This window comes from Indiicoccus explosivorum (assembly GCF_002167005.1).
GTDB lineage: Bacteria > Bacillota > Bacilli > Bacillales_A > Planococcaceae > Indiicoccus > Indiicoccus explosivorum.
The window spans coordinates 1-57,671 of record NZ_NHTN01000021.1; the positions used below are offsets into that span (position 1 = coordinate 1).

A 57,671-nucleotide genomic window follows, 5' to 3' on the forward strand; every position below is an offset into this window, starting at 1 on the left:
AGTATTTAACGCAGTCAAGGCGAACAGTTTTTTTCAAAACATGGACGTTTCTTTTATAGCAGTTATAATCACTCAACACCTTGAACAACCATCCGATTTAAACCTTCGACAACTCATCGAGCAGCGCCGGCCGCTGCGGATACTGCGACTTCAATTCCTCAATCAGTTCTGTCGCAGCTTCCCCGCCCAACGCTTTCCGGTAAACCTTAATTTTCCGGCAGGCCGCCCGGTACTTTTTCCGGTCGGCAGCTGACGCAAAGAGGTCCATTATGTATGAAGAGAAAACAGTTTTCACTTCTTCCGGATATTCGTTGATTAAATGCGGATACAGCGTTTCGATCTCATAGCTCCTGACTTGGCAATACGCCAGTAATTCCGCCGTCATCCCTTCCTCAATGAGGATGGAGAGATACAGCCGGCGTGCCCGCCAGTATTTATCCATGTCTGCCAGCAGCGACTGAAGCAGCTCCGGCCATTTTTCCGGATCCGCCGCTGCTTTCAATTGCCGGTAATAGGCTTCTGATCCCCCCGCTGCGAATTCATACATCAGCGGCAATGCTTCCTCTTCCCGGCCGGCTTTGCGATAGGCTTCAAGACGGAGCTTCTTCCAGTCATCCACGAGGCCTGGAAGGGTCGCATCGATTTCTTCCGACTCTTCGCACAGTCGGATGACACGTTCAAAATCCCCTGCTTCCATCGCCTGGTCTATTTCCGCTTTACGGATTTCCGGTATATCGTGGTGTGTCCGGATGAATCGTCCAATCGCCCCGTCATTCCCTTGTGAGCGCAACAGCTGCAGCTGAAACACGCGGAAATGTTCTTCATCGTACTTGTACTTCTTGTGCTGCATGGCCTCATTTTCAATGATTCGGTCAATGAATTCATAAACTTTCCCGCCAAACCCGCTTCGTTCGCCTAACAGCACAATCGCACTGACCAACGAGTGATGGACACCCGACATATCCTGCGTCACGTGATGCAGCACGTGGGGATAAAACAAATCAAGAATTCGGTCGACTGCAGAGGCATCCGGCTGTTCCGGCCACTGCGCCAGCACCTCGTATATCCGATCCGCACTCCCCCTGATTACGTCACCAAACGAACCGGACGAGTCATCCGCCATTTCTAGGAGCTTGCTGCATTCGAATATGACGGTCAAATAAAGCCGGATCATCTCTTCGCCGTCCCGGTCAGGCGTCAGTGAATCGGCGTAAGACAGGACTTCATATGCCCCTTCCAGCGCTTCTTCCGCCTCGTTCCAGCCAATAAACCCGCTGCGGCTTGCGCGCTTCGCCGATTCCCTGATCAGCTTCCGCGCCATCGGTTCATCCATGCCTTCTTTTCGCAGGAGTTTCTCCATCAAAAACAGCCTCGCGGCTGGTTCGCGCTCCGCCAATTCTTCCAGCAATCCAAGCAGTTCCACTTTCTTTAAACGTTTCAATTGCTGATGGATATCTACCACAGGAGATTCCAAATCGTTCGCTCCCTTGTATTCACTGATGGCGAGACAGACGGCGATTTCGTGTTTGCATAATGTATCGCTTTCAAACGGGCATGAACAGAAAGAAGACAGAATCTCATCGGAGTCATTTAAAATAACCGATACTTCGTAATCCTCGTTTCCAGCCACTATGGCATTCCAGAGATGCGGCGCAGGTTCGTTCAGTTCTTCGACGAGACCCCGTTCAAAGTAATCTGCACCGCGTGCAAATAGAACAGCTGGCACGTACTCCTCTATGTTGGTTATGTTCATGGTCAGCACCCCTTAGGATTTTTGGTATTACAGGGAAATCGAAGGCAAAGGAAAGCTCGTTTTCCACTGCCTATCGGTGACCCGCAACGTGCACTGACAGCGGAACCGGCGCTTCTTGAATTCCTTGATTGTCCGGACATTCCCGCTCTCCTGCTGGGCGGACAGATTCTCCCATTTCACGAGCTGCGTCAAATCCCCGTAGAGCTCCTCCATCGCATAGTCTCCGAACCCGGCGTACTCCTTCAAGTGCGCGAACACTTCCTCCGGCAATAAAAACTCCTTCATCCGCTCGTGCTGTATGTAAAAGAAACGCAGAATCGCCCGGTATGTCCCGGTCTTCTCCGTCGATAAATACGTCGCTTCCTTAATGCGCTTGAACTGTTCCTCTTTCATGACGCTGCCTCCGTTCTGCGGGTCTGGTAGTTTCATCGTACTGGAAACGTATGGATGGCGCTACCTGTTGCAGGCTTTTTTAACGTGAAAAAACCGCCGATTCCGGGAAGGAAAGGCGGGTTTCGGTTTTCTTTAGGAATGGTATTGGCAATTGGCGTCATTCTCAAAAAGATGACTAGCAGAGTCGTGAATGAACTCCAATTGTAGTGAATTGTGTTTAACACAGGGACACGATTTTATTTCCCTTTATTTCTTTCCTCAAATTCTAAATCCCGAGAAGATGTAATATTTGGGATGACTTGAGCAGCTACATTGTATTTCGGATTATTATCAATTCTCTCAGTATAATCATTATCTTTCCAAGGAATTCTTGTTGAAAAATGTTGTACATAGTTTGTCTGCGATTGTACTTTCTTTTCTTTATCAGCTAATGACATTACAGTTCCCCCTAAAATTCAACTCCAGTAACTATTTGCTTTCATCAAAACCCGGTCGCCATAAAAAGATATTACTTTGCAAAAATACTACGTGCGGCTCGCTTAAGAAGTATATTGATAAGTTATTTTATCCTTCTTTTCACTCGGTACGTAAGCATACACTTTCCCATCAATTCCTTTTTCAATTAATAATTGCGAAGGAATATGAATTGGGTTGTACCCACTAGCTTCTATTGGTTCGATCAATTTCCCATTAACCCCCTCAATAGCTCTAGCCTTATAGTTCTCCTTTCTTAAAGCGATTTTTACGTCAAAGTCCCTTCCAATATTTATAAGTTTGTTGTTCATTTCTTGAATTAACTCGTTATGTTCTTTCATCAATTTCTGATATGTTCTTGAAGTAGGTATTACATTCTCATAACCTCTTACTACGGTAAGATAAGGAATGTAGCATGTATCAATAAAATTCAAATTCAACTTCACAATTTCTTGCTTACTATCAAAGCCCTCCAAATACTTCTCGAGATCCTTCAAAAAAGCTGGTTGCTTTATTCTCCTTATCCACTCACCTTTTTTCAATCCATCTACTTTTTCTAATCCGTCTCGCATATCCTTATGGAGTGTTTCTATATCAGTAATAATTTCTCTGTATTTCTCTTCAATTTGATGATCTTCCGGTCCATTTATAGAAGTTGCTCCACTCTGATATCGTTCAACAGCTTCCTTGAAATACTTAAACCCTCCAGTAATACTTCCTCTGAAATCATTATCCCGACTTTTGAGTAAATCCCCTACTTTTTCGTCAATTGATTTTAAAGATTTTTGAATATCTGCCAGTTGTTTTTGTCCAACGGCAGCAGAGAGTAGATTAAAACTCGCGTTTGCAACGAGAGCTGGGTTAACATTCTGCACTAGAGTAGCTTGCTTATAAAATCCTTTGACTCCCTTTTTAGTCACTGTTGGTAAAAGACCCGTATCATCTTGCCTCTTTAAAAAAGATACAGTTCCATTTTTAATGCCTTCGACAATTTCCGGACTAAACTGCACTTTAAAAGCTTTGCTATCTTGAAAAGCAATAGCTCCTGCAGCGAATGTCCGAGCGATGTCATTGGTAGCTATCGGCGGAAGATTAACTTTGGTGAAACCGCTCTCCATCTCTCTGATCGATGGAATCTCTGTAATTGTAGGAATAACTTTTTGAAGTTCCTCTTTATCTATTTTTCTACTTTCTCTTTCATCCATATTACGAGAATTGAAAGTTGTTATTTCAATATCTTCTCCACGATACGAATTTACATTTCTCTTATTCGAAAAGTACATAAAACTAATTGCTATTATACTTACCGTTAATATAAGGCCTAAGATAATTAAAGTATCGCCAGTCATTTTTGTTCCCCTCCTTTTTCATGATGGAAAGATTAGTGGAAACCTATGGATTCTTATTGGCGCTCTCCCTAGCGTCTCGGGCTACCACAATCTTAGGGGCGAATTCTGATTGTTTTATGCTTTGAAACCACCTAACTAGTTCTAGCTTAAAATTCAATGACTTTGAATTATTAAAATCGACCTTTCCGTCTTTGATGATGCTTTTTAGAGAAGTAACAAGTAGCATCTCTATGGTCATGACCTCGGTAATGCCATAATCATTCAGAATGATCTTATTAGTACTATAAATTTTTGCGCTATTCATAGATTGGGCTACACAAGCTCTGAACTCCGAATTCCCACCTATTTTTACGTGAGTTAATTTTTTATCTGCTTGCGAGTATAAATCAGCAAATTCGATTTCACTGTATTGCTTATGTTCTGATTTCCTATCTAACAAAATTAGTTGCTTTTTGTTTTCAAAGTAGATATTGTATGGGTACTCTGCATACTTCACTTGGTCATACTTGTCAGGATTCTGTCTGGCTATCTCTCTTCCTTCACCTAGTACCGTGGGTGTCAAATTGAAAGATTCATCTACTTCCGTAATCTTATTGACCTGCTCCACCTGCTGATGAAGATACTCAATGAATGATTGATTTAGCTTCGCCCACTTACCGTCGTATAAGCTATATGTAGTTCCCTGTATGTCAGTACTATAATCCAGAAGTGAAATTAAAGAATAACTTTCATTTTTTGATTCATTCTTAATTTTTATCCCAAATATATTATCAAATTTCTCTCTTATAATTATTTCGACTATCGCCTCTAGCGTATAAGAGCCTAGCTCGTATGGTTTGTAGTAATAGAGGGTCAAACCACCTTCACTAAATGGAAATTTTTGTTCTCCTCCTATATCCACTAATTGTTGTAGGCTGAATTTCGACAATTCATTTTTATAAACTTCCATCTGAAGTAATCTTTTTAACTTAGTAATCTGAGGATCATCTTTTTTCAATATATTCATTCTTGGCAATGGATTTTTAACTGCATGGTGTGTAAGTATGTAATGCAACTCTCCAACAATTCCAATTAATTCCTGGTCTTCTATGTCAGCTGATTCTATTTTTACTGAAGTGCTGAATTTCATGCTATCTTTTAATTTATGTAGAAGCAGGTCTTGAAATTCTAAAATGATTTTGCCAGTAACTTGGTTGCTACTTTCGCCGACGTCTGTCACCAAGTAACCTTGGCCCTTGAATTGTGTATATGCACGTGATTTATTACTGTTAATAAAAGAAGAATTTGTAGTTTCTATTCTCTGAGGGTTAATAATTCTTTCGGCAATATCTAGACCAAAATCTTGTTCGGCGATTTTCCTTATTGTTTGATGAGCTCTCCCATAACTAATAAAATATCTGCTATTGTCAACGCTTAAAAGAATACAACCATAGTTGAGAGAAAATTGCTTTTTCTCGAATTGAGTAATCTCGAAGAAATATCTCCAAGACTCTAACCAAGGAATTTCCTCATCATCCTTTAGCTCTGATTTATAGTAGAATTCACAAGTTATTACCTTATTCAAAGATTCTCCAAGAATAATTTTTTTAAATGGAATTCTCCGAAGGTTACCAAGAGGATAAAATCCTTCGTTCCTTAAAAATTGTCTTGCTTTCCCAAAGGTTAAGTCCGTTCTAAAAATGTTTGCTTCCAACTTCACTTACCCCTTTTCGCAAGTCTTACTATTTAAAAGAGTCTTGAAATTAATGTTTTAAAACGAGCTGGCTTAGTATTCTAGCCAGCTCAAAACTTCCTTTAACTATAATTGATATTTCCCTTAAACTCCTCGTAACTATCCGAAACTCGATACACCACTCCTGTTTGCAGGGCTTCAAAATGTTTTTCTCCACAGCGGATTTTTGCACTTTCTCTTGTGCGAAGAGTTTCTATATCTAATGTTCCTTTTGTCTCGACTACAAAATAGAGCTTTTCAACTCCATCTTTATCAAGTAAAATGGCCCAATCCGGATTATAATTACCCAATGGTGTGTCAATAACAAAGCTAGATGGAAGTTTGACAAATAGCTTCACGTCTTCGTCTTGATCTAAATCATGAGCAAAATCACGTTCGACGTCAGAATCGTATTGAATGTAATTGTAAAGTGTCTTCCCGCCTGATACTTGTAATGCGCTTTTCTTTAGATACCCAATCAGCTCTTGTTCTTCAAACAACGTTTGAGAAAAGTATTCATGCTCCCCGATTTTCTCATACTTCACTCCATCAACAATCATTTTCTGTTTTTCTTTATTGATAATTTTTGCTACGGCTTCCATAAAGGCTTGCGGATTTTTCTTGAAATCATCGAGTCGCTTTGACTGCACCAAAATTTCAATCAAAGTTTTCCGCTTCAATACGGTTTGATCTTGAAGATATCGCAGAATATCAGGAAGCTTTCGCTTCTCTCCTGTCAGTTCAGCTACTCTAAATCCTTTGCCCTCTCCAGACACGCCTTTTCGTTCTGTCTTAATTGCAGCTCGTTCAGTTCGGATTTTTCTAGCGTTAATCGAATCCATCTTTCGAATCTTTTCTACTGAATTTTGAATGAGCTTTTCTGAATCAAGCGATACAGAGAAAGAAGTCTTATACTTGATCTGATTCCATAATTCCTTGAATTCTTCTGTCAAAAGCACTTGCTTATTCAATTGAATCTCTACTCGATCATCTCTCTTCAAAACAGGGAGTTTCTTAATCGATTTTCTCAAAGTTTCGATAATTCCATACTGCAATTCGATAAATTCCACTGGGACTTCGAAGTTTTCCTCAGTCAGCTCTTCTTTAAGCCGTTCTGTAACTTCTCCATATTTAGATAAATAGTTTTCTTTCACGAGAGAGGAAAAAATCTCTGCAGACCGTTCATATCCTATTGCACTTACTTCGCCAGTTTCTTGATCTTCTATCGTAATTTCTGCAAAAGAATGTTCTTCAATAAATCCAAATCTAATCCCTGTTTCTTCTTCCATTTCTTTTTGCAGGCTTTCGGCAAAATCAAAGTAAGATTCATTTGCTACTACTGTCAATATGTTCATATTCTCATCATATTGACGAATGCCCTCTTGATTGACAGGCAGACGGAGTCCCCGCCCGATTTTCTGTCTTTTGGTCAATGGATCCTTGGATTCGACCAATGTACAAATTTGGAACACGTTCGGGTTATCCCATCCTTCTTTCAAAGCAGAATGGGAAAAGATGAAACGGAGAGGAGTATCAAAGCTTAACAGTCGCTCTTTATCCTTCATAATCAGTTCAAATGCCGATTCATCGTCCTTATTACCTCGCAATGCACCCTCTTTTGTAATGGAGCTATTTTTATACCTGCCTTGCTTATCTCGTGAGAAGTATCCATCATGCACGTCTTTTACTTTCTGATTTGATATATATTTATCTTCTTCAAAGAGAGTCCGGTACTTTGGTGACTTAATGAGCTCCATGTATTCCTCTTCAAATATTTCAGCATATTTGCCGTTCTGCGGCTCCCCTTCTTTTGGATAAAGGCGATAATTCTCTACACGATCAATAAAGAAAAGACTTAATACTTTTATCCCTTTATGAACTAATGATAATTCTTTTTCCAGATGTGCCCGGATAGCTTCTCGAATCTGAAGTCGTTTCAGTTGATCCTCATCCAATCCACCTATAACTCCTCCTAATTTCAAGAACTTCCCGTTACTGAATTCAATCGATTCATTGCCCGGTTCCGCATTAATTCCTTCCACAATATATCCAGAATATAACTCGCGTTCACCTGACAATGTAAACAAGTTGTTCTTACTACCAGGATTCACTTCTTTAACAGTGCGCTTTACTGATCCGTTTTTCTTTAGCTCATCAATTTCCAATTTAGCCTTATAACCGCTTTTATTAGAAACATTAACGAGTTTTATGTAAGGATCATTATGGTCTTCATCAGAAGTGACAGAGAGCACTTCTATTTTCTTAACTAATTTCTGCTCATATGCATCCACCGGATCCAGTCGGTAAATAAGATTATAGGTCTCTTTGTGAGTCGCTGAAAACCTCAATTTGCACATTGGATTGAGCGAGGCAATTGCTTTTTTTGCAGCGGGCGTGTTATCCACGCTTTGTGGTTCGTCAATAATGACAATAGGGTTCGTTTCTTGGATGAACTGAATAGGTCTCATACCGTTCATCGTATCCCGTTCCCGGTGAATGAGATTCGCTTTCGTTTCCTTTTCAGGATCATCGAAACTTTTCCTGAATGCATCGATGTTGATAATCATTACTTCGATATTCGTGCTTGTCGCAAAATCCCGTACTTGCTCTAAATTAGAAGAATCGTATTTAAAATAATGGCAGCTCTGCCCCGGGAACTCATCCTTAAAGTGAGTTTCTGTCATCTGAAGGGACTTATATACACCTTCTCTAATCGCGACACTTGGGACGACAATAATAAATTTCGTGAAACCATAAAGTTTGTTTAGTTCGAAAACAGACCGGGTATACACATAAGTTTTCCCCGTTCCAGTTTCCATCTCCACTGTAAAATTCCAATCTTGGATGTCATGACTCAACTTTAAATGATTATGCATTTGAATTTCCTGCAGGTTATCCATAACATCCAACGAGGACAATTCCAAATTATTTCGGACTCCTAGAGTTGTCACTTCTGATCCGACGATGTTTCCCATGTTCACTGTAAAATTTGAAACATTGCTTGATTGCCCTTTAAATAAATCAGTTATTGATTGGATGGCATCATGCTGGTACTGTTGTTTATCGAATTTAATTCTCACTTGATGCCCTCCTCTTAAATAACACGAATATCAGTTACACCATTACGCTTCAATACTTGTTCAGCATTAATTTTTACTTCGTCGCTAGCAAATCCGTTATCTAAGAAAACCATTCGTTCACATTTCTTATAAGATTTTGCTATATATTCAATATCTTCAAGTGAGAGTCCAATTTCTAGACAGACTACTAAATACCCAAACCCAACAGAAAATACAGTTCTACCTCTAATTTGCTTTTCCTCGACTGGCACAGTTAACTCTATCCCATATTTCAATAAGACTTCGTATAGAACATCCTCTTGTGAACGTCCATCTTTCACTGCTGTTTCTAAAGAGAAAAGGTTTTCTTCAATTTCACCTGCTTCTTCATCCCAAATTTTCAAATTTGTTTTGTCTAACTTAAACACTCTAAATCCAATATCTACCTCTTCTATGTTTTGGTTGTCCTGATTTGTTTCAATTATATTTGAACCTGCTCTTCGAATTCTATTTTTTCCGATTTCACAAATATTTTTGAATCCTGCTTTAAAAGCTTCTTCTGTTTCATGAATACTTTCTGGTATTTGAACTAGGATAAATTTTCTCTTTCCACCCAAAGAAGAATTAAGATTCATTAACGCATGAGCAGTAGTACCAGAACCGGAAAAAAAATCTAACACTATTGCTTCTGGATCATCATAAAGCATTGATTGTAAAAGCTTCCTGATAAGCAATTCAGGTTTCGTATAATCAAACATTTTTGTTCCAAATAAATTAGTAATTTCCTTATCTGCATCCTCATATGTTGGAAATCCTCCACTTAGAGTAAAAAGGTTTTTTATCTTCTTTATTTCTCCACCCTTTTTTATATGATTTGGTCTGAATGGAATTTTACTAATCACTATCTCCTCACCATTATTTATAATTTCATCTAATTTTTCTTGTGAATATCTCCATTCTCCTTTAAGTCTAAAAGATTCTTTATTTGTTCCGTTTTCGATGACTATGTTGTCTAAAAGTGTCGTTTTAATTTTCCCTTCAGACATGTCTTGCGCTTCCACTGAACCTTCTATAGCAGTAAAAGATACAGAGTTTACAGGAAAGGTAAGCACTTTTTCAGAGTTTCCAGCGTTGTTAAGAGGATATTTCTTACCAGCCTCTGTTAAATCTATCGATAGAGGTTTAGTAATAGCATTATTTTTACTATAGATAATAATGTATTCTGTAACACTCCCCATATTTCTATCAAGGAATGAAGGTTTTTTCTTTTTTTCCCAAACAATCGTTCCAACGTAATTTTTTTCCTCGAAGATTTCATCACATATTTTACGTAAATTATGAACTTCGTGGTCACTTATACTAATGAAAATCATTCCGTCTTTACTTAAAAGCGATTTTGCTACTTTTAACCTTGGATACATCATATTTAGCCAATCAGTATGATATCTTCCGTTAGTTTCAGCATTTGACTTAAAACTTTCTCCAATCGTTTCCTTATAGTTTTCTATATTGTCCTGAAAGTCATCTTTATAAATAAAATCATTTCCAGTATTATATGGAGGATCAATATAAATCATCTTAATCTTATTAAAATATGAAAGTTGCAAAAGTCTGAGTACTTCCAAATTGTCTCCTTCTACGTAAATGTTCTGAGTTGAATCCCAGTTCACACTTTCCTCTCTTACTGGTATCAATGTCCCTGTTGATTGTTTCTGAGCAAGCTGCATTGCTTCTGTCTTCCCATTCCAAGTGAACTGATATCTTTCCTTTTCTGTTTCAATATGTTCTCCAAGAGTTAGTTGAAGTTTCTCGAAATCTATTTTGTTTTCCGTAAACACTTCTGGGAACAGTTGTTTTAATTTCTCAATATTTTCTTGAGCAATGTTCGCCGTCTTCCCGTCGAGTTTTTGCATTTAAATTATCCCTCTCAGTCTCTCTATTTCTTTCTCTGCCTCTTGCTCGTTTTGTTTTATTTTCATATGCCATTCCATCTTTTCATTGAATTCAATAGCTTTCTTTTGTTCTTTCTCAAGGGTTTCAATACTCACATTCAATTTTTCAATTCTCTCTATCAACTGAAGTACTTCCTCTTGGTTTGTTCCGCTTGTAGGATAGGTGCCCACCACATCGATAGCTTTAGATACTCTTAGTTTGGAGTCCATATGCTTATACAATTCATGCAGATTCGCAAGGGGCTGCTTTACAAAGTTCAATGAATTGAGAAGTTTACTATATTCAGAATCAGCAGCAAAAGTAAACCAACCTGTAGAAACAACTTTATCACTAATAACCTTTAAATCATTTTGTAAATTCAATCGTTTAGTACAAGTACTCATCATCAGCTCACCTTCAAATGAAGCGAAAATCAGAAAAACCGGATTAGGAAATATCCGATGGAACAACTTCTTTAGCTGATCTACCTTCTGTTTTTCGCGCAGCTGTACGTATAGACAAAGGATTTCCTCATATCGATATTGCTCAGAACGATAGGTAGCAACATTCGTACTCGATTCATTCAGCACTGCTAATATATAAACACGATCAATTTCAGAAGTCAGATAATCCTTCTCGCTTTGCGTCAGCTCCCCCGATTGTACAATACGATCCTTGGCTAAAATCCGATTCACTATACTCTTCTTTGGATAACCTAACTTTTCTAGTAACACGTCTCTCAATTCAAACACCTACTTCAATATTAGGTATGAAATCACTTCGAAATCATCAGTCGATGAAGACGTATTCTGTAGCAATGAGGATTGCCCCAGTGAGAACAACGAAGCCATTCCTTGCTCCTCCACAATTCCCAAAATGAATTCCGAGGCTTTTTTAAGTAACTCTATATACGGATCCATATCTGCTTGAAAGTCAGTCTCATCATTAAAAACTGTAATAAGTTCTTGGTTTATACTCCGTTGGCCTTGGCATGCCTTCCTAAAAAGATCCAGAATCTGTTTTGTCTTATTGTGCCCAAGCTTAACTGTTCCTTCTAAGTCCATATAAATCAGGAAAAATGGATACAGAGAACTTCTATCATTCAATTTGGCACGGCTTTGTGTATGCCTTAAGCAGAAGATGATTCCTTCATTTCTTAGATCTTCTGGCAACAATTCTTTATTTGCTAGAGCGAACAATCCTTTTTGGGCATTAGTTATTTCTTGCTTGTTCACTTCCATATAATCCAACAGGTCCATCTTAAAGTCATTTAACGTCAAATCAGTGATTGAAATGCTGCCGGATATATCTTCAAGATCCAGAACAGCTTCTTGCAATTGCTTAAGTTGCTTCGCCCGGTATTCCAAGTCATTCATTTTTTCTCCAGCATCTTCATCGATTACGTTTTCTTCACCGGTTGCAGAGATATCAAGCAAGATCATTCGACCGCTCACACGTTCTTCCAGACTGATATACTCTTCCAACTCCATATTCGGCCAAAAATTAACCAATTGGATAACATCATTTTTAGAACCGAGACGATCCACGCGACCGAAGCGCTGGATAATACGAACCGGGTTCCAATGGATATCATAATTGATGAGATAATCGCAGTCCTGTAAGTTCTGACCTTCTGAAATACAATCAGTTGCAATCAATAAATCTATTTCCATTCCCAATCCTAAATCTGTCTTATCGCGTTCTTTTGAATTAGGTGAAAAACTTGTCAGGATAGAACTTAAATCAGACCGGAGTTTTGGAATGGTTGATTTGTTATTGCCTGTACCCACTACCAAAGCTGCATTCAATCCATGTTCCCGCTTGATCCAGTCTGCCAACTGTTCATACAGGTAAATTGCGGTATCTGCAAATGCAGTAAATACCAAAACTTTCTTATTATTCACATTTAGCGGACTTTTGATTTTCTCTGTAACAGCTGATTTTAAATGGTTAAGTTTTGCATCCCGTTCTGGCGTAATTGGAGCAGTTTCTAATAAAAGACTTTCCAATATCCTTTGGTCACTTCTTAAATCCTGAAGCCATTTAACCCGGTCAATATCACTGATGAGAACCTTTACTTTTGATCCAATTAACTGATCATTAAAGTCTTCATCTTCAAAATCAATATCTTGGATTGAAACATCTATTTTTGGATTCACTTTAAAAGATTCAAGTTTTTCAATGAGGTTGTCTACTCTTGTAAGGAGCTTTGCAACTGTAAAGCCGAAAGAACTGATGGAACTTTCCATTCGTTTCAACATATTTACACGCATCAAGTGGATCAAGCTCATTTCTCTATCAATTTGTTTAAAGATAGAGCCGCCACTTACTTGCATGTCATACCGTTGACTGTAAGCCTGTTGTTTCGCAGGAAGAACATACCGGATTGGAGAATAGGCGCTCAAGTTCAATCGATTGATAATCCGGTTCACCTCATCAATTCTAGGAAATTGTCCAGTTTCGTCAATCTCCGACTTGATATTCAAAGGCTTAAGTCTCTCTGGAAACTTCCCTATCTCACTCATATTATAATACTTCTCAATATGCTTCCTTGATCGTGCAATCGTTAATGTATCGAGTAGTTTAAAGTAATCAAAATTAAGCATTTCAAGAAGGTTTTCGGAAGTTCGCGCAGTTTCTCCATATTTCAACCACCGATTGAAAACTGTCTGCGCATTACGAAGAGTCGCATCGATACTTTCTATTCCTGCTTTACTTAGCGCATTATCTTTTCCTTCTGTTATAAACGCTACTTGGTTTTTCAGATCTGTCATTTTATTATTCACAGGTGTAGCTGATAACATGAGAACTTTCGTTTTCACGCCTGATTTTATTATTTCTTTCATCAATCTTGAATACCTTGTTTCCCGGTTCTTTCGAGTTGGATTATTCCGGAAATTATGCGATTCATCAATAACAACTAAGTCATAGTTCGACCAATTTATAGAAGCCAAATTAATGTCTCCAGATAAACCATCGAATCTGCTGAGATCTGTATGATTTAATACATCAAAGTTGAACCGGTCTTTATTAAAGGTGTTTCTTTTATCGTTTTGTGTATATACAAGCCAATTCTCACGCAATTTCTTCGGACAAAGTACTAGAACACGGTCATTCCTTAACTCATAATATTTTATAACCGCTAGCCCTTCGAGTGTTTTTCCAAGTCCAACGCTGTCTGCTATAATACAGCCATTGTACTTTTCGAGTTTATCGATAGCTCCAATAACACCATCTTTTTGGAATTTGTATAGCTTGTTCCAAATAACTGTATCCTTAAACCCGGTTTTCTCCTTGATAACTTCGTCCTCATTAAACTCTTCGATATACTCCCGGAAAATATTATAGAGAGTAACAAAGTATAGAAACTCAGGTGTTTGGTCCCGGTAAAGAAGTTCGAGTCTCTTCAAGACCTCTTCCCTTACCGACTCTGTTCTTTGCTCATCTTTCCAAAGAGCGTCAAAATATTCAATATAACCCGCTGTTTCTGTATTAGAGGTGCTTAAATGCGGAATAGGTGAACTAACATATCCAAGCCCTTCCGCAGTGAAATTTGAGTTTCCTTGAACTGCTACTCCCTCTCTCTTTGCATTTTGAGAGATGTATAAATTTGTACCAGCGACAGACTCTGTTAGTGCTTTTATTTCAACTTTACTCCTGATCCAATCTGCACACTCTTTCGCGATTTTTGCTTGATTAAGATTATTCCGCAAGAAAAACTCTTGAGCAGTTCCAGACAAATGACTTTCCCTTAATAGGCGATCTCTTCTTGTACTCCCTGCTACTCTATTTGAGCTCATAAAAGCAGGCTCTGATAACAGCAGCCGAACAGACTCGACGCTATTCAGTTCTTCCTTTAAAAAGTCAAAGGCATGGATACTGAATAAAGAAGCCATGATTGATGCCTTATGGCCTTTTTTAAGATAGGGACTAATCGCATCTCCAACAATTCCTGAACGCTTGTTATCCAGCATTCTCATTACCATTGCCATCCCTCTCACTATGCTTTTCTATTAAATCAAATGAATTTTTTAAGATATTAATCGTTGTAAAGCCTCTTGCTTTTGTTGAAGCTGTTGAAACAGTTTTTCGACAGTCCCAGCCCCGACATTCGCGTATTTCGCCAATATAACGAGTTCCTGTGGCAACTGTCCAACCGTTGAAAGGGAATCTTCCTGAAGCTGTCGAACCAAACTTGGAATCCCGCTGAATTCCTCTTTAATTAAAGGAGTTTTTGCTAGCTCCTCAGTGACAATAATATATTCGGATCTGTAGAAAAGGAATAGCTCTCCCGGTCTCTCCAGTCTCACTTTTCGGCGTTCCTTCTCTTCTTCAATAAAAAGACTTAATTCTTTGAATAAAAGTTCGTCACTCTTTTCGTTAAATCTCTTTACATGTTCATGTATCCCTTCCAGGTTTTCAGGAAGCTCACTTATTATTCGAGCTTGCTGTTCAGCTCCTAATCGGATGAGAAAGGTTTCAGATTTATCGAATCGTTGAGGCAACAAAAATGCATCTCTAAGGAAATATGGTACAGAAAGGGTCTGCTTTTTGTACGAAATTGTTCGGATGGAAGTAAATCCAGGCGGTTCGGCCGCTATAGGTGCAGAAACAACTTGAGGCAATTCTTTTTCTTCTGTTGGTTGGGAGATGGACTTCTTAAACAACTCTTCCAGTCCTAGGAGACGTTTTTCTAGTTCAGTTAAATCGTAATTCTCACCTTGCTTAGGTTTAGGGTCTTTATAAGCCGGCACTTCTCCATCTACTGGTCCATAGACTTCCATATACCATTTGACGACTATGTATATAGCTTCCCAAGACAACAACGCTTCACTGAAGCGGAATGCACGCGTTTCATGTGCAGCCTGGTTTCCTGTCTTTCTTACATGATGCAAAGCGTCCCGTACTTCAGCCGTTAAGTACCCTTTTGTACTTAGAGTATCTAGCCGTTCTTTTAGCGTCGTCCATGGATTCGCTTCAATTTTCTCAGTAAGCATAACATTAGTCAGGAGTGCCTCTACAAATGTACGCGAATGAGTAAGCATTGTACGAGGGCTCACAAATATGCTGTTCTCTAGGTCTCTTGCAACATGTGCCAATTTTTCATTGAATGGTTCAACAAACTCGTAGAAGTAACTTCCGCTCATCACTTTTCCTCCTTCTAGATTGTTACCATTCACCTTGTCGAATTCTCTCATCATTTAAAAGTGCGAATAAGTAAGATGGTGCAAATAAATTCTGAATTGGAACTGTATTTTCTAGGGGAACAAATTGAAAAGCCTTCTCTAAAGTCCTTCTTGAGATCGCATGATTGGTTGTGCTTAACACAAGAGAATTTCCAGCTACTTTATAGGTGAATTTCTGGCCACGAATTTGAGTGAATTCTTGGCCATCATATTTGATTATTCTATTCCATACCTCATCAATCATTTTCATGCCCCCTAATTTTTTTAATAAGTTATTTCGTTGACCAGAAAAACATCAAAAATGCCCTTAGCGTTTACATAATTTTACCACAGGAGTTAATTAACACACTAGAGCGTATTAAATGTTTGTTTAATTTGTCTGATAAATTTGATTTTTATTCACCAATTTTAGTTAACGGTTGATGCAAGCCCCCTGAAATTTTTTTATCTCTTATCTTCATCTTATGATGTAGCAAGGAACTTCCCATTTCCTATTACGTTTTCTTTATTGCATCTCGTATTCTGACTCCCATTTTTCTGTTCTGTTTAATTCCCAACGGGTATGCTACGCTAATTCAGTTAACTCCATAAGAAAGAAGGAAGCCTCTTGAAACACGTCTTATTCCTCGCTTACCCGCATTACGCAGATTTTGAAATCGGCCATGCCCTGTTCCTGCTCCGTAAGACTGCGAAAGCGAAGGTTATCACCGCGACGGTGGACGGAGAGCCGGTGGAAAGTCTCGGCGGACTCCAGACAGTTGCTAATGGACTGCTGAGTGATTTCGATATCCAGCGATTCGACCTGATCCTCATTTCAGGCGGTGACGGAGTCGATACCATCCTTAACGATGAATCTGTACGGACCGCCCTGCAGGATGCCGTTTCGTTCGGGGTGCCAATCGCATCGATCTGCGCGTCCGCTCTGCTGCTTGGTAAAGCAGGTATTCTGGACGGCCGGGATTTCACCTGCCTGCCCCATACATACGAGAACCACCAGGAACTGTTTTCGAAAGCACGCTACACGGGCAACGCCATCGAAACTAGCGAGAACATCATCACGGCAAAAGGCACGGCATTCGCGGAGTTTGCCGTGGCAGCATGCCAGCTGGTCGGCGCACTCCAAGAGCCGGAGCGTGCTGACGCGATGCTGAAGTTTTGTAAGGGAGGCGCTGCTGAATGAGCAATAGTTATCGGGATGACTTGTTTGACTCGTATTTAAAAGATGCAGACGAGCCGTTTGCCGGCTGGGATTTTTCGTTTATTTCAGATACCGGGAGACTCCAGAACGGGGCGCTGCCGTGGTCGTATGCAAGCATCGTGCTGCCGTATTTCTGGAAGTCGGTTTCCGTGCTCGATATGGGGACGGGCGGCGGCGAGTTCCTCGCGAAGCTGCAGCCGTTCCCCGCGAATTTGTGCGCGACGGAAGGCTACGCGCCGAATGTGCCGGTGGCGAAGCGGAAGCTGGAGCCCCTCGGTGTCCGGGTCGAGCAGGAATTCGATCAGGAAGACCAGCCGTTTCCAGACAGCGCGTTCGATTTGATCCTGAACCGGCACAAGAACTTCTCGGCGAAGGAAGTCCGGCGCATGCTGAAGGATGGCGGCACGTTCATCACCCAGCAGGTCGGCGGCCGCGACTGCCGGGAAATCAACGAAGCGCTCGGCGAGCCGTCGAACCCGCGGACGGCGCATTCCGAACTGGAACCGATGTGTGAAGCACTCGAACAAGAAGGATTCACAGTCACACTCAAGCGGGAAGCGTTCCCTGTCCAGCGGTTTTACGATATCGGCGCGCTCGTGTATTATTTGAAAGCGATTCCGTGGCAAGTGCCGGGGTTCACGGTGGAGAAGTATCGGGATGAGCTGTTTGCCATCCACGAGCGGATATTGCAGGAGGGCTTTTTCGAAGTGACGCAGCAGCGGTATTTATTAGTGGCGGTGATTTAAGCAAGCAGGAATTCACGAACGGAGGGATGAAGTTGACGATCCGATTTACGGTGTACGACGGAATACCTGGTGAAGACGTGCTGGCCGGATTGGTCCGATTCCATGAGCGCATTTTCGGCAGCTCAGATGACTTGGCAGGCAGAATGCGCGAAAAGCCGAAGCTGCACATCGTTACCGCATCCGATGAGCAAACGATTGTCGGTTATAAGATCGGCTACGCGCTGAACCGCGAGCAGTTCTACAGCTGGCTCGGCGGCGTGGATCCTGAGTACCGGAGCCGGGGCATCGCTTCCGAACTGATGGACCGGCAGCACCAGCATGCAAAGGCGAGCGGATACCGCTCTATTCAGACACAGACGAAGAATAAATGGCGGGACATGCTCATCCTGAACCTCAAGCACGGGTTCGATGTCATTGGAACGTATACGGATTCCGAGGGCGAACCTAAAATCATACTCGAGAAAAACTTCGCCGATTCCAATCGCTAAAATTGCTTTATAGCCGGGAGCGCATATCGTACATATAAGACGCTAGCTGCCCGTTCGGAGACGGTGCGTCATCCCTTTCATGAGGCGTATTCGCCAAAGGAAAGGCGGCGCATTCTGTGAGATTCAGCATGCAGCAGCGGTATTTTTTGTTGGCGAAGCGGGATTAGCGCTTTGCAGCACGGTTGGTTTTAAGTCGATCGGGGTATATATTACAAGTGAAATATAAAAATACCGCCGGTGCTGGTACACCGACGGCAAGCAACGAACAGGTCCCTTCAAGGGGGCGGCTGCATCATCAGAAATAACCCGCCGAGCGCTCAACTCAAGGACGGGTTATTTTTTTTGGTTTGATGAAGCTACGGCCAGCAGCAGGACGGCAAAAGCTATCGCAAACAGCAATGCCTCGTACACTGTCATCTCTACCACCCCCTTCCGTTCGGGGATAGCCGCCCGCCCTGAAAGATGTCCCTGTGTCAGAAATGATTCTGTCAATTTACATCATTGAATTTTATTGCAGCTCACGTCCAGTACAACCAATAACTGATTTCATTCTATGCAATTGTAGTGAATAAACTGAATCGTTTTCAGCACAGGGACAAAATAAAACCCGCCTTCCAGTTCAGAACCGGAAGACGGGTTTTATTATTTTACGGCATATGGCACCACGGCGCGGCCGCGGCCTTTTCTGGATAGGACAAAGAGCGACAGGAACAGCAGGAAGACTGTCAGCAGCAAGGTGTAGACGCTGCCTGTCAGGCCGGCGATCACATAGCCGACGAGCGCGACAGATGCGTTCAATAGCGCATACGGCAGCTGGGTTTTGACGTGGTCGATGTGGTCCGCCCCCGCACCCGTCGACGACAGGATCGTCGTATCGGAAATCGGCGAGCAGTGGTCCCCGAAGATCCCGCCGGACAGCACGGCACCTATGCATACGAGAAGTGGTGCATCCAGCCCGATGGCCATCGGAATGGCGATCGGCAGCATGATGGCGAATGTTCCCCACGAAGTGCCGGACGCAATCGCCATAACCGCCCCGATGATGAACAGCAGGGCCGGAATGATGAACGGCGGTACGTTTTCCCGCATCGCTTCGACGATATAGGCGGCCGTCCCCATCTCGCCGATCACTTTGCCTAACGACCAGGCGAGCACAAGGGTCGCCGCGACATACACCATCTTCTGCATGCCGCCTGTGTAAATCTCGAAGATCTGTTCAAACGTTTTCACTTTATAGATCAGCATGAGTCCCATCAGCACGGCCGCTGCAAACAAGTATGCGGTCGTCAGGGCGATGCGGAAATCCCCGCCGGCAACCGGCGTAACCGGAAACCCTTTTGAGACGAGCAGTCCGAACAGCGTGACGAAGAGCACAAGCAGCGGCAGCCAGATGAGGATGGCATGGCTGCCTTTCCCGAGTTCTTCCGTCTCTCCTGCCCGTCTGAGCGGCTTTGCTTCCGGCCAGTACAGCTGGCCGGTCTGCTGCATCCGCTGTTCAGCTTTCGCCATCGGTCCGAAGTCGAATTTCGAAAAAGCGATCACCGGGACGAGGATGACAGTAAGAATGGCGTAGAACTGGAACGGAATCACCTGGACGAATGTCGTAAATTCAGAAGCCGCTATGCCCGCGCGATCGAACTCTTCCTTGAGGATCCCCATGATATACACGCCCCAGCCGATGAACGGGATCAGCACCGCTACCGGCGAAGCCGTTGAATCGATGATCCAGGCGAGTTTTTCGCGCGAAATCTTCAGTTTATCGAAGATTTTCTCGAACACAGGTCCGACAATGAGCGGAGTGCCGAGATCCGAGAAGAAAATGACGATCCCCCCTGCCCATGCTGAAACTTGGGCCTTGCCCCGGGAAGTGATGCGTTTCACGGTTTTCTCTGCCAGCGCCGCGCCTCCCCCGGATTTTTCCACAAGCGCCACAAAGCCGCCGATGAAAAACAGCAGGACGAGAATGGCGGCGTTATAGCTGTCCGTCAGCTGCAGGAATAAATATTCACCGATCGTGCCTGTCGTTGCTTGCAGCGGATTGCCGCCACTTAAAATCAGCACCCCTGAGAACACACCGAAAAACAGCGAAATCAGCACGTTCTTCGTCACGACCGCCAATATCACGGCCACGATCGGCGCAATCAATGATAAAAAGCCCATATGTTCCATCCATTAACCCTTCTTCCTTTATGTATATTTATTATTAATTAATCATAATAATTCAAAAGGGAAACCGCAAGCTTTTCTGAAAACTTTTTTCAGCATTTTTGTCCTCCGTCTGCAGGGAATCAAACAAGACCCGTACACAACCAAATTTGACCGCTTTTGATGATGACTAGCACAGCAGCTGCAAACCGAGCACCACCACTAACTGATTTCATTCTATGCAATTGTAGTGAATAAACTGAATCGTTATCAGCACAGGGACACAACTACAGGGACACAACCAATAGGTCTTGGCCGATAAAGGGATGACAGGTTTCAAAAGTTTCGTTATTTTCTTTTCTTTCGTCTTAGAGCCAAATATAATAGAGAAAAACGAGGTGATTGACATGCTCGAATTGCTTAATTCAGTGAAATCACTGCCTTCTGATGAACGGATCAAAAGTAAGCGTGCGCGGGAATACGTAAAGCTGATGCGGCTGTATGAAGAGCTGGAACGGGAAAAAACGAGGCTTGACCGCGAACTGCAAGAAGACGAAAAACAAGAGGCGTTTGAAGCGCTTAGCAGAGAATTCAATATTCCACCTTACGTGACGGTGAGAGATGCCGCAGAAATCATGGGGATCAGTCCTCAAATGATTCGGCGCTATTGCGCTGAAGGAAAGCTTTCCGCTCAGCAGACGCTCGAAGGCAGTGGAAAGTGGCGCATCGCAACAGCTCAACTGATGGAGCAGCCCAATTGGGAACGATTCATCGACAAAAGGGCCAAACTCAAGAAGCAATCAGCAGCACTTGCCGATGAAGTGCTGACTCAGTTGGATTCCGGAGTTTAAGCACCATGGTGGATGATTTCAAACAGTACACGGTTGATACGAACGTTATAAGATACCATGCCAACAAAACAGGCGAACCTGATTTACGGCTTGCTGCTAAAATTTTCTGGAGAAAAATAAAGAGTGAGGTTGCTGAAGGATCCGCAATCATACTTGTTCCTGCGGAAGTTAAAAGAGAGCTGGAGATCCAATCCTATACACTTAGTGGGAACGAGAACATGCGCGTGCGAAAACTATTAGATGTGTGTCAGGAGACTTCTCCTCCTGTGTCTGATGAGTTGGAGCATTCCATCCGTAAAATGACCGCTTATTTACGGGCTAACTTCAAAGATACTCTTACTGCCGGGAAAATGGCGTATGGCGGTGTTTCCGACTCACGGATTCTTTATAGCGCATATGCTGCTGATAGTGTCTTAGTTACTGCTAATGTGAAAGATTTTCTGCTGTATCCATTGCTGTTCCCACACAAAGAACGACTGTTATATAATTTGATGATCAATGATTTCATTCAATTTCCTGAGGAAACACATAGAGCTGTCTGGTCAGACGCGAATTTCAAAGCGCTGTTCCAGTAGCAGAGCAAGATGCGGAGTTTGCCGATGAGTAGAATCTGTGGCGGATAAAATTCATGATTCGCCTGATGGTGTGACATGCTACTATGCCGTGAACAGCCTGCAAAAGCCCCTGCAGGAGACAATGATCCAGCACTTTTTCTTCCTCTTTTATTCCGATTTGAACAGGCCGAAAAAACGCCGCCTCCACTGTTGGAGCGCGGCGTTTCTGTATAGTCCTGCGTTATTCGTCTTCAGCTTGCCTCTTCGTATTCCTTCAGCACATCCCGCAGGAGATCCGGGAAGTTCGTGAACATGCCGGTCACGCCCCAGTCGATCACTTTCCGCATGTCGTCTTTCGTGTTCACGGTGTACGGGTGCATCATGAGGCCGGCGTCCACGACTTGGCGGACGTATTTCTCATCGATGCCGTTATGGTTCGCGCCGATTCCGACGGCGTAGTCATCGATTTCGTCCAGCTCTTTATCCGTGATCGTGCCGATCCCAAAATATGTGAACAGCCGCACGAGCGGGACGATGGAATTCAAGTCGTGCAGCTTTTGAAGGCTTTCCGGACTGAATGATTGGATAAGGACGTGGCTTTCCTTCGGATCCTTGCCGATCAGTTTGTACTTCTCGAGGACCCGGATCAGCTCTTCTTCCATGCCTGGGTAAATGCCCGGCTCTTTCGTCTCGATGTAGTACCGTTCGTCCGTCCCGAATTCCTGAATGATTTCCTCCAGAGTCGGAACGGTAAGGCCGACATAGTGCGGCTGCGCTTTATGCGGGTACATGTCGTTGAACCAGGAGCCCGCGTCGAGTTTCTTCAGTTCTTCGAGCGTGAAATCCTTCACGAGCCCGGTGCCGTTCGTCGTCCGGTCGACACGCTCGTCATGCATCGCGACGAGCACGCCGTCTTTCGTCATCTGCAGGTCCACTTCGATGAAATCCCCGAGCATCGTGCCGCCCATCCGGTAGCCTTCGATCGTGTGCTCCGGCGCATGGCCCGAAGCGCCGCGGTGCGCCACGTTCCAGATCGGGACCGGTTCTGTCGGGATCACTTTTTCATCTTCGTGGAGCGCCTTCTGCTTCGCCCTCGATTCTTCATCGATCATGACGGCGACCAGTGTGCCTTCCGAATCTTTTTTCTGCATGCTGAATCTCTCCCTTTCCGCTGTCTGTCCGATGCCGGTCGGCGGATGCTTCCGTGTACCGGCATTCTCAGCCTTCCGGCGGTTCGCAAAAATCCCATATTTCTATTTTCCCGTAACCACCCCGACGAAACTAAAAACTGCCCTGCCGAAGCACTGATTTTATTGGAATAAAAGAAGGGAATTCTTGGTACACGACGTCCTGCCCGGAGATCGGGCGCCTTCCGGCATCCGCCCTCTCCTGGCAGCCTTCCGCTAGTGCACGATAACTTCCTCCGCGATGAGCTGCCCTTCACTCAGGAGCTCGTCATTGGCCTCCGGCAAGACAGTCACACGGGATTCCTCTTCCAGCTCCTCGAACGAGTCGACGGATCCGCTGAATACCGTGCTGTCTGTAATCGTCACTTCGTACGCCGGAGACTCCGCCTCCGGATCATCGACCGGAATCCCGAGAATGAAGCTGTCCGCAAACTTCTCCATGACGACGCCTTCGTAGTCACTGCTGCATCCGCTTAAGAGGAGCAATAAAATCAATAGAATCATCCGCATCATTTTCTGTCGTCTCCCTTCACTGAAACCAAGCTGCAGCCATTCATCGGTTATCATGGGGCTCAACGCTGGCTGTCCATTCGAGCATGACTCGTTTAGGAAATAGTCGGTTCCAAATCCCGGAAAGTTTCAGGCAGTCTGTGGGTGCGGAGCCATTCTTTCAGATCGTCCTACTGTCAGCAGCTTTGTTGAGGGTTTTCTCGAAAACTAAAAGCTTGGACAAGTTCCTGTCCAAGCTCTTTTTCTCAATTCTTCCTTATGACAAAAGGGCAACCCCGAAGTCATTCCTCCCGGTGGATCACTTGCAAGCCGCCGTTCTCCATGATCCGGACCGGCTGATAGCTATCCAGGAATTCTTTTCCTACATAGCCGGTGGAATTCAACTCTTCCGCACCTCTTATATAAGCTTCTTTATCCGTAATCAGCCGGTAAAAAAAGCACCGGCTTCCCGCTTCGTCTGTCGCCTCTTCGAAGACGAATCGCTCGCCGAACCGCTCTTCAAAGAACGTCCGCGCTTCTTCATGGCTTTTGAACCGCGGCAGTCCGGCTTCTTCGCGCCTGCCGATTCCGTTTGTATCCACGATTTCATCCCTCCTAACTGTCCCATTCATCCAATCATCTTGTGTTGGAATAAAAGATGATCCTTCATTCACAGTTTATCGCAATTTCTGGTTTGCTTCCTTTTCAGTGCACCGCTCGAAAATTTTATCGAAATTCAATAAAAAAAGAACGAAAAACAGAAACTTACCGCGAACCCGCTTCGTCTTGTTCTAGTACAAAGACTAAAAAAGGAGCGAGTTTTCGTGCGGGATTTTATTCGATTCGGTTATTTGCAGGCGCTGTGCTGCATTTTCCCGGTCATCATTTTCGCGGCGCTTGCGGTCTCGAAGGTTGTGGAGGTACCGGGATTGCCCCGCTATGACCTGATTCTGCTCATCTGCCTGGCCGGCCAGGTGTTCATGGTGGCATCGCGCCTTGAATCACGGGATGAACTGAAAGTGATCTGCGTGTTCCATGCGATCGGACTTGCGCTGGAACTGTACAAAGTGCACATGGGGTCGTGGGCGTATCCGGAAGACGCGTACACGAAGTTTTTCGGGGTGCCGCTGTACAGCGGATTTATGTATGCGAGTGTCGCGAGCTATTTGTGCCAATCCTGGCGGCGCATGGAACTGAAAATGTACAGCTGGCCGCATCCGGCGCTGACCGTGCTCATTTCGGCACTCATTTACTTTAATTTCTTCACGCATCACTTCACGTATGATTTCCGCTGGGTGCTGAAAGGGATGCTCGTCTTTATTTTTTTCAAGACGATGGTGACGTTCCGGGTGAACGGCCACCTCTATAAAATGCCGCTGCTCCTGTCGTTCGTGCTCATCGGGTTTTTCATCTGGATCGCGGAGAACATTTCGACGTTCCTCGGCGCGTGGCAGTATCCCGGCCAGGCAGCGAGCTGGTCGGTCGTGCATATCGGCAAGATCAGTTCGTGGTCGCTGCTCGTCATCATCTCCGTGATCATCGTCGCACAGCTGAAGCGGGTGAAGAGCGGGGAGGATTTGCCGGAATTTGCGGGGGAACGCCGGACGGCCAGGAAAGCGGGCGGCGGCTGAACGCGCTGAGTTGCAGGAGTGCCTGGCACCGGTGGGGCGGCAGGATGCATCGAAAATGGATGAAGGGTTTACCGACAGTATTTCACGGCATGAGAAAAAGCTATAAACTGAGCCGTTTATAGCCTTCTCTGCTTACCTCTCTTCATCTATGTTTTTCAGGATCTTGCCTCGGACGAAACTCAAATGCCTGTACATCGCGCTGAAAGCTTCATGCGGATCGCGTTTCTTTAGCGCATCATAAATGGCCTGGTGATGTTCCACCGTCGTTTCCGGCTCGCGGTACTGGATCAGGCTGTCTGTCTTTTGATGGGTGATGAGCAAGGATGTAATCATACCTTCAACAACCGGATTGTTGGCACTCAATGCAATGATCTTATGAAATTCTTTATCGTATTCCCCGTAGTTCATATGGGCATTTTTTTCGATGTTCCGGATGGTGGCTTCCAGCTGCTCCAGCTGGTCTTCCGTGATTTTCTCGGCGGCAATGGTCACGAGGCCCAATTCAAGTGCCATCCGTGCCTCGATTACAGCCGGCAAATTGTTGATCGACAGAGCGAGCATCGCGGTGAATGGGTCACTGCCGACTTTTTCATTGACGACGGTTCCGCCCCGCGGCTTGCGTTTGATGATTTCGAGTGTTTCGAGCGAACTCAGCGCTTCACGCAGAACCGTCCGGCTAACACCGAGCTGCTCCATCAATTCCATCTCAGGCGGCAATTTATCACCGGGTTTTAATTCCCCGTTGATTAGCAGAAAAACGATTTTTTCCAGCACTTGCTGCGAAAGAGTGCTTTTGCGGATTGAATTCACGATCGGATCTGCCATAACTATCACCGCCTTTCCCGGACAGATGTCTTTTACTTCTATTCCTAGTTTACCTTATTTTCTCCAGAACTTCTTCCTTTAATCCCGGACAAGAGCGGGTCTCTTGTTGTCGAATTCCCAGCCTGGGATCAAGTATTGCATCCCGACAGAGTCATCTCGTCCGCCGAGTCCATTATCCACGTAGCATCGGTGTGCTTCCTCGATCCGGTCCATATCGAGTTCGATTCCCAAGCCCGGCGCATCCGGCACTTCAATTTTCCCATCGACGATCCGGAAAGGGTTCGCCGTGAGGAATTGCCCGTCCTGCCAAATCCAGTGGGTATCGATAGCAGTGATCTTCCCGGGTGCAGCTGCCGCGACATGAGTGAACATCGCAAGGGAGATATCGAAGTGGTTATTCGAATGGGACCCCCACGTCAGCCCCCATTCATTGCACATCTGAGCAACTCTGACAGAGCCTTGCATCGTCCAAAAATGCGGATCGGCGAGCGGGATATCGACAGACTTCAACTGGATGGCATGCCCCATTTCCCGCCAGTCCGTAGCGACCATGTTGGTCGCAGTCGGCAGTCCGGTCGCTGTCCGGAACTCGGCCATCACTTCCCGGGATGAAAATCCGTTTTCTGCACCGCACGGATCTTCCGCGTAGGCGAGAATGTGCTGTTTGCCTTTGCAGAGGCGGACCGCTTCTTCGAGCGACCAGGCCCCGTTCGGGTCGAGTGTGATGCGCGCATCGGGGAAACGTTCTGCGAGGGCCGTCACCGCTTTCATTTCTTCATCCCCTTTCAAGACCCCGCCTTTCAGCTTGAAATCCTGAAAGCCGTAACGCTTCTGGGCAGCTTCCGCCAAGGCGACGACCGCTTCCGGTGTCAGCGCTTCCTCGTGACGGAGGCGCAGCCAGTCATCGGAATTATGGGGATCACTCAAATACGGCAGATCCGTCTTATTGCGGTCGCCGATATAAAATAGATAGCCGAGCATTTCGACGTGTGTCCGCTGCTGGCCTTCACCTAGGAGTTCCGCCACCGGAACCCCGAGGAATTTGCCGAGCAGGTCGAGGAGCGCGGCTTCCAGGGCAGTCACCGCATGGATCGTCACCCGGAGATCGAATGTCTGAGCGCCTCTTCCGGCCTCATCTTTGAAAGCGAATCGTTTCCGGACATTATTCAGAATACGGTTATACGCACCGATCGGTTCCCCGACGACGTAGTTCTGTGACTCCTCAAGCGTTTGCCGGATCGCTTCGCCGCCCGGCACCTCCCCGGCTCCCACATTGCCGTGGTCATCCTCCAGCATCACAATATTCCGAGTGAAATACGGACTATGGGCGCCGCTGAGATTCAGCAGCATACTGTCGTGCCCGGCGACGGGGATGACACGCATTTTAGTTACTTTGGGAGTGGTGTTCTTCAGTTTACTGTTGTTGGTCACCATATAAACGCTCCTTAACTATGTAGTCTCGCCATGAAGGATTTTTTCGATTAAAAAATGGGGAGTTAAGCTTTTGCCGCATAACTCCCCACGATCGTTATTTTTTCACGAAAACAGTTTTGATCGAGGTGAAGAATTCAATCGCTGCACGGCCCTGTTCACGGGAGTGGGAGCTTGACTGCTTCATGCCTCCGAATGGGGCCTGAAGTTCAACACCGGCGCTCTCTGCATTGACGCGGACGAGTCCGGCTTCCATATCATCGATGAATCCGAGCATGTTGCCGATGTTCGTTGTGAAAATCGAAGCGCTCAATCCGTATTCGGAATCATTCGCAAGTTCCAGCGCTTCTTCAATGGTATCCACTTTCATCAGCGCGAGGACCGGTCCGAAGATTTCCTCCCGCGCAATCCGCATGTCCGGTGTAACATCCTCAAAGACTGTCGGCTCGACGAAATAGCCATTCTTCGTCTCTTCTTCCGATACCCGGTTTCCGCCATAAAGTAATTTCGCGCCTTCTTCTTTTCCGATCTTCACGTAAGAAAGGACGTTATCCAGCTGATTCTCACTTGCTACAGGACCCATCCAGCTGCTGTTTTCCATGCCGTTACCGACAGTGATTTCCGCCACTTTTTCCAAAAGCCGCTCTTTGAATTTATCGTAGATCCCTTTCTGCACGATGACCCGGCTGGTGGCCGTACATTTCTGACCGGTCGATTTCAGCCCGCCGCTGATGGTCGCATTCACTGCCAGATCAAGTTCTGCGTCATCTGCGACGATGACCGGGTTTTTGCCTCCCATTTCAAGCTGATACTTGATGCCGCGATCGAGTGCAGCGCGGCCGATCTGCTTGCCGACTGTGTTGGATCCGGTGAACGTGATACCATTCACTCCAGGATGTTCCGCCAAGCCCTGACCGATGACCGAGCCGGAGCCGGTGACCATGTTCAGTACACCTTCCGGGAGTCCCGCTTCCGCAAAACATTCCACGACCCGTGCCGCTGTGACCGCAGTATCGCTTGCCGGCTTGAGCACGACCGCATTGCCGTAAATGAGCGCAGGTGCCATTTTCCAGATCGGGATTGCGACCGGGAAGTTCCATGGCGTAATGACTCCGACAACGCCGAGCGGGGTTCTTGTCGTGAACATGAGGGCTTCGCTGTCTGTCGATGGGATGACATCCCCGACCGGCCGCATGCCTTCTCCCGCATAATAGCGGAGGATCGCTACACCGCGTGCCGTTTCACCTTTCGCTTCTGCAAATGTTTTCCCCATCTCTTTCGTCATCGCTTCTGCAACGTACTCTGTTTTCGACTCCAGCACATCGGCGACTTTGAATAAAAAATCGCCTCTTTCTTTTCCGGACAGTTTCCGCCATTTTTTCTGGGCTGCGGAGGCTGCAGAAACGGCTTCATCCAAATCATTGGCTGAAGACATTTGGAACTTGCCGAGCACTTCCTCGCTGTTGGAAGGATTCAGGCTTTCGGATGTCTTGCCTGTATCGGAAGCTTTCCATTCTCCATTGATATAGTTCAAATAGGTTTGTACTTCTGTATTAGTCGTCATAAGCTCCTCCTATATGTGTGTTGAATGATTGACTCCTCACATCTGATCCGGCCTTCTGCTGCAGCTGTCGCACTTTGTTCCGCTATTCAGCTTGTTTTTATTTTTGTTTTCGCCGGGTATTTTTCCAGCGCCCTTTCTATGACGTCCTTCAGCTGTTCATAGTGATCCTGCTCGACCGGTGCGATCGGCGCCCTCACATTCGTGGTGACCGGAAGTCCGACAATTTTCATCCCTGCCTTGATTAGTGAGACAGCATATCCTTTTTTCTGCTTCCTGATTTTATGGATCGGCAGAATGACGCTGTCATAGATTTCACGGACCGTTTCTTTATCCCCGTTCTGAAGCGCTTCAAAGTATAGCGCTGAAATGTGGGGAATGTAATTGGAAATAGCGGACGAGTATGTCTTAAAACCTAAATTCAAGTAAGCGCCCATCGTAACTTCCGCCAGCGGCATTCCATTGATCCATTCGAGGCGGTCGCCGAATTTATGGGTGAATTCCGCCACCGTCTCCATGTTGCCGATGCCGTCCTTGTAACCGACGAGCTGCGGGAGCTCACAAAGTTTTTCAAGCGTTTCGGCGGTCAGTACACAATTATCCCGGTTGTAGACGATCGCATTCAATTCCGTACTGGTGATGATTTCACTCAAGTAGTTGTAAATACCGTCTTGTGACGGATCGATCAGGTAGGGAGGCAGAATCAAGTAACCGTCCGCGCCCAGCTCTTCTGATATCTTCGCCTGCTCGAGGGCATGGACAATATTTCCTCCGACACCTGTGTATAATGGCACCTTGCCCCCTGTTCTGCTTTTTGCAACTTCCACCATTTCCCGGTATTCTTCCGTGCTGATCGCGTGGAGTTCACCGGCTCCGCATGCTACGAAAATCGAAGTCAACCCGGAATCGAGCAGGAAATCAATGTTCGCTTCCAGCCCTTTCACATCCAGTTTTCCAGATTCATCAAAAGGGGCAACAGGAAAGCCGAGGATCCCTTCAGGGGCTTGTCGGTTATTTTTTGACATGGGTCATCCACCTTTGTTGGTTTATTTTGTAATACTGTATGACAATTAAAAAGTTCTGTCAATTTCCTGCTGTCTCAGACACCGGCAGGAGTTTTCGACTCATCAAGCTTCTGAATCGGCGAGATTATCTTTTTTATTCTTAAATCCTGCATAGATGCTGAGGGATAATGCAATAACTGACATTGCCATGAGTGTTCCGGCGAGCGGACGGGTGAAAATCGGCAGGAAACTTCCCTTGTAAATCGCTAACGTCTGCAGCAGCGCTTCTTCCATCATGACTCCGAGGATGAATGTCAGTGCAATCGGTGCGACCGGGATATCCGCCTTTTTGAACAAGTATCCGACCAATCCGAAGAACAATAAGCCTCCAACATCCCAAAGGCTGTTGCTGATGGAGTACGTCCCGACGATCGATACCGCGATGATGATCGGGAATAAAAGCTTGAAGGGGACACTCGCGATTTTCGCCCACATGCCGGCCATCGGCAAGTTCATGAAAAGCAGCATCGCATTCCCGATAAACATGCTGGCCAGGACCGCCCAGACAAAATCGGAATGCTGGATGAAAAGAGTCGGTCCCGGCTGAAGTCCATGGAGGATGAAAGCACCCATCAGGACAGCCATCGTCGCGGAGCTCGGGATGCCAAGGAGGAACAGCGGAATCAGCGCGCCTCCTGTGAATGAGTTGTTAGCCGTCTCCGGGCCCGCCACCCCTTCGATTGCGCCTTTTCCGAAACGTGAAGGATCTTTTGCCAGCCGCTTTTCCATCGAATAGGACATCAGGGCCGGTACGACTGAACTTGTGCCTGGAATGAGCCCCATGAAAAATCCGAGGACGGTTCCGCGGCCGATCGACGCAGCGGAAGGCTTCCATTCTTTGCGTGATGGAAACATCCCTTTGACAGCTGGCGGTTTGATCGGATTTTTGAGCTGCTGCTCCATACCGATCAGGATTTCCGAAAGACCGAAAAGCCCCATCGCAATCGTTACGAAATTAAAGCCGTCAATGAGATGGGTGATCCCGAACGAATAGCGGACAACCCCTGAACTCGGTGCCATTCCATACATGGCGAGAAGGAGTCCGATCAGGACGGCGATCATGCCGCGGATAACTGATTTTCCGGCGAGGCCGACGACCATGGTGAGACCGAAAAGTATCAGGGCGAAAAATTCAGGAGGACCGAAAGAGAGGGCGAACTTCACCATCATCGGCGCTACAAGAACGACACCGATAATCGCGACGACACCGCCGATAAATGAACCAATCGCCGATATGCCGAGCGCGACACCGGCTCTTCCCTGCTGGGCCATCGGATATCCGTCTAAACCGGTGATGACAGAAGCTGCTTCACCGGGAACATTCACTAAAACAGTTGTTATCGTCCCACCGTACATGGAACCATAGAAAATGGCTGCCAGCATGACGATTGCTGACGTCGGATCCATACCGAATGTCAGCGGTATCAATAGAGCGGTACCGGCACTCGGCCCGAGCCCGGGAAGAATCCCGACGAGCATACCGACTGAGACACCGATCAGGGCATAAAGCAAGTTATCCCATGATAAAGCGATTGCGAAACCTTCCATTAATAAACCGAATGTATCCATGCTGCTTCCCTCCCTTTACCAACCAAGTGCATTCGCTGGAAGCGGAATATTAAGAAATGTATCGAACACGAAGAACAGCGCGAGCGAAACACTTACAGCAACCGCGACTGATGTATACCATTTGACGTCCGGGAGCAGCAGCATCAGCATCACCAGCACGCTGGCAATGATATATCCCGTGAACGGAGCGATAAAAATAAAAATGAGGATCGAAGCCACGATGGTAAGGAGCCTTACCAGCACTACCCCTGTCGGGAAAGCTTCAGCAAACGAGATCCGCTTCTCTTTCCTGATCGAATCACCGATATAGAGAAGAGCTACTGCGGCAAGTACGCCGCTGATCCACCTTGGGAAAAAGCCCGGCCCTGGTCCGTACGGTCCATAGTATTGCATCGAGAATGAGCCATAGAACATCATGGCGGCAAACCCGAAGACCAGCAGACCGATCCACATTGCATAATTCTTCAACATCATGGTTCCACCTTTCCTCACAGCGAAAAATATGACTGTTCAAGCTGTATCCTTCCCTGCACGGTCCTTAAAATGCGAATACCCGGATCTGTATGACCCGGGTATTCAATTGCTTTGCTGCTTACCATCCCAGCAATTCTTTCAAGCCTTCCACATCTTCAAGATCCTGTTCCAGAAGCTGTCTGTATTCTTCTGCATCAGCGTACTGCACTTGTGTACCGATTTCTGTCATTTTTGTTTGATGCTCTTCGTTTTGAATCGCGTTTTCCAGTGCTGCCTTCAGCACTTCAAGTTTTTCAGGATCAATTCCGACTGGTGCAACCAATCCTCTTGTGGACTGCTGGATGATCGGATCGAATCCGAGTTCGCCGACTGTCGGAGTATCCGGAAGGAATGGGGAACGCTCTTCCGCTGTGACTGCGACGACATCCAATTGGCCGCCTTCATCCATTGAATAAGCCTCACCGACGCTGGTGACGAGGACATCCACATGGCCGCCCAGGAAAGCCGCGCGGGATTCAGCTGTCCCTTCGAACTGTACAGCTCTGAACTTTGTTCCGAGTCTGTCGTTCAGTTTCAGGGTGACCAGGTGATCGTCGCCAGCCACACCAGTTGCAGTGGTGGTCAATTCGTTCTCTTTAGCGTATTCGACCAGCTCCTCGAAATTCGAGAAACGTTCATCATCTGTACGGATGGCGATGGCACCAGGATCCGCGACGTGATTGGCAAGCGTTTCAAAATCACTGAGATCCACTTCACGTTCCAAAGTCGGGTTGACAAGCCCGCTTGCCACGTTCGGCGAGTTCAGGTAACCGATGGTCTGACCATCCGGCTCTGCATTGGCGATATTCGTCCAGCCTACCCAGCCGCTTCCGCCAGGCTGGTTGACGACGTTCACCGGAACACCGAGCTCTTCTTCCAGGAACGGCTGCAGCGTTCTTGCAGTCGTATCCGTTCCGCCTCCTGCATCATATGCGACGATTACATTAATCGGCTCTTCCGGGAACGCCGCCGTTTCTTCTTCCGCTTCCGCCTCTGCCGGCGCTGCTTCTTCTGCACATGCGGCGAGCAGACCAACGATAAACATTAACAGCAGTCCCATGATCCATCGTTTATTCATGTTTGTATCCCCCTTAAGGTATGTTTGGTTGTCCGGTTTTCCTGCGACGGTTTGCTTTATCCTTCAAATTCCACCAGTGCAGCAAGCATGGCTTTTATATAACCGATCGAATAGGCGAATCCGATGCTTGAATAATTCCAGCCGATATTGGAATGTGCCCATTTCTTGTCGGTGTCCGGGTTGTCCCCTTCCATCAAGGGCACATGGTCCGGATTCAGGCAGCCGTCAAAGCCGACTTTCCTCAATTCCAGCATGATCTTGAACATATTCATGTCCCCGTCATCCAGCAGGGCTTCTTCAAATGCGCCCGCTGTCGGGAGGCTTCCCCGTACGTTCCGGAAATGTACGAGGAAGATTCTTTCTTTCCGGCCGTAATTGTTGATTTCATCGAGAACGAGTGAACTGCCGCCTTCTTCTGCTCTTGTTCCGACGCAGTAGATATAGCCGACGTTCTTGTTCGGAAACTCATCAATGATCCGGTGATAGCCCAGTCCGCCGAACGGCGTATCCCAGTTCGGTGTGTCCGACGGGTGCATCCCGACTTTCACGCCATAATCTTCCGCTGCCGGTACGATTTGGCGGTATACTTCCTTGTATCGTTCACGCCAGAATTTCGCTTCTTCCAGAGTCGGCGTTTCAGCCCGTTCGCGTGTGTAGCCGAGACTTTCTCCCCTGGAAATCATCCCCCCTCTCTGAATCGCTTCATAGCCCGTTGTCAGACCGTGGAATACATCTCCGGCAAACCGCTGTCTGACAATTTTTATTCCAGCTTCTCCGAACACTTTCACTGCATTGACAGCGTTTTCAATTTCCTCAGCGCCATCCGTCTCATTGTTCATGAACGATTCAGTGATATTCGGCAGGGTCACTCGGTTAATATCCATGCCCCACGAGCGGATTCTCCGTTTTTCCTTCAGAAGGGCATCAAGATCAGGATAGCCCTGCTCTTTTACTCCCGGGAAGGAAGAGCCGTTTCCAAAATCGATGCAGTCGACTCCCAGTTGGCTCATCTGCTTTAAATCGCCATCCGGCAAGTGAAAATTGTTTATGGTCACTGAAACTTTCATCATATTTGGACACCCGACTTTCTTATTTGCAGCTGTTTTTCAAGAACCATAGCAAGTAAAGCAAAGAATGACACCTCACTATGGTCCCGCCCTTTTAAAGGAATGTTCAGCTGCTTCGCACCGCTTGCACTCCTTCGCGTCATTCCGCTCTCCCATTTCTCCATCCCCCTTTTTGATTCCTTCGCCTACTGCCGTTCTTTCAGGCCGCGGAGCGCTTTATCCCTGACATAGCTCAAGTGCGTATACATCGCCTGATAAGCTTTTACCGGATTCTTCTCTTTCAGAGCTTCGTAAATCGCCTCGTGATGACCAATCGTGATCTCCGGATTTTTTTGATTCGTCGAGATCTGTTCGAGCGTTTTGTCATAGAGGTTCAGGACCGGCCCGATCATCGCCTCCAAAAGCGGATTGCTGGCACTGTGAGCGATAATTTCATGGAATTCCTTATCCGTGGCGGTATAATCGCCATCCGCTTCCTTCATCGCTTCCACTGTCGCGTTGAGCCGTTCCAAATCTTCATCCGTGATTTTTTCCGCCGCCAATGTAACAAAGCCCAACTCCAGCGATATTCTTGTTTCAAGAATAGACTTCAAATTGCCGGAAGAAAGCGCTAACATTATCGAGAATGGCTCACTTCCGATCCGGTCAGAAAAGAATGTCCCTTTCCGGGTTTTGCGGTTTACGATTCCCATCGCTTCCAGTGACGATAAAGCTTCCCGCATAACCGACCTGCTCACATTGCACATTGTCATCAGTTCCATCTCTGTCGGCAGGCGGTCCCCAGGTTTCAGCTGCCCACTCTGGAGGAGTCCGATAATCTCATCGATCACCTGCTTCGATAAGTTCTTCTTATCAACCGTCTGAAACTCCATGTTTTCTCCTCAGTTCCTGAATCGGTTCACCCCGATTCTTTTGTCTTTTTGTTATTTTGTAATTTTGTATGACAATTAAATTAAGATTGAACCCATTGTAATAGGACAACAATTCAGAAGTCAATAAAAAATTGAAAATATTTTAAAAACAATTTTTCGATGGTGCTTGGATCAGTCTTCCCTAATCATTTATGTTTCTTTCATGACTTCATTGGATGATGGCAAGTCTTGGTATATACACGCCGCCATTGGATATGGAAGCATTTAAAAACCGCAGCTTCCTTCGAAGGAAGACCGCGGCTGCGTCTGGATTCTATTCAATTTATCGGATTACAGGAGTGCCTGGCACCGGTGGGGCGGTCCGGCCGCCTTCACCAATATCGGATCTCCGGAAACAGCAGCCATGCGAGTGCCAAGAGGACACCCAGCGTGACACCGAACTCGGCGGCTTCATAAATGGCCTGAGTCCGACCCTCGCCGTGCTTCCATTCCAAGTATGCCTGCAAAACCGTTTGCATGGCGTAAAGCGGAATCAGCCCTAAAACGAACCACGGTATATACAGCCGAAGTGCCAAGGTGACGAGCAAGACGAGCAAAAACAGGCCCAGGTAGCCCATTCTCAGCCGGAAATCCCATTTCCGATGCGTTTCATTCACATAGTGCATTTTGAAAACCCTCATTTTCCTGATGCCCAGCCATTTCCGCATGACGGCATTGAACAGCCAGATCAGCAGGAAACTGCCGGCAACGAACAGAAACAAGTCGAGCCAGATCTGTTCCGGCAGTGAATAATACGGCATGCCCTCTCCTCCTTCCGCCCAAATGACATTTTGTCAGCCAATATTTTTCAAGCCGCACACCGCGCCAGCTTTCAATAAGCCGAATTGATCGTCTCCACAAGCCCGCCTGGGTCCGTGTATTGAAAGCGCCCGATCTTCCCCTCTTCCGTCATGATGGCCTTTCCTTTCAACTGATGGGTTGTAGAGTTGCCTTCTCCATCCGTAAAAACCACTTCGAATGAGAAGGAGTAATTGTTCGGCGCGTTCTCGTTCCCGCTCCGTTCGATCACAATGTTCTGCACAGTTGTCTGATGAGAAGACTCCGCACGCTGAAGCACGCTCATCATGCTCGCCGTCCTGATGAAATCGTCCATTTCGTCTTCAGTGAAGTAGGCGGCGAACGCGTCCTCATAGTACTCCATATACGCCTGATAAACATCCGACGCCAAGAACGCCTGGTACTCCTCCTCGGTCATGTCGGGAAATTGCGCGTCGTACACCGCTTCTTCAAGCCGGATGAATTCGTCGCGCGGCGAAGTGAAATCCGTCTCGATGACAGCGGAAATCGCTTCCTGCGCAGTCGCCTCCGACACCACGACCGGTCCCGTCGCCTCGGAATCGGCGCCGGCCTCTCCGCTCTCCGTTCCCGTTTCCCCTTGTTCAGCCCCCACGTTGACAGTGGCCGGTTCCCCTGGCGCTGATCCGCTGCAGCCGCTCGCCATCCCGGCAAGCAGCAAAAGCCCTGCGATTGACAAAAATTGAGTCCTCATATTCAGCCTCCTTTATTTATTCCAATAAAACCGGTCCCTCTCTTTCTCGCCGGTTTTTACCTAAACTCCCGCCAGCTTATCCTGTTATTTCCATTCACTCGTATAGTAGTTATACGCTTCATTGCCGGATGGGTTTCATTTTTCGTGTTTTATTGGGCATTCACAAAAAATAAAACCAGTTGGAACCCGGTTGTTGCTACCGCCTGTGAAACCTGCTACAATTCCTTACGAACGGTCGTCAGGCAAAGGAGGCACTATGACTACGCAATCAATCAAAGACGCGGCGCTGATTTTATTTGCCGAACATGGCTACAATGGCACTTCGCTGTCGCACATCGCGGCGGAGACGGGCTTGAAAAAGCAGTCGCTCTACTCGCATTTCGCCAGCAAGGATGATCTGTTCCTGCAGGTGCTGGAGGAAACGTTCGCAGCCGAGCTGCGCGACCGAGAGCAATACGTGAATGACCGGTTCAGCGAGCCGCTTGACGAGTTCCTGCTCGGCGCACTGCGCGGGATGACCGGCCGGTTCGGGCATGACGCACGCATGAAGTTCTGGCTGCGGGTGTCGTTTTTCCCGCCCGCCCATTTGTACGACCAAGTGATGGAGTATGTATACCGGTACATCGATGGAGTGGACGCGCTGTACTTAAAGCGCTTCGAACAGGCGGCGGCGCTCGGGGAAGTCACGCGCCAGAATCCGGAGACCGCGACACTGGCGTTCTCCGCTCTGATCGATTCCATTTGTGTGGAGCTGGTGTATGGCGGTGAAGAGCGGACCGAGCGGAAGCTGCAAGCGGCTTGGGCGGTGTTCTGGGCCGGTTTGTAAGGGGGTTTGCCCGGGGTTAGCGGCGCTTATCTGGGTCTCGATGGCGTTTATCTGGGTCTTGCCACCGCTTATCTGGGTCTCGACACCCCTTATCCCGGGCTCGACACCCCTTATCTCGGGCTCGACACCGCTTATCCCGGTCTCGGCACCCTCTATCTCGGTCTCGGCACCGCTTATCCCGGTCTCGACGCCCCTTATCCCGGTGTCGATACCGCTTATCTCGGGCTCACCACCGCTTATCTCGGGCTCACCACCCCTTATCTCGGGCTCAACACCGCTTATCTGGGTCTCGATGGCGTTTATCCCGGTCTCGACGACCCTTATCCCGGTCTCGACACCGCTTATTCCGTTGTCGACACTTCACCTCGTCCCCGCCCCCCCAACTCCCCGCTCCGTCGCCCTGACAACAAACGAAACACTGCAGCAACCTGGAGGGAAATAAATGCATCACGCAGATACGAAAAAAGAAAAAATCAACTTGTTTCTCTCTGTCCTCTGGCCGATCATGGTGACGCAGCTCAGCCTGTACGCGATGAACCTGATCGATACGATGATGTCAGGACGGGTCGGCACGGAAGACCTGGCCGGTGTCGCCATCGGCTCGAGCCTCTGGATGCCGGTCTTCACCGGCGTCAACGGCGTGCTGCTCGCGGTGACGGCGATCGTCGCCCAGCTGTCGGGCAGCGATCAGAAAAGCAGGATTGCCGCTTTCGTCACACAGTCGCTGTATTTGGCGGTCATTCTCGCGCTGCTCGTCATTGCGGCGGGCAGCTTCCTGCTCGAGCCCATTCTGACGTTCATGGATCTGGAGCCGGAAGTGCAGTACATTTCCTTTCATTACTTGATCGGGCTGTCGATCGGCATCGTCCCGCTGTTTCTTGCGAACGTGCTCCGGAACTTTTTCGACGGACAGGGTTACACGACGATCACGATGTACATCACGGTGCTTGCGGTGCCGTTCAATGCCCTCCTGAACTACGGGTTGATTTTCGGCAACTTCGGGCTGCCGGCACTCGGCGGCATCGGCGCGGGCTATGCGACCGCCTTCACATATTGGATCATGCTCGCCTTCAGCATCTGGATGACGTTCCGCTTGCCGAAAGTGCGGAATTACCGGCTGTTCCGCATGTGGCCGGCCCCTTCCCTCAAGGCGTGGAAAGAAGAGCTCGTCATCGGCATTCCGATCGGGCTGTCCATCTTTTTCGAATCGAGCATCTTCTCGGTCGTGACGCTGCTCGTCGGCATCCTGTTCTCGACGGTCACTATCGCCGCAAACCAGATCGCCCTCAGCTTCACATCGCTCATCTTCATGATCCCGCTCAGCATTTCGATGGCGCTGACGATCGTCGTCGGCTATTCCGTCGGGGGCGGCCGGCTGCAGAACGCCAAAGAATACGGCAAGATGGGCGTCCTCGGCGGCATCGGCTTTCTGGCAATCAATGCGGTCTTCCTGATCTTCTTCCGGGAATCGATCGCGCAGTTCTACACTGAAGATCCGCTCGTCATCGAACTGGCGGGCCAGTTCTTCATCATCGCGATCCTGTATCAGCTGTCGGATGCGGCGCAGGCCGGGCTCCAAGGCGTGCTGCGCGGCTATAAGGACGTGCAGATCCCGTTTGTGATCGCCCTCGTGTCGTACTGGGTCATCGGCATCCCGTCCGGCTACACGCTGGCGGCGTATACGGACCTCGGCCCGTTCGGCCTCTGGATCGGCATCTCGCTCGGACTGACGGCGGCCGCCGTCGGGTTCTTCACCCGGCTCCGCATCGTCCAGCGGCGGCTGGACCGGTCGCCGGATATGCAGGCGGCACTTTCCGAACCGCAATAAAAAAAGCGTCCCGGTCGGGGCGCTTTTTCCGTTTTGTCCGATTTTATTCCAGCAAAAGCAGCGCGATGAGCGCCACGATGAAATGCGGGACGGCGAACAGGAGCGCGTTTCTCATTTTCGTCAGCTGTTCCCGCTGCTCCCGCCTTTTCTCGGAGCTCGTGGTTTTCGCCGAGCTGTCCCTTCTGCCCATGACCACCGCTTCCCGCAGCACGGCCAGGATGGCGATGGCGCCGGCGATCATCCACGCGAGGCTCCAGTTGTCCGCAAGATAAGCGATGAGCAGGACCGCGAGTGCCGTCGCTGAACCGATCAGAAAAGATTTCATGCTTGTTCCTCCATCTTGTGAAATTCATCACGTCCATGATACTGCACTTGCCGCGTGTTGGGAAGCGGACCGCCAGCGGTTCTCCTGTTTTATTGCATCGCGGAAACGATCTGTCCGAGCGCCCGGTGGCCTTCGGGGATCGGATAGAGCGGAAAGCAGTGCGTCATTTTCGGATACTCGTGGTACCCGACCTCCGCGCCGTGCGCTTCCAGTTTCCTTTTGAGTTTCCGGGCATCCGGGAACAGGATGTCGTGCGTGCCGGCGAACAGCGTCACCGGCGCGAGCCCTTCCAGATCGCCGTTGATCGGGCTGACCGGCGGCTTTCCAGGGTCGCCGGAACCCGCCCACAATTTCCCGAGCTCCTTCATCCCGTGCCGGGAAAGGAGCGGGTCGCGGTCCTCATAGTCGGCGATCGCCGGGTTGTCCATCGTCGCGTCCGTCCACGGCGAGATGAGGATGAGCCGGCCCGGCTGCGGCAGCCCTTCTTTTTTGAGCAATTGGGCCAACGCCAGTGCGAATCCGCCACCGGATGATTCGCCCAATAGCACAATGTCTTCCGGCGCCGTCTCGGCCAGCAGCTCCTTGTAGACAGCCAGGACTTTCGGAAACGCCTCCTCATAGGAATGTTGCGGCGTTTTCGGATAGATCGGCATGATGACGTCCCGCCCGCTCCGCTTTGCGAGCCGGTCGAGGAACTGCCAGTGCCGCTTGTGCGGCTGCAGGATATACCCGCCGCCGTGCAGGTGGAAAATCCGTTTCCCGCCGGATTCCCGTCCTTCCGGGGACAGCCGGTACACCGCCATTCCTTCTTTCTCCGTCCGGTCGACCGTATGGCGGATCTTCGCGGATTTCGGGATGCTGTACGGCTTCTCCCCTTCTTTTTTCTTTACTTCAATAAATTCATCGAACTTCGCCGGGTCGGACAGCACCATCTTCACACCGGTCAGCCGCATGACGAGTTTCACCAGCTTCGCCGCCGCGCTCTCATCACCGGTCTGCCTCCGGTACGCAAAATAGCCGCCGGCCGCCGCGAGGGACCCCGCCAGCGCTGCGCCCGTCCGTCTGTTCATCAGCTGTTGAATGATAGTGACCCCTCCAGTCAGTTATAATTTTGTTCAATAAAACCGGCTATGCCGGTCATCCCTGTTTCCTCCCCTTTTCCCGGGCGGAACGGGTTGTAAGCATACAAAACAAGCGCCGCCCGAAAATGCACCGGCCGTCCCAAAAAGAACCGGGACGGCCGGTGCATGCTGAAACGGGCGGATACTTCTCCAGATGCCCAGCTCACTTATTGAAATCGACCGTCTCGTTCATATCCGAATCATCGCCCATCCGCTCATCGCTCGTCAGCTTCTTGGCGAAATTCTTCACGGCCTTCAGCTTATTGCCGGACTCCCAGTACTCGGCAGTCTCCGCCGTCACCTTGATCAGCACCACATTCGGGTCATCATACGACGTCTCGAGCAGCTTATCGAACACCGGATTCCAATACTCCTTCTTCCGCTCCAAGTCCTCGACGAACTCCGCCGTCCCGCTGATGGACACATACGACTTCCCGACATACGCCACATTCACATTCGGATTCTTTTGGATCTCATCGTACTTGACCGTATCCTTCAGCGTCAAAAACCACAGCGTCCCGTCGAACTCCTTCTCCTGCGTCTGCAGCGGGCGCGAGACGAGCTTGCCTTCCGACACCGTCGTCAGCATCGCCACATCCACATCCTTGATCAGCTCATATACCGTCCTCACAGCCTCTTCATGCGCATTTGCCATAACCTTCGTCCTCCTTATCATTTCCTTGCGGTGCCAGGCACCGAGATTTTTGCCCCGGCGGGACATTTTCTGCCCGCCGCAGCATGTTTTCCATCGTCCGTTTCCGGGCATACATTAACTAATATACCCGCGAGTCAGTTTCGGAAACTCGCGGAAGAAAGGCAGGTCAAAAATATGAGTAAAGTTGCAGTCATCACAGGCGCCGGGAGCGGCCTCGGGCAGTCGACCGCCCTCCGCCTCGCGCAGGAAGGTGTCCGGATCGCAGTCGTCGATGTGAATGAAAAAGGCGGCAATGAAACGGTGGAAAAAGTGAAGGAAATCGGACCGGACGCACTGTTCATCCAGGCGGATGTATCGAAGGCGGAAGAGGTGAAGAAGTACGTCGATCAGACGGTGGAGCATTTCGGCACCATCGACTATTTCTTCAACAATGCCGGCATTTCCGGGAGCGGAAAGTACTTCCTGGAAACTGAAATCGACGAAATCGATAAAATCGTCGGCATCAACCTCATGGGCGCGCTGTACGGCGTGCGCTATGTGGCGGAAGTCATGCTGAAAAATGGCGGCGGCTCGATCGTCAATACGGCTTCGAGCGCGGGTGTCATCGGCCAGGACTCGGTCGTGACGTATTCCGCCACGAAGCACGGGATCGTCGGACTGACAAAAAGCATGGTCGCGGAATATGCGAAAGAAGGACTCCGTGTCAACGCCATCGCCCCGGGACCGACGGAGACGCCGATGGTGAAGGCGTTCTACGAAGCGAACCCGGAAATGAAAGAGAACGCGACGGCCGGCATTCCGCAACGGCGGCTCGGGACGGCGGAGGAAGTCGCGGAACTCGTGACGTTCCTGCTGACGTCGAAAGCCGAGTATATCAACGGTGAAGTGATCCGGATCGACGGCGGGTTCACGAATACGAAATAAGCCAGTTCACTCGAGCAGGAGGGGCGCTTAACCTCCGGCCTCTCCCATGACTGTATGGACCCTTAAGTACATGCCGATTCGATGCAGGCGAGCGCCCCACTGAATCATAACGAAACACAGACTTCGAGCCCCGGAACTCTGCTGAGAGCTTCCGGGGCTCAATGACGTACAGGGGTTTTAAAAAATCCGCAGCAGTCCGTCCGTGAGTTCTCCTCCACAGACCTTTTTTGCGGAACACCTATGCCAAGCCCTTAATAGAAAAAAGCAGGCCGAAGCCTGCTTTTTCGTCTACGTATCCAAAAAGGTTTTATTTTTCAACTCCGCTGAATGACAAATAAATTCTTTCGCCAGCTTCAGACTGTTGTCCAAATCATCCAGATCCACGATTTCAATCGGCGAATGCGTATATCGGGAAGGGATGGAAATGACGCCGGACGGCACACCGGAAGCGGACATATGAATAGCGCCGGCATCCGTGCCGATCCCCATAAAGATTTCAGGCTGATAAGGGATATTCTGCTGAATGGCCACCTTTTCCAGAAGCTGCACGACAAGCGGATGAGCAATCAGTGACTTATCCGCAATTTTCACGCACGGGCCAGCACCGAGAGACCGGGTACCGGTCATAAGAACATCGTACGTGTCGCTTGTGGGTGTAGTGTCAATGGCCAGCGCGAAATCCGGACGGATATCGGAAGACAGGACCGAAGCTCCCCGTAGTCCGACTTCCTCCTGTACCGTAAAGGCGAAATATATATCCCCGTGCCGGCACTCAGACTGCTCTTTCAAACGGTTGAGGAGCTGAATGAGAAGTGCAGATCCTGCCCGGTCATCCAGCCCCTTACCGGCGACTCGGCCGCGCTTGCCCCCTCCGAGCAGTTTAAGTTCGCTGCCATAGCTCGCGGGCTGTCCGATTGCCACGCCCATTCCTTTCACTTCTTCTTCCGAACTGGCTCCGATGTCGATATAGAGGTCACGGTGGGAAGCGATCCTCTTCGGATCATCCCACTTTACATAGTGAGCCGAGATTGTACCGATGACACCTTCTACATAACCCTTCGATCCTTTGATTTTGACGGGCTGTGCCAAGAGAATCCGATTATCGAAACCGCCCACCAGTTCGAAGCGGAGGGTGCCGTTCGGTTCGATTTTTTTAATAATAAACCCGATTTCATCCGAGTGGGCTGCCAGCAGGATCGAAGGCATTGATTCGTCAGTCGCATCCAGCTTAGCAATCAGATTGCCCAGTCCATCCACTTCCGTTTTATCCGCTTTTTCTTTCACTTCATTTAAGATAAAACGCTGGACGTCCTGTTCAAACCCGCTGGGTCCTACCAGCCCGCATACTTCTTTCAACAGTGAAAACATCCGTGTCACCTCGCGCCCTCATTCATTTTGCTAAATAAACATCAGCCATTACGTCAATGCTCATCGGGTGAGCTTCAAAACCTTTTACATAATCAGCTTTTGCGAGCGGTGGAGTGGTATATGCCAGCATGATCCATGGAACATCTTTGTGGAACACTTCCTGCGCTTGCTTGTACAATTCAATTCGTTTATCCTGATCGATTGTCTCGCGCGCTTCAGTGATCAGGGATGTGAATTCATCGCTGTCATAGAAAGCGACATTCTGAGCAGGTTTGACGATATTCGTCTGGCTGAGATTTGGATAAAGGAAATTGTCAGGGTCTGCCATGACACCTGTCCAGCCGTAGAAGGCCATATCGTGTGCTCCGTTGCTCGTATCATCCAAGTACGTTGCCCACTCCATCGTAATAATTTCTGCTTCCACTCCTATTTCAGCGAAGTCGGACTGTACCGCTTCGGCGATCTTCATCGGTTCCGGCAAGTAAGGGCGGGGATTGTTCATCGTATAGAGAGTAATCTTGAGTCCATCCTCGTATCCGGCTTCTGCCAAAAGCTTTTTCGCCTGCTCCGGATCATATTCATAGCCTTCGATTGACTCGTTGAATCCCCACAGTGACGGCGGAATCGGATTGGTCGCCACATCGGCAAGGCCGTAGAAGAACGCATCAACAATCGCCTCTTTATCGATCGCCATATTCAATGCCTTTCTGACACGCACATCATCAAAAGGCTCTTTTTGTGTATTGAAAGCGATATAGCTGATATTAAAGCTCGGCCGCTTAATCAATTCCAGTCCTTCCGCTTCTTTGACGACAGAGACGTCTCCCATATTCAAGCCTTCCATCATATCGATTTCGCCAGCCATCAGAGAAGACAGCCGTGCGGAATTGTCCGGGATCACCCGGTAGATAATCCGATCCAGGTAAGGCTCCTCTTCCACCCAGTAATCCGGATTCTTCACAAGGGTAATGGAATTATTTCTGCTCCATTCCTCGAACATGAACGGACCCGTGCCGACTGGATGTTCACCAATGTCTGTCCCGTATTTCTCAATAGCCGCCGGGCTCGCGATTCCGAACATAGAAATTGCCAAATAGCTCAGGAACGGGGCTGTTTTACGTTTTAGTTTGATCTCAAGCTCGTGCTCGCCTGTCGCTTTAACAGATTCGATTAAATGATCTTCGTCACCCTTAAAACCGCCATAAAGAAACGGGTAGTAGGCGAAATCGCCGACATGGTACGGGTTTTCAGGATCCATCCACCGTTCAAAGTTGAACACGACTGCTTCAGCGTTAAAATCAGTGCCATCATGGAACTTGACGCCTTCACGAAGCTGGAACGTCCAAGTTAAACCGTCTTCACTCGACTCCCACTCGGTTGCCAGTTTCGGTTGCAATTCCAAATTCTCGTCATACTCCAGTAACGTTTCAAAAATACTGTGGGTCACCCGGATGGATTCACCATCCGTTACGTTGATCGGATCCAAGCTGACTGAATCCGCCCCTCTTCCATAAACGAGTGTACCGCCATACTTTTCTTCCTCCGTCAATTCTTCACCGCTCACTGCGCTGCCCGCTTCCTCGCTGCTGGAACACGCCGCGAGCAGAAGCACGAATGAAAGCAGCATATAGAAGAATCGGTTCATTTTTTTCTCCATTAATTCGCCCTCCTAAATATCAATGTTAATAAGTATAATTAAACATGAATGTTTATTCAATGACTTTTGAATAAATTAAATATTAAGTAGAAAATACCCACTGGCTTTCATACTAAAGGAGTGCACAAGGAAAAAATCGGCAACCCCGTAAAAGTAACGTCTTACTAACGAAACGATTCTCAGCAGGTCCCGTCTTATGAGGAAATAAAACAAAATAGGAGGAATAACATGAGGAAGCGGATGGCGTTATGGGCTTTCGGTCTGCTGGCTGTCCTTCTTTTATTCAGCTGGCAGATCCAGACAACGGATATTGGATATGTGGTTGAAGTCGAATCAGCGCGCACCGACGCTGAAAATGGGGCCACATTCGTTATCAGCCGGGATCTGATAGGCGGTGGCCCGGAAAAATTGGCGGCTCCTCTAGACAGAGAGCTGTTTCATCGGGGCACTTATTACACCATTCCTTGGCTTAACCGTCTGACCGGCACCGAATTTGAAACAGGGGATCTTGTAAAAGTCTATTATACCGGCAATATGGCAGCTTCGGCTCCGGGACAAGTCGATGGCACGAACTTGATTTTGAAGCTGGAGGACTGAAAAGGAAACCTCTAAAATGGACACCACGAGAGACTTTCCCAGACTTTTAAATGATTTACCGACGCCCGGTCAAAATTAACCAAAGACAGCCGGGGAGTTTTCCTTTATCCTGAACAGGAGTACGTCAGGAGGAGAACACCATGGACCCATTGCTCCACGGAATTGTACTGGCGTTCGGCCTCATTTTGCCGTTGGGGGTCCAGAACGTCTTCGTATTCAATCAGGGGGCGACCCATCCGGCATTCACGCGGGCATTGCCCGCCATCACGACCGCCGCGATTTGCGACACCCTGCTCATTTCCTTGGCCGTCACCGGTGTCTCGGTGGTCGTCTTTACTTTCGACTGGCTGAGAACCGCTCTGTTCGTCGCGGGCTTTTTGTTTTTGACGTACATGGGGTGGGCGATGTGGCGGACGGCTCCCGAAACGGAAACAATCCGGGAGACCAGCCGCCTGTCGGCAAAACAGCAGATCCTGTTCGCGGCATCCGTTTCGCTGCTGAATCCCCATGCCATCATGGACACCATCGGAGTGATCGGCACCAGCTCACTCGTCTACAGCGGTGAAGAGAAATGGATGTTCACAGCGGCGGTGATCGGCGTGTCCTGGATCTGGTTTTTATCCCTCGCAGCCGTCGGAAGGAAAGTCGGCCAGTTCGATACGGGCGGCAAGCTTCTGAAACGGATCAACCAGTTGTCCGCACTGATCGTCTGGGCGATGGCTCTGTTCATTTTATCCCAACTTTTTACATACCAATAAATTCAAAAACCATCTCAGCTAGTATGGTGACTTCCTAGCAAATCCGGCTATGAACCATACGAGCTGTTTTTTATTTCCAGCCGTTCGGCTTCACATGATGATCTGCTTGTCTAAACCACCTCAACATAATCAAGGACGAAAAAGACTGCCACGGAAAGCCGGTTTGCAAGGGTATTCTTTTCCCACTAAAAAACCCCCCTTCGGTAAGGGGGTTATTGAATGAGCTGATATTGACCCAGAAGAGTGAGGATCCATCCGGCAGCTTCTGAGGGATTGTTGAACACCCGCACTTCGCCGGTCGGAAGGGTCGTCACTTTCAAAGCGGACTTATCCGGAACACCCGCGACAGTAACCAGCGGAACGTCTTCCTTGCTGAACGTCTGTATGATATTCGAACTGTTGAATCGAATCATCGTTCTGACAGTTTCTTGAACAAATTGTTCCGTCATTTTGTCAATCCCCTTCCATCAATAGAAAGTGAACAACTAATCGGGTCGATTTTTCACTTGGTCTGATTTCAATTTACCACCGTCTTTAATGAAAAAAGCCGTTTTAACTAAACTGATACAGAAACGAAAAGCTCCTCACAATCATCGCTATCAGTTGTAAAAAAAGACATGAAAAAAGACTTACAGGAAGTCAGCACCGGTTTACATCCGTTTGCTTCTCCGGTACACTGAAGATGCCGGAAACGTCCGGTACATGACAAAAACTGCATACCGTTTTTCTGCACTGGGGGTGCCCACTTTGGCTGAGATGCGAGCGCGAGCTCCGATCCCTTATGACTCGATCCGGATAATACCGGCGTGAGGAAGTGCAGTGACGTTCCGTACACTTCTTTTGTTTCGTTTGCTATGGATACGTGGCTGCATCTTCGCGGATGCGGCTTTTTTTCATGGAATCAAACACAAGGAGGAATTCAACATGGAACAACAGCACTGCGGCACAAGCCCGATCGTGGGCTTCCGGTTCTCGCTTCATCCGATGAGCGACCGGTTTATCGACATCATCAAAGGAGCTCTTCACGAAACGGATACATCCCAGGTCTGGATGCACACCGACGATGTCTCGACCGTCATCCGCGGCAAGCAGCCGCACGTCTTCAATGTCGCCAAAGCCCTTACGCTCCATTCGGCCAAAACCGGTGAACATGTGGCATTGTCCGGCACTTTTTCCGCCGGCTGTCCGGGTGACACGGAAGGCGATGTGTATTTGGAAGCGGACGATGAGCTCCAGAACAGAGACGACCGGAACCAATACGTCTCTTCCCAGTTCGCGCTCTACCCGATGAACAATCCGGATTACATGGCCATCATTTACCGGGAAGTCGACCGGGCAAAAGCGCGCGGTGTCTTCAACGACTCGATGCATTACGCAAGCGGCATCCATGGCGACATCCATGACGTCTTCGCCTTTTACGAAGAGGCGTTCACACATGCCCGCTCGAGCCAGTTCCCGCACCTTGTCATGACGGTTTCGATGAGCCTCAATAGCCCATCCCACGGAGGCGAGTGACATGCTGAAATCCTGGAAACTGAAAGAAATCATCTTGATGAGTGTCTTCGCCGCTGTGTTCGGTGTGGTGTATCTGTTATTTGTCCACATCGGGAACATCTGGGCCGGGTTCATCGGCCCGATCGCTTACGAGTGGATTTTTGGCATCTGGTTCATTGTCTCGATTTTGTGCGCATACATCATCCGGAAACCCGGAGCGGCCCTTTTGTCAGAAACGATGGCAGCGGCAGTGGAAGTCATGCTGGGCAACGCGATCGGCCCGCGGCTCATCTTGTCCGGCATCGTCCAGGGACTCGGCGCAGAAGCGGTGTTCGCAGCGACCGGCTATAAGCGGTATCAGGCATGGGTGCTGATGCTGGCCGGTGCCGGGTCGGCCGTCTTCAGTTTTGGCTACGGTTACTTGCTGTCGGGTTATGCGGCACTGGATCCATCGTTTGTGGCGCTCATGTTCATACTGCGGGTACTGAGCGGGGCACTGATCGCCGGACTCGGCGGCAAGTATTTGGCGGACGGTCTGCTGTTATCCGGCTCCCTCCGCGGCTATGCCATTTCGCATAATAAAAAAGGTGATGCCCATGTGTGAACCGGTCATTTCCCTTGAAAACGTTTCGTTCCGCTTTCCGGATAAGGAGCGGAATACGCTGCAAAATCTGTCTTTTGAGGTCCGTTCCGGTGAGCGGGTCGTCATCAGCGGTGTGAGCGGATCAGGCAAAAGCTCGCTTTTGTATTTGCTGAACCGGCTGTACCCCGAAAACTGCGACGGGGTTCTTACGGGAAACATCCGGCTGTTCGGAAAACCGGCTGCAGCGTACACACCGGGCGAAATATGCAAAAAGACAGCGACTGTACTGCAGGATCCCGATGCGCAATTTTGCATGCCGACTGTCGAGCAGGAATTGGCGTTCACGCTGGAAAACCTGGAAATTGGCTGGACAGAAATGGAGGCGATCATCCGTGATTCGCTTGAATTAACCGGACTGACTCCATTTCGGCATGCCGTCATTCAGACGCTGTCCGGCGGCATGAAACAGCGGGTCGCCTTAGCCTGTGCGATTGCCATGCAGCCGGAGGTGCTCGTGCTGGATGAGCCGATCGCCCATCTCGATCCGCATAGCGCCTCAGCCTTTATTCGCTTGCTCGATGAGCTGCAGAAAACGCGCGGCTGGACCGTGATTGTCGTGGAGCACCGGCTGGAGTTGTGGGAAGGGTTCTTTGAACGGGAACTCGTCCTCGACCGAAACGGGGCATTGCAGGCGGACCGGCCGTTCACCGCTCCCTCCGCCCCGCCGTTTCCGTCAAAACAGACCCGGGCGTTTGAGGAAACCGCATTGAACATGCAGAACGTATCGGTTTCCATCAACGGAACGCGCATACTCCGGGAAATTTCGTTCACTGCGGCGGCGGGAGAAATCATCGTGATTGCCGGCCCGAATGGCAGCGGGAAATCCACGCTGCTAAAAGTCTTGTGCGGAATCGTTCCGATCGACACCGGCGAATTGGCAGAGGTTGCCGCCGGCTACGTGCCGCAGTCCCCGGAGTACTTGTTCATGACGCAGCGGGTGGCGGATGAACTGGCTTATTCCGGATTGTCCACTGCTGAGGAAATTCAAAACTCTGCCCGCCGGCTCGGACTTCTATCCATCTGGGATTCTCATCCGTTCGCTGTCAGTCACGGGCAGAAGCGCCGGGTGGCGACCGGTGCGATGATCGCCGACAAACGCCAAGTTCTCCTAATGGACGAGCCGGCAGCTGGACAGGATGCGGAAGCTCTTCTGGAGCTGGCGGCACTCGTCACGGAACAGGCCAAATCCGGCATGGCTGTCGTCATTGTAACGCATGACATGGCCTTCGCTGCAGCGGTCGCGGATTCAGTCCTGCTCATGAAGGACGGCCGATTGTCCCGGAAGTTTCGGCCGGCAACGCTATGGCATGAGCCGGACGTATTAAATGCGTATCACCTGGTATCACCGGAAGGAGCGGCTCATCGTGCAGCGCATTTTGCATGACATGAACCCGGCGGTGAAACTGGCCGCCGTTACCGGTTCAGTTCTCGTCCTGGCGTTATTTTTCAATCCGTGGACGCCGCTGTTCTTTTTTATCGGCACCTTGATGATCCAAGCATGTTTCAGCCGGATTTCCTGGAAACGGTATGTATTTTTCATGCTGCCGTTTGTGATCACCGCTGCCGGCTATTTGTGGACGACCGTCGTATTCGCGGCGGAGACGGAAGGCCCGGTTATCTGGAGCTGGGCCGGCTTTGACGTGACGGCCGAACAGTGGAGCCGCGCGCTGTCGCTTGCCTTCCGGGTGCTCGCTTTTTCATCGGTATCTCTGCTGTTTGCGTTCACGACGGATCCGGTGAAGTTCGCGCTCAGTCTGATGCAGCAGCTGAAACTTTCGCCAAAACTCGCTTACAGTATGCTCGTCGGGTATCAGTTCCTGCCGCTGCTCCGTGAGGAATTCACGCACATCCGGCAGGCACAGCGGCTCCGCGGAGCGGGAACAGAAACGGGGCTGCTGCACCGCGTCCGCAATATCCGCCGCGTGCTGCTGCCCATGCTGTCAGGGGCGGTCCGGAAAGCGGAACGGACGGCCTTCGCCATGGAAGCGCGGGGGTTCACGGGTGAACCCCGGACCGTGTTCTTCGAGCCGGTTCCGCTCACCCGGATCGATGCGGCAATGGGCATGCTGTTTGCCGCTCTGCTTCTGTTAAGCAGTATCTGCGGTGTAGCTCTCGCCTGATGGTTATCCAGCAAGAGGTTCAGCGCGTCCACAGCAACTTTGAGGCCGCTTCCATCCACTACAAGCTTATCGAACCGGGACCGAAACCGAAGGACAAACTTCCATCGTCAAATTCAAAGTCTGCCGCAGCCGGATAAATTATGTGGGAAACTTGCCGGAATGCTGCTTAATACCGCATTTGAAAGAAACCGCCTGAAGGCGAGGAATCCCTCGCCTTCAGGCGGTCTTTATGTCGATTCGTTCATCCATTTGTATCCGACTCCCCAAACCGTTGTAAAATGCCGGTCAATCGGGAAACCGGCCAGTCTCACTTTCTCGCGCATGTTCCGTACGTGAGAATCCACAGTCCGCCCTTCCGTCTCGGAATCATAGCCCCATACCTGTTCCAGCAGCTGGTCCCGGCTGAATACTTTCCCGGGATGCTTCATCAGCAGTCCCAGCAGCTGGAATTCTTTTGGCGTCAGCCTGATCATCTGTCCGGCATAACTCAGCTCGAACCGCTCTTCGTTCCAGACCAGACCATCCGTATCAACGACGTTTTTGGGACCTGCCCGCCTGAGAAGCGCTTCCATCCTGGCCAGCAGTTCTTCTTCATCAAACGGCTTTGTGATGTAATCATCCGCCCCGAGCTTCAGCCCTTTCACCGTATCCTGCCGCTGATCCCGGGCCGTCAGCATGATCACCGGCACATCCGATAGCCGCCGGATTTCCCGGCACAGCTCCCAGCCATCCATTCCCGGCATCATTACATCCAGCAGCACCAAGTCGAATTTATTCTGTGACAGCACATCCAGCGCTGCATCTGCATTCGATACTTTTGTGCACTGGTATCCATATGGCTCCAGATATAGCGCCAGCAGATCCAGCATCCGTTTCTCATCGTCTACCAGCAGTACGTTCCTCATCGTTTCCCCCTCTTTCCAGATGAATCCGCACAGTCGTTCCCTTTCCCAGTGTACTTTCCACAGAAACCTTCCCGTTGTGGGCGTCAATAATTTCTTTTGCCACTGCAAGTCCGAGACCTGAACCGCCGTTTTGCCTCGATCTCGATTTGTCAGCCCGATACAGCCGGTCGAATACATAGGGAACGTCTTCAGCAGGGATCCCTTCTCCGTCATCCGTGATCCGGATATCGATTCCGTCCTTGTATTCCGCCGCGACTGTTACATGCCCATCAGCCGGCGTATGCTTAAGTGCGTTATCCAGAATGTTCAACAGCACTTGCTGAAACCGTTTTGCATCCACAAAAGCTGAAAGTCCCGGCTGGCAATCCACTTCAATCCGGATCCCTTTTTGATCAAATCTCGATCTCACTAACTCCGTCACTGAGCGAATCAAACCGCACAATTCCGTTTCCTGCCGGTCAATGGCAAATTCATGCTGATCCATTTGCGCCAATTCAAATAAATTCCGGACCAGTCCGGTCAGATGTATGGCCTCTTCCCGGATGATATTCATGTAAGTGGCTGTATCCGCTGCTGTTGTGCCGGGACGGCTGGCTATATCGATATACCCCTTGATATAGGTGAGCGGTGTTCGAAGTTCGTGCGCGATACTCGCCAGAAATTCGTTCCGTTCATTTTTCAATCGATTTAAATCTGCTGATAATGTCGTGATGGCTCCAGCCAGCTCACCGAGTTCATCGTGACGCCGCGTGTCCAGTTCAACGGTTGTTTTTTCGCTGGTGAGCTGCTGCGTCGCTTTCTTTATTTTGATCAGCGGCCTCGTGATAAGCCGCGACAGCAGCATAATCGCAATAATGGTTGCCATTATGGTAATCAGCCCGATCAGCAGAAACTGGTCACGCAGATAGTCGACGACTTCCCGGATGCTGGCTGATTCCGCAAACATAAAGACATGCCCTTCATGCCGGCCATCAATCGTGATGGGGCTGTCCGTGGCAATATAACGGCTTTTTTGCCAATCATCTTCAACGACACTGCCCGTTTCAGAAAACCGATTGAAATCGGTATGGCTGATGGTCTCCAGCATCTCAGGCGTCACCTGGTCGGAATAGGTAAGGACACGGCCACCCGCATCCGTAACGATCACTGTGAAATCAGAGGCGGATTCCATGACGCTGACATGCTGCAGTGTCTGCTCCGTAAAATGTTCTTCAAGCACTTCGCTATGCGTATTGCCGCGGGCGAGCAGATTCGCCATTACCTCATCAATCCGTTCGTCCGCCAGATTGACGTACAAGACGAAGTATAGCAGGACTTCAATACAGAAAATAAATACAAAAAACAGCAACCCAACTTTGACAGATAATTTTTTCAGCATATTCGACCTCTTTGAATCTCGGATTTTCTTGCATTCCTCTGCTTCTGCTGTATTTCTTTTTGATTACAAAAAAGGAAATTGCACAATTTCTCGATATGGAATCTGTAAAATAAACAGAATGAGTTTACGTACAAAGGAGTTAATCGATCGATGCGTTTGAAAGACATTCTTCATCAAGTGGATACTGTGAATTCCGTGCCGCCTGATACAGCCAAGACTCTTATTAACGGCATAACAGATCGTTCTTCAGAAGCAGAAGCGGGCTTCCTGTTTGTAGCGGTAAAGGGCTTCAGTGAAGACGGACATGATTACATCCAATCCGCAATTGACCACGGAGCAGGTGCAGTCGTTGGAGAAAGAGAAGACCTTGTTCTGTCCGTTCCCTATATCCAAGTGCAGAACAGCAGAAAGGCCTTAGGGCTGATTGCAAAGAACTTTTACGGCAATCCTTCCAGACATAAGACCGTGATCGGCGTAACCGGCACGAACGGAAAAACGACGACAAGCTTTTTGCTGAAACATCTGTTTGAGAGCAGCGGGATGTCCTGTGCTCTGATCGGCACTATTCAACATGTCGTCAACGGTGAAGTGATCCCCAGCGGGAATACGACACCCAACGCATTAGCGATCCATCGGCTGCTAGCCAAAAGTCAAGATGCAGTCGTTGTCATGGAGGTTTCCTCCCATGGAATCGATCAGTATCGGATTGAAGGCATTGAATTTGATTGCTGCTTATTCACCAATCTCCACCGGGAACATCTCGATTATCATGGAACGATGGAAGAGTACTTTTTGAAAAAAGCAGCGTTATTCCGTCAGTTGAAAGACGATGGAACCGCAGTACTGAACACCGACAATTGCTGGGGGGAGAGATTGGCCGCTGACCTGAAGCAAAAAGGGAAAACGGTCGTGACAGTCGGATCAAGTACCGGGAACGATATTTTTCTGAAAGACTTTCAGGTCAAAGACTCCAGAATGACTGTAGACGAACAGAGTGTGAAGACGTCTGTTCCCTCTCCGATGATCGGTATCCACAATCTTTATAATACTGCAATGGCGTACGCAACAGCGAAGCAGGCTGGGGTTTCCACACAGCAAATACTTGATGCACTGTTGACCTTCAAAGGAGTCAGCGGCCGGTTCGAAATGCTGAAAATGCCCAATGGCGCGACAGCCGTCATTGATTATGCCCATACAGCTGATGCCCTCCACTACTGTTTATCTACCGCGAAAAGCCAGAGCCCCTATAAGCTGATTCACGTCTTTGGCTTCAGAGGAGACCGGGACCCGAGTAAACGGCCGGATATGCTGCAGGTTTCAACGAAAATCAGCGATTGTTATGTTTTAACTTTCGATGATTTGAATTCCGTTTCCCCGGCAGACATGACAGAGGCGCTGAAGCACTTGAACAATTCTTATGGAAATAAAAAAGGGGTGGTTATACCGGACCGCAGTTTGGCGATTCAGCATGCCATAGAAATCAGCGGTGAAGGTGACTGGATCGTCATTACGGGGAAAGGCAACGAACTCTACAAGCAACAAGTTCAATTGAGGACAGTTTCCGATAAGGATACAGTCCAGTTCATTGCTGAAAAACAGAATAACTGGAATACAAAAGAGCTCAACTGAAGTCAGATGAGCTCTTTTTCTGTAAATGGCCGTCCGCCAATCAGCTGGTATTTATTCAGCCGACAGTTCATCTCCCGTCACCCACATATGGTTGGCCACGACTTCGCCTGACGCTGTTACATAATCAATTGTATAAACCGTAGTCTCCTCCGCTGTATCAATGGTCGCGGTGGCGCCTTCCATTCCTTCCATATGGTCAGCGGTCACCACCACTTCCGTTCCGGGTTCCAGTGGCTCTTCACCCGGGTCTTCGAGTTCTTCATGGATCACCCATTTATGGCCATCAACGGTTTCTCCACTTTCCGTCGTGTAGGAGATGGAATAAACAACTGTATCATACGCACCGGATACGGTTGCCTCAACACCCTGCATGCCCGGCATATGATCCGCTTCAACGATGACTTGGCTTCCCACTTCGAAAGTCGGATTCTCTGCCACCCGCAGTCCTTCCGGCACCTCTCCTGAACCGGCGTGTTCCATTCCTTCGTGTGCCCCTTCTGCCATCCCCATTTCTTCATGGGAGCCTTCGCCCATATCCATTCCTTCATGGGATCCCTCTGCCATTTCCATTTCTTCAGATTCCGGAGAAATTTCCGGCTCCGCTCCGGTATCTGAACAAGCCGCCAAGGTCAAGGCAAATGCGGCCGAAGCCACTCCCAATTGCACTTTACGATTCACCATACTAATCCCTCTTTCCTGATGTCCTGCCCTCAATATACGGAAACTTCATGCAGTTGCTGTGCAGAAATCATGACAGTTTCCCGAAAAAGTTTTTACGAAAGTGACAGAACGGAAAGACAGTTCATGTTGTCGGAAACCGTTTAATAATTATTGGAATAGATGATAAGAATAATTTCGGCCGGTTTACTCAATCCTCTTCTTCTTCAAGATCGTCGATCAACTTCTTCATCTCTTCAATTTCCCTGCGTTGCGCTTTTATGATCTCCTGTGCCAGCTGCTCCACGCGCGGGTCTGTAATTTCTGCGCGTTCACTGGTTAGAATGGCAATGGAATGATGGGGAATCATCGCCTGCATGTAGTCCACGTCATCAATGGTTTCCTGGCTGCGGGCAAGCCAGAACGGCACGATAATCAAAAGAGCGCTGACAGCATAAATAGCGATGTTCAATTTCTTGTTCTTGTACATATGCTGCATGAACGCCAGCATGACAATTGCCATGACACCACCCATATAAATAGCCATGTATGTCCGCATTTCACTGAAGAAAATATGGTCCCAACGGTACACAGTGGAATACATGAGCCCGTACATAATCAGAGTGGCCGTCAAGACCATTAAGATGAAACGCACGTACATCTTCATTAAGCATCTTCCTTTCTAATATCGTTACCATCTTTTTCCCCTTTTCTTTTCCATACTAACGACTAAATGGAAATTCCATAGAAACTGCATATTTTAAGGATATTTGCAGTCTTCTTCTTTTTAAGCAGCAAAAAATATTTTGGCAGGAGTCAGCTCTTTTTTCGAGAATCTAACTAGTGAATGGAGGCAGGAAAATGAAGACGGAAATGTTGATACAGAATCAAAAGAGTTGGAATACGGTCGCTGACCATTTTAACGGCATCGATGCTTTACCCAGCTTCGGACCTTTCACCCAAACGGACGAAGAGCTGCATCTATTTGAGGCCATACAAGATAAAAAGGTGCTGGACATCGGATGTGGCAGCGGCCACTCCTTAGCCTATATGAAAGCTCAAGGAGCTGCAGAATTGTGGGGCATCGATTTTTCCGAGAAACAAATCGATACCGCGAAAATAACCTTAAAAGGAGTGCAGGCAAACTTGCACTGTGCAGCCATGGAAGAGGATATCAATCTTCCCCAGGGTTATTTCGACATTGTCTACTCTATTTACGCCATTGGATGGACGACCGATTTGGAAAGCACCTTCAACTTGATTTATTCCTATTTAAAGCCCGGCGGTTATTTTCTGTTCAGTTGGGACCATCCGCTTTATGCCCATCTGCAAAGTGAGAATGGACTTCTTTCCCTTAAAGGCTCTTATCAGGAAGAAGGCATGACGCGCTATGAGAACTTTAAAGGGGAAGATGCACCGGTTGTCATTCCACAACGGAAGTTCAGTACTTATTTGAATTCATTAATTCAATCTGGTTTTACGATTGAAGAAGTCGTCGAGTCGGATGTTCCAATTCAGCTGAAGAACATGGAACCGGAAATATCCGACCGCTATTATTCACTTTACAAAGCGCAGAAGTTTCCTACAACGATGATTATTAAAGCAAGAAAATGAATATGTATATACACGAGAGGAAAAGCAGTGCTGATTTGCATTGCTTTTCCTCTTATTTGTTTTGCTGCTGCTTCTAAAAAGTTTCGATATGAAGTTATTTCCTAATAAGTTTTAATTCCTTTATAAGTCTGCTGCTTTTAGTAATATTTGAAGTTTTTAGAGCTCTTTTTTATCTGAACTGTTTTAAACTCGGTTACCCTTTTCAATTTTTCTTCTGATGTACAGAATGGTGAATTTTTCGATTTCTCTTGCCAACATTACAAAGGAGGTTCCAAACCACTTTACGGACGTCCTCCCCTTTATAATCACATTCACTAAAAACGGTTCATCCCCCACCCTTAACCAACCAGCGCCATGATCAGCTCGAATGTTCCGCTTTCATTCAAAATCATCAGACCGAGCCCGATGAACACGACGGGGACGATGATCCGTCCGTACTTTTCGATCGTGATGGATACCGCGCCGATTGCCGCGAGCTTGTAGCTGAGCCAGCAGAG

Annotated in this window: 54 protein-coding genes and 1 riboswitch (1 of these 55 running past the window's edge); of the genes, 17 read left to right on the forward strand and 37 right to left on the reverse strand. The window is 48.2% G+C overall.

All coding sequences use genetic code 11. The features are described 5' to 3' along the window. Positions 1 to 97: 97 nt before the first annotated feature. From CCE92_RS07095 to CCE92_RS07145, 11 genes are all read right to left on the reverse strand, one after another. On the reverse strand, positions 98 to 1,753 hold the full coding sequence (locus CCE92_RS07095; RefSeq protein ID WP_088006826.1) for an SWIM zinc finger family protein: 1,656 nt from the start codon (positions 1,751 to 1,753) through the stop codon (positions 98 to 100). Positions 1,754 to 1,780: 27 nt separating this feature from the next. Beyond that, the gene (locus tag CCE92_RS07100; RefSeq protein WP_088006827.1) at positions 1,781 to 2,146 is read right to left on the reverse strand and encodes a DUF2397 family protein; all 366 of its coding nucleotides are present in this window, start codon (positions 2,144 to 2,146) and stop codon (positions 1,781 to 1,783) included. 236 nt (positions 2,147 to 2,382) lie between these two features. Beyond that, on the reverse strand, positions 2,383 to 2,583 hold the full coding sequence (locus tag CCE92_RS07105; protein ID WP_088006828.1) for a hypothetical protein: 201 nt from the start codon (positions 2,581 to 2,583) through the stop codon (positions 2,383 to 2,385). 102 nt (positions 2,584 to 2,685) lie between these two features. Beyond that, positions 2,686 to 3,969: a hypothetical protein gene (locus CCE92_RS07110; RefSeq protein WP_088006829.1), complete on the reverse strand. Its 1,284-nt coding sequence runs from the start codon at positions 3,967 to 3,969 to the stop codon at positions 2,686 to 2,688. Between the two features lie 43 nt (positions 3,970 to 4,012). Then, positions 4,013 to 5,662 carry a DUF6119 family protein gene (locus tag CCE92_RS07115; protein ID WP_162287824.1) on the reverse strand — a complete coding sequence of 550 codons (1,650 nt, stop codon included), beginning with the start codon at positions 5,660 to 5,662 and terminating at the stop codon, positions 4,013 to 4,015. 101 nt (positions 5,663 to 5,763) lie between these two features. Then, positions 5,764 to 8,760: a type III restriction-modification system endonuclease gene (locus tag CCE92_RS07120; RefSeq protein WP_088006831.1), complete on the reverse strand. Its 2,997-nt coding sequence runs from the start codon at positions 8,758 to 8,760 to the stop codon at positions 5,764 to 5,766. A gap of 14 nt (positions 8,761 to 8,774) precedes the next feature. Next, positions 8,775 to 10,652: a site-specific DNA-methyltransferase gene (locus CCE92_RS07125; RefSeq protein ID WP_088006832.1), complete on the reverse strand. Its 1,878-nt coding sequence runs from the start codon at positions 10,650 to 10,652 to the stop codon at positions 8,775 to 8,777. Next, entirely contained in the window at positions 10,653 to 11,405 is a 753-nt protein-coding gene (locus tag CCE92_RS07130; protein ID WP_241535912.1) for a DUF4391 domain-containing protein, read from the reverse strand. An 18-nt stretch (positions 11,406 to 11,423) separates the two neighbouring features. Further along, positions 11,424 to 14,651 (reverse strand): DEAD/DEAH box helicase family protein, encoded by a 3,228-nt coding sequence (locus CCE92_RS07135; RefSeq protein WP_338152465.1) that lies wholly within the window; start codon positions 14,649 to 14,651, stop codon positions 11,424 to 11,426. Positions 14,652 to 14,702: 51 nt separating this feature from the next. Next, entirely contained in the window at positions 14,703 to 15,818 is a 1,116-nt protein-coding gene (locus CCE92_RS07140) for a DUF4145 domain-containing protein (protein ID WP_088006835.1), read from the reverse strand. A 22-nt stretch (positions 15,819 to 15,840) separates the two neighbouring features. After that, positions 15,841 to 16,101: a hypothetical protein gene (locus tag CCE92_RS07145; protein WP_088006836.1), complete on the reverse strand. Its 261-nt coding sequence runs from the start codon at positions 16,099 to 16,101 to the stop codon at positions 15,841 to 15,843. Positions 16,102 to 16,464: 363 nt separating this feature from the next. Between CCE92_RS07145 and CCE92_RS07150 the strand changes: the two genes are divergently transcribed. From CCE92_RS07150 to CCE92_RS07160, 3 genes are read left to right on the forward strand one after another with little or no spacing between them, the layout of a single operon-like run. Continuing rightward, positions 16,465 to 17,037, forward strand: coding sequence for a DJ-1/PfpI family protein (locus tag CCE92_RS07150; RefSeq protein ID WP_088006837.1), 573 nt, complete (start codon positions 16,465 to 16,467; stop codon positions 17,035 to 17,037). Continuing rightward, entirely contained in the window at positions 17,034 to 17,801 is a 768-nt protein-coding gene (locus CCE92_RS07155) for a class I SAM-dependent methyltransferase (RefSeq protein WP_088006838.1), read from the forward strand. The genes CCE92_RS07150 and CCE92_RS07155 overlap by 4 nt, the downstream gene beginning before the upstream one ends. A 32-nt stretch (positions 17,802 to 17,833) precedes the next feature. Then, complete coding sequence (locus tag CCE92_RS07160) at positions 17,834 to 18,289, forward strand: GNAT family N-acetyltransferase (protein ID WP_420913228.1); 456 nt, start codon at positions 17,834 to 17,836, stop codon at positions 18,287 to 18,289. A 642-nt stretch (positions 18,290 to 18,931) separates the two neighbouring features. Here the strand turns inward: CCE92_RS07160 and CCE92_RS07165 are convergent. Then, complete coding sequence (locus CCE92_RS07165) at positions 18,932 to 20,458, reverse strand: Na+/H+ antiporter NhaC family protein (protein ID WP_088006840.1); 1,527 nt, start codon at positions 20,456 to 20,458, stop codon at positions 18,932 to 18,934. A 383-nt stretch (positions 20,459 to 20,841) separates the two neighbouring features. Between CCE92_RS07165 and CCE92_RS07170 the strand changes: the two genes are divergently transcribed. Together CCE92_RS07170 and CCE92_RS07175 are read left to right on the forward strand one after the other, a co-directional pair. Beyond that, entirely contained in the window at positions 20,842 to 21,285 is a 444-nt protein-coding gene (locus CCE92_RS07170) for a helix-turn-helix domain-containing protein (RefSeq protein ID WP_162287826.1), read from the forward strand. Positions 21,286 to 21,290: 5 nt separating this feature from the next. Further along, entirely contained in the window at positions 21,291 to 21,860 is a 570-nt protein-coding gene (locus tag CCE92_RS07175) for a PIN domain-containing protein (protein ID WP_088006842.1), read from the forward strand. 230 nt (positions 21,861 to 22,090) lie between these two features. Here CCE92_RS07175 and CCE92_RS07180 read toward each other — a convergent pair whose 3' ends face one another. The 3 genes from CCE92_RS07180 to CCE92_RS07190 form a co-directional block, all read right to left on the reverse strand. Next, complete coding sequence (locus tag CCE92_RS07180; protein WP_088006843.1) at positions 22,091 to 22,990, reverse strand: glycerophosphodiester phosphodiesterase; 900 nt, start codon at positions 22,988 to 22,990, stop codon at positions 22,091 to 22,093. 252 nt (positions 22,991 to 23,242) lie between these two features. Further along, a complete protein-coding gene (locus CCE92_RS07185; protein WP_088006844.1) occupies positions 23,243 to 23,539 on the reverse strand; it encodes a hypothetical protein in 297 nt (98 codons plus the stop codon). Positions 23,540 to 23,817: 278 nt separating this feature from the next. Next, positions 23,818 to 24,117 (reverse strand): hypothetical protein, encoded by a 300-nt coding sequence (locus tag CCE92_RS07190; RefSeq protein WP_088006845.1) that lies wholly within the window; start codon positions 24,115 to 24,117, stop codon positions 23,818 to 23,820. 222 nt (positions 24,118 to 24,339) lie between these two features. Here CCE92_RS07190 and CCE92_RS07195 point away from each other — a divergent pair, with 222 nt between their 5' ends. Further along, positions 24,340 to 25,146: a DUF817 domain-containing protein gene (locus tag CCE92_RS07195; RefSeq protein ID WP_088006846.1), complete on the forward strand. Its 807-nt coding sequence runs from the start codon at positions 24,340 to 24,342 to the stop codon at positions 25,144 to 25,146. Positions 25,147 to 25,278: 132 nt separating this feature from the next. On the opposite strand, the gene CCE92_RS07200 is transcribed toward CCE92_RS07195, so the two are convergent. The 11 genes from CCE92_RS07200 to CCE92_RS07250 all read right to left on the reverse strand — a co-directional run bounded on the left by CCE92_RS07200 (position 25,279) and on the right by CCE92_RS07250 (position 36,675). Further along, positions 25,279 to 25,971, reverse strand: coding sequence for a FadR/GntR family transcriptional regulator (locus CCE92_RS07200; RefSeq protein ID WP_088006847.1), 693 nt, complete (start codon positions 25,969 to 25,971; stop codon positions 25,279 to 25,281). 78 nt (positions 25,972 to 26,049) lie between these two features. Next, positions 26,050 to 27,405 carry a glucarate dehydratase gene (gene gudD / locus CCE92_RS07205; RefSeq protein ID WP_088006848.1) on the reverse strand — a complete coding sequence of 452 codons (1,356 nt, stop codon included), beginning with the start codon at positions 27,403 to 27,405 and terminating at the stop codon, positions 26,050 to 26,052. A 94-nt stretch (positions 27,406 to 27,499) separates the two neighbouring features. Then, complete coding sequence (gene gucD / locus CCE92_RS07210) at positions 27,500 to 28,966, reverse strand: alpha-ketoglutaric semialdehyde dehydrogenase GucD (RefSeq protein WP_088006849.1); 1,467 nt, start codon at positions 28,964 to 28,966, stop codon at positions 27,500 to 27,502. Between the two features lie 86 nt (positions 28,967 to 29,052). Continuing rightward, the gene (gene kdgD / locus CCE92_RS07215; RefSeq protein ID WP_088006850.1) at positions 29,053 to 29,988 is read right to left on the reverse strand and encodes a 5-dehydro-4-deoxyglucarate dehydratase; all 936 of its coding nucleotides are present in this window, start codon (positions 29,986 to 29,988) and stop codon (positions 29,053 to 29,055) included. A gap of 102 nt (positions 29,989 to 30,090) precedes the next feature. Next, entirely contained in the window at positions 30,091 to 31,596 is a 1,506-nt protein-coding gene (locus tag CCE92_RS07220; RefSeq protein WP_088006851.1) for a tripartite tricarboxylate transporter permease, read from the reverse strand. 15 nt (positions 31,597 to 31,611) lie between these two features. After that, positions 31,612 to 32,067: a tripartite tricarboxylate transporter TctB family protein gene (locus CCE92_RS07225; protein ID WP_162287827.1), complete on the reverse strand. Its 456-nt coding sequence runs from the start codon at positions 32,065 to 32,067 to the stop codon at positions 31,612 to 31,614. Positions 32,068 to 32,188: 121 nt separating this feature from the next. Further along, a complete protein-coding gene (locus CCE92_RS07230; RefSeq protein ID WP_088006853.1) occupies positions 32,189 to 33,187 on the reverse strand; it encodes a tripartite tricarboxylate transporter substrate binding protein in 999 nt (332 codons plus the stop codon). Between the two features lie 56 nt (positions 33,188 to 33,243). After that, positions 33,244 to 34,257, reverse strand: coding sequence for a mannonate dehydratase (locus tag CCE92_RS07235; RefSeq protein WP_088006854.1), 1,014 nt, complete (start codon positions 34,255 to 34,257; stop codon positions 33,244 to 33,246). 182 nt (positions 34,258 to 34,439) lie between these two features. Continuing rightward, positions 34,440 to 35,126: a FadR/GntR family transcriptional regulator gene (locus CCE92_RS07240; protein ID WP_088006855.1), complete on the reverse strand. Its 687-nt coding sequence runs from the start codon at positions 35,124 to 35,126 to the stop codon at positions 34,440 to 34,442. 371 nt (positions 35,127 to 35,497) lie between these two features. After that, positions 35,498 to 35,926, reverse strand: a complete 429-nt coding sequence (locus CCE92_RS07245; RefSeq protein WP_088006856.1) for a DUF4181 domain-containing protein — start codon at positions 35,924 to 35,926, stop codon at positions 35,498 to 35,500. Between the two features lie 71 nt (positions 35,927 to 35,997). After that, positions 35,998 to 36,675 (reverse strand): hypothetical protein, encoded by a 678-nt coding sequence (locus tag CCE92_RS07250; protein WP_088006857.1) that lies wholly within the window; start codon positions 36,673 to 36,675, stop codon positions 35,998 to 36,000. A 256-nt stretch (positions 36,676 to 36,931) separates the two neighbouring features. On the opposite strand from CCE92_RS07250, the gene CCE92_RS07255 reads away from it, so the two are divergent. Both CCE92_RS07255 and CCE92_RS07260 read left to right on the forward strand, forming a co-directional pair. After that, positions 36,932 to 37,501 carry a TetR/AcrR family transcriptional regulator gene (locus CCE92_RS07255; RefSeq protein WP_088006858.1) on the forward strand — a complete coding sequence of 190 codons (570 nt, stop codon included), beginning with the start codon at positions 36,932 to 36,934 and terminating at the stop codon, positions 37,499 to 37,501. Positions 37,502 to 37,943: 442 nt separating this feature from the next. Then, a complete protein-coding gene (locus CCE92_RS07260) occupies positions 37,944 to 39,329 on the forward strand; it encodes an MATE family efflux transporter (protein WP_088006859.1) in 1,386 nt (461 codons plus the stop codon). Positions 39,330 to 39,372: 43 nt separating this feature from the next. Here CCE92_RS07260 and CCE92_RS07265 read toward each other — a convergent pair whose 3' ends face one another. The 3 genes from CCE92_RS07265 to CCE92_RS07275 all read right to left on the reverse strand — a co-directional run bounded on the left by CCE92_RS07265 (position 39,373) and on the right by CCE92_RS07275 (position 41,430). Next, on the reverse strand, positions 39,373 to 39,654 hold the full coding sequence (locus CCE92_RS07265; RefSeq protein ID WP_088006860.1) for a DUF5316 family protein: 282 nt from the start codon (positions 39,652 to 39,654) through the stop codon (positions 39,373 to 39,375). Between the two features lie 89 nt (positions 39,655 to 39,743). Further along, positions 39,744 to 40,724: an alpha/beta hydrolase gene (locus CCE92_RS07270; protein WP_088006861.1), complete on the reverse strand. Its 981-nt coding sequence runs from the start codon at positions 40,722 to 40,724 to the stop codon at positions 39,744 to 39,746. Positions 40,725 to 40,938: 214 nt separating this feature from the next. Continuing rightward, on the reverse strand, positions 40,939 to 41,430 hold the full coding sequence (locus CCE92_RS07275; protein WP_088006862.1) for a pyridoxamine 5'-phosphate oxidase family protein: 492 nt from the start codon (positions 41,428 to 41,430) through the stop codon (positions 40,939 to 40,941). 174 nt (positions 41,431 to 41,604) lie between these two features. Between CCE92_RS07275 and CCE92_RS07280 the strand changes: the two genes are divergently transcribed. Next, on the forward strand, positions 41,605 to 42,354 hold the full coding sequence (locus tag CCE92_RS07280) for an SDR family NAD(P)-dependent oxidoreductase (protein WP_088006863.1): 750 nt from the start codon (positions 41,605 to 41,607) through the stop codon (positions 42,352 to 42,354). Positions 42,355 to 42,642: 288 nt separating this feature from the next. On the opposite strand, the gene CCE92_RS07285 is transcribed toward CCE92_RS07280, so the two are convergent. Together CCE92_RS07285 and CCE92_RS07290 are read right to left on the reverse strand one after the other, a co-directional pair. Beyond that, the gene (locus tag CCE92_RS07285; protein ID WP_088006886.1) at positions 42,643 to 43,722 is read right to left on the reverse strand and encodes a M42 family metallopeptidase; all 1,080 of its coding nucleotides are present in this window, start codon (positions 43,720 to 43,722) and stop codon (positions 42,643 to 42,645) included. 22 nt (positions 43,723 to 43,744) lie between these two features. After that, the gene (locus CCE92_RS07290; RefSeq protein WP_088006864.1) at positions 43,745 to 45,379 is read right to left on the reverse strand and encodes an ABC transporter substrate-binding protein; all 1,635 of its coding nucleotides are present in this window, start codon (positions 45,377 to 45,379) and stop codon (positions 43,745 to 43,747) included. A 228-nt stretch (positions 45,380 to 45,607) separates the two neighbouring features. Here CCE92_RS07290 and CCE92_RS07295 point away from each other — a divergent pair, with 228 nt between their 5' ends. Together CCE92_RS07295 and CCE92_RS07300 are read left to right on the forward strand one after the other, a co-directional pair. Then, positions 45,608 to 45,976, forward strand: coding sequence for a hypothetical protein (locus CCE92_RS07295; protein WP_088006865.1), 369 nt, complete (start codon positions 45,608 to 45,610; stop codon positions 45,974 to 45,976). 140 nt (positions 45,977 to 46,116) lie between these two features. After that, positions 46,117 to 46,734: a LysE/ArgO family amino acid transporter gene (locus tag CCE92_RS07300; RefSeq protein ID WP_088006866.1), complete on the forward strand. Its 618-nt coding sequence runs from the start codon at positions 46,117 to 46,119 to the stop codon at positions 46,732 to 46,734. 212 nt (positions 46,735 to 46,946) lie between these two features. Here the strand turns inward: CCE92_RS07300 and CCE92_RS07305 are convergent, their stop codons facing one another. Then, positions 46,947 to 47,183 carry a hypothetical protein gene (locus CCE92_RS07305; protein ID WP_088006867.1) on the reverse strand — a complete coding sequence of 79 codons (237 nt, stop codon included), beginning with the start codon at positions 47,181 to 47,183 and terminating at the stop codon, positions 46,947 to 46,949. Between the two features lie 275 nt (positions 47,184 to 47,458). Next, positions 47,459 to 47,564, forward strand: a riboswitch (TPP riboswitch). 94 nt (positions 47,565 to 47,658) lie between these two features. Between CCE92_RS07305 and CCE92_RS07310 the strand changes: the two genes are divergently transcribed. Genes CCE92_RS07310 through CCE92_RS07325 form a run of 4 tightly spaced genes read left to right on the forward strand, consistent with a single transcriptional unit; the run spans position 47,659 to position 50,991 of the window. Beyond that, a complete protein-coding gene (locus tag CCE92_RS07310) occupies positions 47,659 to 48,249 on the forward strand; it encodes a YkoF family thiamine/hydroxymethylpyrimidine-binding protein (RefSeq protein ID WP_088006868.1) in 591 nt (196 codons plus the stop codon). 1 nt (position 48,250) lies between these two features. Beyond that, positions 48,251 to 48,832 (forward strand): ECF transporter S component, encoded by a 582-nt coding sequence (locus CCE92_RS07315; RefSeq protein WP_088006869.1) that lies wholly within the window; start codon positions 48,251 to 48,253, stop codon positions 48,830 to 48,832. After that, complete coding sequence (locus tag CCE92_RS07320; protein WP_088006870.1) at positions 48,825 to 50,255, forward strand: ABC transporter ATP-binding protein; 1,431 nt, start codon at positions 48,825 to 48,827, stop codon at positions 50,253 to 50,255. The genes CCE92_RS07315 and CCE92_RS07320 overlap by 8 nt, the downstream gene beginning before the upstream one ends. Then, on the forward strand, positions 50,236 to 50,991 hold the full coding sequence (locus CCE92_RS07325) for an energy-coupling factor transporter transmembrane component T family protein (RefSeq protein WP_088006871.1): 756 nt from the start codon (positions 50,236 to 50,238) through the stop codon (positions 50,989 to 50,991). The genes CCE92_RS07320 and CCE92_RS07325 overlap by 20 nt, the downstream gene beginning before the upstream one ends. A 227-nt stretch (positions 50,992 to 51,218) precedes the next feature. Here the strand turns inward: CCE92_RS07325 and CCE92_RS07330 are convergent, their stop codons facing one another. Both CCE92_RS07330 and CCE92_RS07335 read right to left on the reverse strand, forming a co-directional pair. Beyond that, positions 51,219 to 51,896, reverse strand: coding sequence for a response regulator transcription factor (locus CCE92_RS07330; RefSeq protein ID WP_088006872.1), 678 nt, complete (start codon positions 51,894 to 51,896; stop codon positions 51,219 to 51,221). Continuing rightward, the gene (locus tag CCE92_RS07335; RefSeq protein WP_088006873.1) at positions 51,868 to 53,274 is read right to left on the reverse strand and encodes a sensor histidine kinase; all 1,407 of its coding nucleotides are present in this window, start codon (positions 53,272 to 53,274) and stop codon (positions 51,868 to 51,870) included. Before CCE92_RS07335 ends, CCE92_RS07330 begins: the two co-directional genes overlap by 29 nt. Positions 53,275 to 53,424: 150 nt before the next feature. On the opposite strand from CCE92_RS07335, the gene CCE92_RS07340 reads away from it, so the two are divergent. Then, entirely contained in the window at positions 53,425 to 54,903 is a 1,479-nt protein-coding gene (locus tag CCE92_RS07340; protein ID WP_088006874.1) for a UDP-N-acetylmuramoyl-L-alanyl-D-glutamate--2,6-diaminopimelate ligase, read from the forward strand. A 51-nt stretch (positions 54,904 to 54,954) separates the two neighbouring features. Here CCE92_RS07340 and CCE92_RS07345 read toward each other — a convergent pair whose 3' ends face one another. After that, on the reverse strand, positions 54,955 to 55,584 hold the full coding sequence (locus CCE92_RS07345; RefSeq protein WP_088006875.1) for a YdhK family protein: 630 nt from the start codon (positions 55,582 to 55,584) through the stop codon (positions 54,955 to 54,957). Positions 55,585 to 55,771: 187 nt separating this feature from the next. Continuing rightward, positions 55,772 to 56,227: a DUF305 domain-containing protein gene (locus tag CCE92_RS07350; protein WP_088006876.1), complete on the reverse strand. Its 456-nt coding sequence runs from the start codon at positions 56,225 to 56,227 to the stop codon at positions 55,772 to 55,774. A 194-nt stretch (positions 56,228 to 56,421) separates the two neighbouring features. Here CCE92_RS07350 and CCE92_RS07355 point away from each other — a divergent pair, with 194 nt between their 5' ends. Then, a complete protein-coding gene (locus CCE92_RS07355; protein ID WP_088006877.1) occupies positions 56,422 to 57,174 on the forward strand; it encodes a class I SAM-dependent methyltransferase in 753 nt (250 codons plus the stop codon). Between the two features lie 338 nt (positions 57,175 to 57,512). Here CCE92_RS07355 and CCE92_RS07360 read toward each other — a convergent pair whose 3' ends face one another. Continuing rightward, positions 57,513 to 57,671, reverse strand: the end of a protein-coding gene (locus CCE92_RS07360) for a CadD family cadmium resistance transporter (protein ID WP_241535913.1). It continues 441 nt past the right edge of the window; only the last 159 of its 600 coding nucleotides appear in the window; its start codon lies beyond the right edge, outside the window — the gene reads right to left on this strand; its stop codon occupies positions 57,513 to 57,515.

Coding starts and splice junctions, on each gene's coding strand:
- CCE92_RS07095 (WP_088006826.1), bottom strand. CDS start 1,753: ATGAACATAACCAACATAGAGGAGTACGTGCCAGCTGTTCTATTTGCA.
- CCE92_RS07100 (WP_088006827.1), bottom strand. CDS start 2,146: ATGAAAGAGGAACAGTTCAAGCGCATTAAGGAAGCGACGTATTTATCG.
- CCE92_RS07105 (WP_088006828.1), bottom strand. CDS start 2,583: ATGTCATTAGCTGATAAAGAAAAGAAAGTACAATCGCAGACAAACTAT.
- CCE92_RS07110 (WP_088006829.1), bottom strand. CDS start 3,969: ATGACTGGCGATACTTTAATTATCTTAGGCCTTATATTAACGGTAAGT.
- CCE92_RS07125 (WP_088006832.1), bottom strand. CDS start 10,652: ATGCAAAAACTCGACGGGAAGACGGCGAACATTGCTCAAGAAAATATT.
- CCE92_RS07135 (WP_338152465.1), bottom strand. CDS start 14,651: ATGAGAATGCTGGATAACAAGCGTTCAGGAATTGTTGGAGATGCGATT.
- CCE92_RS07140 (WP_088006835.1), bottom strand. CDS start 15,818: ATGAGCGGAAGTTACTTCTACGAGTTTGTTGAACCATTCAATGAAAAA.
- CCE92_RS07145 (WP_088006836.1), bottom strand. CDS start 16,101: ATGATTGATGAGGTATGGAATAGAATAATCAAATATGATGGCCAAGAA.
- CCE92_RS07155 (WP_088006838.1), top strand. CDS start 17,034: ATGAGCAATAGTTATCGGGATGACTTGTTTGACTCGTATTTAAAAGAT.
- CCE92_RS07165 (WP_088006840.1), bottom strand. CDS start 20,458: ATGGAACATATGGGCTTTTTATCATTGATTGCGCCGATCGTGGCCGTG.
- CCE92_RS07170 (WP_162287826.1), top strand. CDS start 20,842: ATGCTCGAATTGCTTAATTCAGTGAAATCACTGCCTTCTGATGAACGG.
- CCE92_RS07175 (WP_088006842.1), top strand. CDS start 21,291: ATGGTGGATGATTTCAAACAGTACACGGTTGATACGAACGTTATAAGA.
- CCE92_RS07180 (WP_088006843.1), bottom strand. CDS start 22,990: ATGCAGAAAAAAGATTCGGAAGGCACACTGGTCGCCGTCATGATCGAT.
- CCE92_RS07185 (WP_088006844.1), bottom strand. CDS start 23,539: ATGATGCGGATGATTCTATTGATTTTATTGCTCCTCTTAAGCGGATGC.
- CCE92_RS07200 (WP_088006847.1), bottom strand. CDS start 25,971: ATGGCAGATCCGATCGTGAATTCAATCCGCAAAAGCACTCTTTCGCAG.
- gudD (WP_088006848.1), bottom strand. CDS start 27,405: ATGGTGACCAACAACAGTAAACTGAAGAACACCACTCCCAAAGTAACT.
- gucD (WP_088006849.1), bottom strand. CDS start 28,966: ATGACGACTAATACAGAAGTACAAACCTATTTGAACTATATCAATGGA.
- kdgD (WP_088006850.1), bottom strand. CDS start 29,988: ATGTCAAAAAATAACCGACAAGCCCCTGAAGGGATCCTCGGCTTTCCT.
- CCE92_RS07220 (WP_088006851.1), bottom strand. CDS start 31,596: ATGGATACATTCGGTTTATTAATGGAAGGTTTCGCAATCGCTTTATCA.
- CCE92_RS07225 (WP_162287827.1), bottom strand. CDS start 32,067: ATGTTGAAGAATTATGCAATGTGGATCGGTCTGCTGGTCTTCGGGTTT.
- CCE92_RS07230 (WP_088006853.1), bottom strand. CDS start 33,187: ATGAATAAACGATGGATCATGGGACTGCTGTTAATGTTTATCGTTGGT.
- CCE92_RS07235 (WP_088006854.1), bottom strand. CDS start 34,257: ATGATGAAAGTTTCAGTGACCATAAACAATTTTCACTTGCCGGATGGC.
- CCE92_RS07240 (WP_088006855.1), bottom strand. CDS start 35,126: ATGGAGTTTCAGACGGTTGATAAGAAGAACTTATCGAAGCAGGTGATC.
- CCE92_RS07245 (WP_088006856.1), bottom strand. CDS start 35,926: ATGCCGTATTATTCACTGCCGGAACAGATCTGGCTCGACTTGTTTCTG.
- CCE92_RS07250 (WP_088006857.1), bottom strand. CDS start 36,675: ATGAGGACTCAATTTTTGTCAATCGCAGGGCTTTTGCTGCTTGCCGGG.
- CCE92_RS07255 (WP_088006858.1), top strand. CDS start 36,932: ATGACTACGCAATCAATCAAAGACGCGGCGCTGATTTTATTTGCCGAA.
- CCE92_RS07260 (WP_088006859.1), top strand. CDS start 37,944: ATGCATCACGCAGATACGAAAAAAGAAAAAATCAACTTGTTTCTCTCT.
- CCE92_RS07265 (WP_088006860.1), bottom strand. CDS start 39,654: ATGAAATCTTTTCTGATCGGTTCAGCGACGGCACTCGCGGTCCTGCTC.
- CCE92_RS07270 (WP_088006861.1), bottom strand. CDS start 40,724: ATGAACAGACGGACGGGCGCAGCGCTGGCGGGGTCCCTCGCGGCGGCC.
- CCE92_RS07275 (WP_088006862.1), bottom strand. CDS start 41,430: ATGGCAAATGCGCATGAAGAGGCTGTGAGGACGGTATATGAGCTGATC.
- CCE92_RS07280 (WP_088006863.1), top strand. CDS start 41,605: ATGAGTAAAGTTGCAGTCATCACAGGCGCCGGGAGCGGCCTCGGGCAG.
- CCE92_RS07285 (WP_088006886.1), bottom strand. CDS start 43,722: ATGTTTTCACTGTTGAAAGAAGTATGCGGGCTGGTAGGACCCAGCGGG.
- CCE92_RS07290 (WP_088006864.1), bottom strand. CDS start 45,379: ATGGAGAAAAAAATGAACCGATTCTTCTATATGCTGCTTTCATTCGTG.
- CCE92_RS07295 (WP_088006865.1), top strand. CDS start 45,608: ATGAGGAAGCGGATGGCGTTATGGGCTTTCGGTCTGCTGGCTGTCCTT.
- CCE92_RS07300 (WP_088006866.1), top strand. CDS start 46,117: ATGGACCCATTGCTCCACGGAATTGTACTGGCGTTCGGCCTCATTTTG.
- CCE92_RS07305 (WP_088006867.1), bottom strand. CDS start 47,183: ATGACGGAACAATTTGTTCAAGAAACTGTCAGAACGATGATTCGATTC.
- CCE92_RS07310 (WP_088006868.1), top strand. CDS start 47,659: ATGGAACAACAGCACTGCGGCACAAGCCCGATCGTGGGCTTCCGGTTC.
- CCE92_RS07315 (WP_088006869.1), top strand. CDS start 48,251: ATGCTGAAATCCTGGAAACTGAAAGAAATCATCTTGATGAGTGTCTTC.
- CCE92_RS07320 (WP_088006870.1), top strand. CDS start 48,825: ATGTGTGAACCGGTCATTTCCCTTGAAAACGTTTCGTTCCGCTTTCCG.
- CCE92_RS07330 (WP_088006872.1), bottom strand. CDS start 51,896: ATGAGGAACGTACTGCTGGTAGACGATGAGAAACGGATGCTGGATCTG.
- CCE92_RS07335 (WP_088006873.1), bottom strand. CDS start 53,274: ATGCTGAAAAAATTATCTGTCAAAGTTGGGTTGCTGTTTTTTGTATTT.
- CCE92_RS07340 (WP_088006874.1), top strand. CDS start 53,425: ATGCGTTTGAAAGACATTCTTCATCAAGTGGATACTGTGAATTCCGTG.
- CCE92_RS07345 (WP_088006875.1), bottom strand. CDS start 55,584: ATGGTGAATCGTAAAGTGCAATTGGGAGTGGCTTCGGCCGCATTTGCC.
- CCE92_RS07350 (WP_088006876.1), bottom strand. CDS start 56,227: ATGAAGATGTACGTGCGTTTCATCTTAATGGTCTTGACGGCCACTCTG.
- CCE92_RS07355 (WP_088006877.1), top strand. CDS start 56,422: ATGAAGACGGAAATGTTGATACAGAATCAAAAGAGTTGGAATACGGTC.